This window comes from Rathayibacter sp. AY1F3 (assembly GCF_002931975.1).
Taxonomy (GTDB): domain Bacteria; phylum Actinomycetota; class Actinomycetes; order Actinomycetales; family Microbacteriaceae; genus Rathayibacter.
The window spans coordinates 1-56,913 of sequence record NZ_PSVF01000011.1; the positions used below are offsets into that span (position 1 = coordinate 1).

A 56,913-nucleotide genomic window follows, 5' to 3' on the forward strand; every position below is an offset into this window, starting at 1 on the left:
GCCCCCGCCCCCGACTCCGAGGCGCCGACCGGCCCCGAGGGCGGCGACCCGCGGGGAGACCGGCCGTGATCCCGCTCGGCCGGGTCCCCGACGCGCACGCCTGCTCCCGAGCGGGCTGCCCGCGGACGGCGACGTTCGCGATCGAGTGGCGGAACCCGAGGATCCACGCGGAGGACCGTCGGAAGACCTGGCTGGCCTGCGGCGAGCACCTGGAGTTCCTGCGCGAGTTCCTCCTCGCCCGCGACTTCCCGCTCGAGGTGAAGCCGCTCTACACGGTCGATCGCGGAGCGGAACGATGAGCGGCGACGCGCCCCGTCCCTCCTGGCGCTTCGTCTTCTCGCGACGCTGGTTCGGCTACCTCGCTCTCGCGATCGTCTTCGCCGTCGCCTGCGTGCTGCTCTCGCGCTGGCAGGTCGCGCGGCTCGACCAGGCCGCCTCGACCAACCGGCTGGTCACGGCGAACTGGACCGCCGACCCGGTGGCGCTCGACGGGCTGCTCCCCGCCGACTCCACGTGGGACGACGCCCTCGAGTACCGCCCGGTCGAGATCACCGGCGTCTACGAGACGCAGGGGCAGATCCTCGTCCGCAACCGGCCCTACAACGGCAACCCCGGCTTCGAGATCCTGACGCCGCTGCGGCTCGACGACGGCAGCGTGTTCGTCGTCGACCGCGGCTGGGTCCCCGTCGGCTCGACCCAGGACTCCCCCGACGCGATCCCCGCGCCGCCCGAGGGGGAGGTGACCGTCGTCGCCCGCCTGAAGCCCGCGGAGGGACGGATCGACGGACGCTCCGCACCGGCCGGCCAGATCGCCACGATCCAGCTCGATGACCTGTCGGCGCAGCTGGACGAGCCCCTGCGGACCTCGGCGTACGGCCTGCTGGTCGCAGAGGCGCCGGCGCCGGTCGACGCTCCCCCGCTGGCCGCGATCAAGCCGGTCGCCGACGAGGGCCTGCACATCAGCTACGCCGTCCAGTGGGTGCTGTTCGCCGTCATGGGCTTCGGCGGGCTCGGCTGGGCGATCCGCCACGAGTACCGCATCCGCAACGCCGACGACCCCGAGGTCGTGGCGGCCGAGGAGCGGCGCGAGGAGCGCCGCCGACGCCGCGGCCGCAGCGACTCCGAGGTCGAGGACGAGCTGCTCGACGCCCGCTAGGCGAGCGTGATCAGGTCGAGGTAGTCGGCCGCCCAGTGGTCCTCGGTGCCCTCCGGCATGATCAGGACGCGCTCGGGGTTCAGCGCCTCGACGGCTCCCTCGTCGTGGCTGACCAGGACGACCGCGCCCTCGTAGTGCGCGAGCGCGTCGAGGATCTCCTCGCGGCTCGCGGGGTCGAGGTTGTTGGTGGGCTCGTCGAGCAGGAGAACGTTCGCGCCCGAGACCACGATCATCGCCAGGGCGAGACGGGTCTTCTCCCCGCCGGAGAGGACCCCCGCCGGCTTGTGCGAGTCGTCCCCGGTGAACAGGAACGAGCCCAGGACCCGGCGCGCCTCGGTCTCGGTGAGGTTCGGGCTGGAGGAGACCATGTTCTCGAGCACCGAGCGCTTGACGTCGATCGTCTCGTGCTCCTGCGCGTAGTAGCCGATCCGGAGGCCGTGCCCGGCCTCGATCACTCCGGTGTCGGGCTGGTCGACGCCGCCCAGGATGCGCAGGAGCGTCGTCTTGCCCGCTCCGTTGAGCCCCAGGATGACGACCTTGGAGCCGCGGTCGATCGCGAGGTCGACGGCGGTGAAGATCTCGAGCGAGCCGTAGCTCTTCGACAGGTTCTGAGCCTGCAGAGGGGTGCGACCGCAGGCGGACGGGGTCGGGAACCGGAGCTTCGCGACGCGGTCGACCGCGCGGACCTCCTCGAGCCCGCTGAGCATGCGCTCGGCACGCGCGACCATCTGGTGCGCCGCTGCGGCCTTCGAGGCCTTCGCGCCGAACTTGGCGGCCTGCAGCTGGAGGGCGCCGGCCTTCTTCTCGACGTTGACCCGCTCCTTCTTGCGGCGCTCCTCGTCGGCGGCGCGCTGGCGCTGGTAGTTCTTCCAGTTCATGTTGTAGACGTCGATGACCTGGCGGTTGGCGTCGAGGTAGAAGACGCGGTTCACGGTCTCGCCGACCAGCTCGATGTCGTGGCTGATCACGATGAAGCCGCCGCGGTAGTTCTTGAGGAACTCGCGGAGCCAGACGACGGAGTCGGCGTCGAGGTGGTTCGTCGGCTCGTCGAGGATCAGCGTGCTCGCGTCGGAGAAGAGGATGCGCGCGAGCTCGATGCGGCGCCGCTGGCCACCGGAGAGCGTCTTGAGCGGCTGGTCGAGGATCCGGTCGGGGAGGTTGAGGTTGCTCGCGATCGACGCGGCCTCCGCCTCAGCCGCGTATCCGCCCAGGGAGAGGAAGCGATCCGTGAGGTTGCCGTACTTCTTCATGCCGGCCTCGCTCACGGAGGTGTCGCTGCTCGACATCGCGACCGTCGCCTCCTGCATGCCGAGCACCAGCTGCCCCAGCCCGCGGGCGTCGAGGATGCGGGTGCGCGCGAGCTCCTCCGGGTCGCCGGAGCGCGGGTCCTGAGGGAGGTAGCCGATCTCGCCGCCGCGGTCGACCGTGCCCTTCGAGGCGATGAGGTCGCCCGCGAGGACCTTGGTCAGCGTCGTCTTCCCCGCCCCGTTGCGGCCGACGAGGCCGACCTTGTCGCCGTCGCCCACCCGGAAGGAGACGTTCTCCATCAGGAGTCGGGCGCCGACTCGGAGTTCGAGGTCGTGCACGCTGAGCACAGTGCTGTCCGTTCCCGCCAAGAAATGGCGTTCGGTTCGGGAGGAGTGGGGCAAGGGGCCGCGATGCGGCAGCCCCCTAGTATATTTCCTGAGCCGCGGGGCGGATCCACGTCCGCTCACCGCGGACGCGCTCGCTCCTCGCTCTCGGGCGACCAGGACTCTCGGAGATCACCCATGTCCCCTTCCTCTTCCGCCCTCCCGCGCCCGGTCCTCGCCGACCGGCTCGTCACCCGCTCCGTCGCGACCGACGCCCTGCTGGTGCTCGCGGGTGCGGGTCTCACCGCGGCGATGGCGCAGCTGTTCATCCCGATGTGGCCGGTCCCCTTCACGGGCCAGACCTTCGCGGTCCTTCTGGTCGGCACGACACTCGGCGCACTCCGCGGCGCGCTGTCCATGCTCGTGTACGCGCTCGTCGGCGCTCTCGGCGCCCCGGTCTTCACCGAGGGCTCGCACGGCTGGGCGGTCCTCGCGGGTCCCACCGGCGGCTACATCGTCGGCTTCGTCCTCGCGTCGATCGTCACCGGGTGGCTCGCCCAGCGGCAGTGGGACCGTCGCGTCCTCGGCACGCTGGTGACCTTCCTCGCCGGCACCGCCACCATCTACCTCGTCGGTCTGCCCTGGCTGGCCGCCGCCCTCGCCTCGCTGGGGCTGCCCGCCGACCTCGACTCCGTCCTCTCCGCGGGACTCGTGCCCTTCCTGGTCGGCGACGCGCTCAAGGCGCTGGTCGCCGCCGCGCTGCTCCCCACCACCTGGGCGATGCTCTCGCGCCGCTCGCGCTGAGCGGTCGCACGGACGCCGAAGGGCCGGGAGGACGATTCCTCCCGGCCCTTCGGCGTCCGGCAGAGGTCGAGCCGCCCGGTCCTCCTACTTGACCTCGGTGGAGACTCCACCGACTCGACCGGCGGGGACGACGACGGCCCTCGACGCCGGAGTCGACCCGTCCGGCCGTTCCGACTCCGCGACGGACTGCGACCGGCTGGAGACGACAGAGACGCCGAAGGGCCGGGAGGACGACTCCTCCCGGCCCTTCGGCGTCGGTGTGCAGCGGCTAGATCGAGAAGCCGAGTGCGCGCATCATGTCGCGCCCGTCCTCGGTGATCCGGTCGGGACCCCACGGCGGCATCCAGACCCAGTTGATCCGGAACGCCTCGACGATGCCGTCGAGCGACTCGGCGGTCTGCTCCTCGAGCACGTCGGTCAGCGGGCAGCCCGCCGAGGTGAGGGTCATATGGATGACGAGGGCGTCGTTCTCGTCGTCCCAGCCCAGGTCGTAGATGAGTCCCAGGTCGACCACGTTGACCCCGAGCTCGGGGTCCATGACGTCCTTGAGGGCTTCCTCGACCTGGTCGAAGAGCTTCGGCTCGAGAGTGGTGACCGCCATGATCAGACCGTCGCCGAGGTCAGGAAGCGGTCGTAGCCCTCGTCCTCGAGCCGGGTGGCGAGCTCCTTGCCGCCCTGCTCGGCGACGCGGCCGGCGACGAAGACGTGGACGAAGTCGGGCTGGATGTAGCGCAGGATCCGCGTGTAGTGCGTGATCAGCAGCACGCCGAGACCGGTGCTCTGGTGGGCGCGGTTGACGCCCTCCGACACGATCTTGAGCGCGTCGACGTCGAGGCCGGAGTCGGTCTCGTCGAGGACGGCGAACTGCGGGGCGAGCAGCTCGAGCTGGAGGATCTCGTTGCGCTTCTTCTCGCCGCCCGAGAAGCCCTCGTTGACGTTGCGCGCCGCGAAGGACGAGTCCATGCGGAGGTTCGCCATCGCCGACTTGACGTCCTTCGTCCACGTGCGGATCGCGGGCGCCTCGCCGGCGATCGCGGTCTTGGCGGTGCGGAGGAAGTTGGTGTTGGTCACACCGGGGATCTCGACCGGGTACTGCATGGCGAGGAAGAGGCCCGCGCGGGCGCGCTCGTCGACGGACATGTCGAGGACCTCGACGCCGTCGAGGGTGATCGAGCCGCCGTCGACGTGGTACTTGGGGTGTCCCGCGATCGTGTACGCGAGGGTGGACTTGCCGGACCCGTTGGGGCCCATGATCGCGTGGATCTCACCCTGGTTGATGGTGAGATCGACACCGCGGAGGATCTGCTTGGTCCCCTGCTCGGTCTCGACACTGACGTGGAGATCGCTGATCTGGAGAACGGACATTCAGACTTCCTTCGTGACGGTCGGGTCGATGTAGACGTCGCCGTCGATGATCTCGACGACGAAGACGGGGACCGGCTCGTAGGCCGGGAGGTTCAGCGGGGTGCCGGTGCGGAGGGAGAACTGGGAGCCGTGCGCCCAGCACTCGAGGCTGTCGCCCTCGACGAAGCCCTCGGAGAGCGAGATCTCGCCGTGGGTGCAGGTGTCGCCGATGGCGTGGATCTCGCCGGCGGAGTCCTGCACGACCGCGATCGCGACTCCGTCGACCTCGACCCGCATGGCCTGGTTGGGGATCAGCTCGGAGACCGAGCAGATCATCGCGGCGTTGCTCATGCGGTGACCGCCGCTCCGCGGGAGGAGCCGGTCTGGCCTGCGCTGCCGGCGAGCTCCGCCTCGATCGCGAGCTGCAGGCGGTCCTCGAGCTCGGTGACCTTGATCTGCTGCACGATCTCGCTGAGGAACCCGCGCACGACCAGGCGTCGTGCCTCGTCCTCGCGGATCCCGCGGGACTGCAGGTAGAAGAGCTGCTCGTCGTCGAAGCGGCCGGTCGCCGAGGCGTGCCCCGCTCCGGCGATGTCACCGGTCTCGATCTCGAGGTTCGGGATGGAGTCGGCGCGCGTGCCGTCCGAGAGGACGAGGTTGCGGTTCTGCTCGTAGCTGTCGGTGCCGGTGGCGCTGTTGCGGATCAGGACGTCGCCGATCCAGACGGTGCGCGCGCCCTCGCCCTGCAGCGCGCCCTTGTAGGTCACGCGGCTGCGGGTGTCGGGGGCGTCGTGGTCGACGTACACCTGCTGCTCGAGGTGCTGGCCGCCGTCGGCGAAGTACAGGCCGAAGAGCTCGCCGTCCGCTCCACGCTCGACGAGGTGCGCCGAGGGGTTCACCCGGACGATGGAGCCGCCGAGGGTGACCACGATGTGCTTCACCTTCGCGTCGCGTCCGACCCGCACGAAGTGGTTGGCCAGGTGCCGGGCGTCGTCCGCCCACTCCTGCACGGTGACGACGGTGAGCTGCGCGCCCTCGCCGACGAGGATCTCCACGTTCTCCGCGAGGGAGGCCTGCCCCTCGTTCTGCAGCACGACGACGGCGCGGGCGTAGGGCGCCGCCTCGATGATCGTGTGCGCGGCGCGGGGTGCGGAGCCGAGGCCCGAGCGGACGAGGGTGGCGACCTTCTCGTCCTCGCCCGTCACGCGGACGGCGAGGGCCTTCTCGAAGCTCGACCAGGCGTTCGCGGCGGCGCGGTCCTCGGGGAGGCCGGCAGTGCCGATCCGCTGGTCGTCGCGGCCGACCCACGAGACGTCGACACCGTCCACCGGCGTGTGCTCGAGGGGGGCGGGCGAGCCGTCGAGCACGCCGTCGATGAGATCGCCCAGGCGGGCGACGGGCGTCAGCTTCCAGGCGATCTCGCGGCCGGTGACGGCCTCGAAGGCCTCGACGTCGACCGACGCGAAGCGCTCGGAGCGCGTCTGCACGGGCGTGAACGCCCCGTCGGAGTGGGCGCTGATGCCCAGGCGCTCAGCGGCGGCCGCGCCGTCGATCTCGGGGGTCGCGGCGCTCGTGGGGACCGTCATCTGGCGGTGGTTCCTTTCGATGGGTGCGGGGCGCCCCGTCCGGGCGCCCCTTCGAGGGGGGAGGCGGGCGTCAACCGACGCTGCCCTCCATCCCCATCTCGATGAGCTTGTTCAGCTCGAGGGCGTACTCCATGGGCAGCTCGCGCGCGATCGGCTCGATGAAGCCGCGGACGATCATGGCCATGGCCTCGTCCTCCGGCAGGCCGCGCGACATCAGGTAGAAGAGCTGCTCCTCGCTGACCTTCGACACCGTCGCCTCGTGGCCGAGCTGCACGTCGTCGACGCGGATGTCGATCGCCGGGTAGGTGTCGGAGCGCGAGATGGTGTCGACCAGGAGGGCGTCGCAGCGCACGGTGTTCGCCGAGTGGTGCGCGTTCGCGTCCACCCGGACCTCGCCGCGGTATCCCGCGCGACCGCCGCCGCGGGCGATCGACTTCGAGACGATCGACGACTGCGTGTACGGCGCCATGTGGACCATCTTCGCGCCGGCGTCCTGGTGCTGGCCGGGGCCCGCGAACGCGACGGAGAGGGTCTCGCCCTTGGCGTGCTCGCCGACCAGGAAGATCGACGGGTACTTCATCGTGACCTTGGAGCCGATGTTGCCGTCGATCCACTCCATCGTCGCGCCCTCGTGCGCGATCGCGCGCTTGGTGACGAGGTTGTAGACGTTGTTCGACCAGTTCTGGATCGTCGTGTAGCGCACGCGGGCGTTCTTCTTCACGATGATCTCGACCACGGCCGAGTGCAGCGAGTCCGACTTGTAGATCGGAGCCGTGCAGCCCTCGATGTAGTGGACGTAGCTGTCCTCGTCCGCGATGATCAGGGTCCGCTCGAACTGGCCCATGTTCTCGGTGTTGATCCGGAAGTAGGCCTGCAGCGGGATGTCGACGTGGACGCCCTTGGGGACGTACACGAAGGAGCCGCCGGACCAGACCGCGGTGTTCAGCGCCGCGAACTTGTTGTCGCCCGCGGGGATGACGGTGCCGAAGTACTCCTCGAAGATCTCGGGGTGCTCGCGCAGCGCCGTGTCGGTGTCCATGAAGATGACGCCCTGCTCCTCCAGGTCCTCGCGGATCTGGTGGTAGACGACCTCGGACTCGTATTGGGCCGCGACGCCGCCGACGAGGCGCTGGCGCTCCGCCTCCGGGATGCCGAGCTTCTCGTACGTGTTCTTGATGTCGTCCGGGAGGTCGTCCCAGGTCTGCGCCTGCTTCTCGGTGGAGCGGACGAAGTACTTGATGTTGTCGAAGTCGATGTCCGACAGGTCGGCGCCCCACGTCGGCATGGGCTTGCGCTCGAAGAGCTTCAGGGCCTTCATGCGGCGGTCGCGCATCCAGGCGGGCTCGTTCTTGAGCGCGGAGATGTCGGAGACGACCTCGGGCGAGATGCCGCGTCGCGCGGAGGCTCCGGCGGAGTCAGAGTCGGACCAGCCGAACTCGTAGACGCCCAGGCTCTCGAGCTCGGGGCGGTCGATCAGGATGTCTGACATGTGTACCTCGTTTCCTACCCACTGCTAACCGGTCGGGTCCCGGAGTCATTCCCCCGGGGGTGGCCCGCGGGTGCTCTCCGGCCGGTCGCGCGATCGATCTGATGCGCGGAGCGGATGATGTGCGTCCCTGGATTCCGGAGGTGTGCGTCGGCGCTCCATCGGGCCGTGTGCGGATCACGTGCGCAGGGTGCGTCGAACCGTGACCAGCTTCTCATTCTACCGGCGTCCGCCGTTCAGCGGAACCTCCGCGCCTGAGTGTCGGCCGGGCACCGGTGACGTGCCTCCAGACGCGCATGGTCATACCGGTGTCGGTGGTCCGTGATTCGGTTCCGCCATGACGAACGACGCATCGACCCCGATCCCCGCACGACTCGTGACCGCACTCGTGGGCGCCGGCCTGCCGACCGGACCCGCGCGGGCGTTCGGCCCTCTCGCCCGCGCGATCGCGGCCGACCTCCCGCTGCGGGCGCTCCCCCGCGTGCTCCTGCGCCTCCGGCGGCACCTGCTCTCCGCCGAGCCGGAGCCCGCGGTCAGGCGGCGGGCTGGAGCTCCTGGGCGGCGTCCCGGCGCTGGGCGCGCACGGTGAACAGCCTCGGGTTCACGTCGAGCAGCACGCGGACCGCGCCGACCCAGATGAGCGCCGAGCCGAGGAGGTGCACCGCGACGAGCGTCTCGGGCAGCGCGGTGAGCGACTGCGCGACCCCGACCAGCGCCTGCAGCACGACGACCACGAGGAAGGCGACCACGCGCCGCCGGGCGAGCTCCGAGCCCGCCCGCGACAGGCGCAGGAGCAGCGCGGCGCCCACGACGAGCACCGCCGTGCCGAGCACGCCGTGGACGACGGTCACGCTCTCCCAGTGGAACTGCATGCGGGGCACCTCCGCGGAGTCGCCGGCGTGCGGGCCGGTTCCCGTCACGAGGGTCCCCACGAGGATCACGAGGAGCGTCAGGCCGACGAGCCCGATGCTGAGCGCCCGCGTCGGGCGGTCGGGCTCGAAGGCCACGGACTGCGAGCGGTGGGCGCGGTGCCACGTCAGTGCGGTGGTGGTGAGGAGGGCGATGGCGAGAACGAAGTGCCCGGCCACGATGTACGGGTTGAGGCCCGAGTGGACGGTCGCGCCGCCCGCGAGGGCGTTCGCGACGACGAGCCAGAACTGCGACCAGGCGAGCCGAGTCATGGTGCGGTCGCGCGGCTTCTGCAGGCGCGCGGCCGTGATCGCCCAGCCCACCGCGACCACGAGGACGCCGGTGAACGCGCGGTTCGTGAACTCGATGAAGCCGTGGATCCCGAGCTCGGGGGTCGAGGTGAGCGAGCCCGGCTCGCACGCCGGCCAGGTGGGGCAGCCGAGGCCAGAGCCGGTCAGCCGGACGACGCCCCCGAAGAAGATGATCAGGATGCTCGCGACGAGCGCCGCGGTGGTCCCCCAGCGCAGTGCGCGCGGACCCAGGGTCACCCGCTCGGCGAGCAAGGAGAACGGCGTCACCATCAGAAGGGGAGCAGCGGGTCGATGCCGACGGCGAGGAAGAGCAGGGTGAGGTATCCGATGGACCCGTGGAACACCCGCATCGGCGAGACGTGCTCGTGACGGATCGCGAGGCTGTAGAGGCGGTGCGTCTCGGCGATGAACCAGACTCCGCTGCCGAGCGCGACCACCGTGTAGAGCACCCCCATTCCGGCGACGGGGATCAGCAGGAGCGAGCAGGCGACGGTGGCCCAGGCGTAGAGGATGACCTGGAGCCCGACGATCGTGCGCCCGCGCACGACGGCCAGCATCGGCACGCCGGCGGCCTGGTAGTCGTCCCGGTACTTCATCGACAACGGCCAGTAGTGCGGCGGCGTCCAGAGGAAGATGACGGAGAAGAGGATGACGGGGGCCCAGTCGAGCGAGCCGGTGACCGCCGCCCAGCCGATCAGCACCGGCATGCAGCCCGCGATGCCGCCCCACACGATGTTCTGCGGCGTCCGGCGCTTGAGGAAGAGCGTGTAGAACACGACGTAGATCAGGATCGCGGCGAGCGAGAGGCCCGCGGAGAGCCAGTTGGCCGTGAGGCCGAGCCAGACGATCGACAGGACGCCGATCGTGGTCGCGAAGACGAGCGCGGACCGGTCCGAGATCTCCCCGGTCACGAGCGGCCGGTTCTTCGTCCGGTTCATGATCCGGTCGATGTCGCGGTCGAAGTAGCAGTTGAACGCGCCCGCGGACCCGGCGCTCAGAGCGCCGCCGATCAGGACGTTGAGGACCAGCAGCAGGTTCGGGATCCCGCCCTGCGCCAGGATCATCGTCGGAGCGGTCACCACGAGGAGCAGCTCGATCACGCGCGGCTTCGTCAGAGCGACGAAGGCCTTCACCTTGCGCGAGAGGGTCGTCGGCGACGCCCCGTCCCGCTCGACGGCGGTGGTCTCCACGACTGCGTCCATTGCTCCTCTAACGATTCGATGATCCCGAACGAGTGTAATGCGCCCGTCCGGGAGCCGGGCCCGGCGTGCACGCTTGTCCAATCGGACGCAGACATATGCGACCACGCAACCCCCGGTCGGCGGCGCACCCCCCTCCGTATACTCGGGACTGCTCGCCAGAGCGCCCGGCACGCACCCGAGCCCGCCCGACGATCGTCGGCACGGGGCCGAGAGGGCCGTCGCCGGAGCATCGTGTCGAAGTCGTCATGCGGCGTGCTCCACCATGCGAGAGGGCGGACGGTCCCCGTCTGCCCCACGTCTCGAGAAGGGTCAGTACCAAGTGTCAGAACTGCAATGGGAATCCATTGACGAGAAGGCAGTCGACACGGCGAGGGTTCTCGCCGCGGATGCGGTCGAGAAGGTCGGCAACGGCCATCCCGGAACCGCCATGAGCCTCGCGCCCGCCGCCTACCTCCTGTTCCAGAAGGTCATGCGCCGCGATCCGTCCGACGCGACCTGGATCGGCCGCGACCGGTTCATCCTGTCGGTCGGCCACTCCTCGCTGACGCAGTACGTCCAGTTCTACCTGGGCGGCTACGGACTCGAGCTCGACGACCTCAAGGCGCTGCGCACCTGGGGCTCGAAGACCCCGGGCCACCCGGAGTACGGCCACACCGACGGCGTCGAGATCACCACCGGGCCGCTCGGCCAGGGCCTCGCCTCCGCCGTGGGCTTCGCGTACGCCTCGCGCTTCGAGCGCGACCTGTTCGACCCGGAGGCCGCCGCGGGCACCTCCCCGTTCGACCACTTCGTCTACGTGATCGCCGGCGACGGCGACCTGCAGGAGGGCGTCACCAGCGAGGCCTCCTCGCTGGCCGGCCACCAGAAGCTCGGCAACCTGGTCGTCATCTACGACTCCAACCAGATCTCGATCGAGGACGACACCAACATCGCCTTCACCGAGGACGTCAAGGCGCGCTACGAGGCCTACGACTGGCAGGTCCAGGTCGTCGACTGGAAGAAGACCGGCGAGTACCACGAGGACGTCGCCGAGCTGCACGCCGCGATCGAGGCCGCGAAGGGCGAGACCGACAAGCCGTCGCTCATCATCCTGCGCACCATCATCGGCTGGCCGTCGCCGAAGAAGCAGAACACCGGCAAGATCCACGGCTCCGCCCTGGGCGCCGACGAGATCCGCGGACTCAAGGAGGTGCTCGGCTTCGACCCCGAGAAGACCTTCGACGTCGCCGACGAGGTCATCGAGCACACCCGCAAGGCCGTCGAGCGCGGCCAGGCCCAGCACGCCGAGTGGGACGAGCAGCTCGCCGCCTGGGCGGCCGCGAACCCCGAGAAGAAGGAGCTGCTCGACCGGGTCCTCTCGGGCGAGCTGCCCGAGGGCGTCCAGGAGGCGCTCCCCGTCTTCGAGCCCGGCAAGGAGGTCTCGACCCGCGCCGCGTCCGGCAAGGTCATCAACGCCCTCGCCGGCGTGATCCCCGAGCTGTGGGGCGGCTCCGCCGACCTCGCCGAGTCGAACAACACGACGATCGAGGGAGCCGGCTCCTTCGTCCCGACGGAGTTCTCGACCCACGAGTGGACCGGGAAGAAGGGCGGCCGCGTGCTGCACTTCGGCATCCGCGAGCACGCCATGGGCGCGATCCTCAACGGGATCGTCCTGCACGGCAACACCCGTCCCTTCGGCGGCACCTTCCTGATCTTCTCCGACTACATGCGCCCGGCGGTCCGTCTCGCCGCGCTCATGAAGGCGCCGGCCATCTACGTCTGGACCCACGACTCCGTGGCGCTCGGCGAGGACGGCCCGACGCACCAGCCGGTCGAGCAGCTGTCGACCCTCCGCGCGATCCCGGGCCTGGACATCGTCCGCCCCGGTGACGCGAACGAGGTCGCCTACGCCTGGAAGACCATCCTCGAGCGCCGCGAGGGCCCCGCCGGCCTCGCGCTCACCCGTCAGAACATCCCGGTGTTCGAGCGCGGCGAGGGCGACGCGGAGGGCGAGACCTTCGCCTCCGCCGCGAACGTCGCCCGCGGTGCCTACATCCTGGCCGAGGCGCCGGGCGGCACCCCGGACGTGATCTTCATCGCGACCGGCTCCGAGGTCCAGATCGCCGTCGAGGCACGCGAGGCCCTGAGGAGCGAGGGCGTCAACGCCCGCGTCGTCTCGGCTCCGTCCCTCGAGTGGTTCGAGGAGCAGGACGCCGAGTACCGCGAGAAGGTCCTGCCCTCCTCGGTGAAGGCGCGCGTCTCGATCGAGGCCGGCCTGAGCCTGGGCTGGCAGAAGTACGTCGGCGACGCCGGCCGCTCCGTCTCGATCGAGCACTTCGGCGCCTCGGCCGACTACAAGACCCTGTTCCGCGAGTTCGGGATCACCACCGAGGCGGCACTGTCCGCCGCCAAGGAGTCGCTCGCAGCCTCCTGACCCGAAGGCCGCGTCCACCACGGACGCGGCCTTCGCCGTCGGAGCAGCGGCTCCCCCTCACACCACGCACCACCTACGCAGAAGAAGAAGAGACATGACCGAGAACACCCCCACCGCAGAGCTCTCCGCCGCCGGCGTCAGCATCTGGCTCGACGACCTCTCCCGCTCGCGCATCTCCACCGGAGGGCTGCAGAAGCTCATCGAGGAGAAGAACGTCGTCGGAGTCACCACGAACCCCACGATCTTCGCCGCGGCCCTGACCAACGGCGAGTCCTACGACGCCCAGGTGCGCGAGCTCGCCTCCGCCGGCACCTCGGTGACCGACGCCGTCTTCGAGATCACCACCGACGACGTCGCCGCGGCGTCCGACATCTTCCGCCCGATCTACGACGCGACCAACGGCTACGACGGCCGCGTGTCGATCGAGGTCGAGCCCGGCCTGGCGCACGACGCCCAGGGCACCATCGAGCAGGCCAAGGCCCTCTGGGCCAAGGTCGACCGCCCCAACGCGATGATCAAGATCCCCGCGACCGTCGAGGGCCTCGAGGCCATCACGGAGGTCATCGGCTCCGGCATCTCGGTGAACGTCACCCTGATCTTCTCGCTCGCCCGCTACCGCGCCGTCATCAACGCGTACCTGGCCGGCCTCGAGAAGGCCAAGGACGCCGGCATCGACCTGTCGACCATCCACTCCGTCGCCTCGTTCTTCGTCTCGCGCGTCGACACCGAGATCGACAAGCGCCTCGAGGCCGTCGGCACCGACGAGGCCCGCGCCCTCAAGAGCAAGTCCGGCGTCGCCAACGCGCAGCTGGCCTACGAGGTCTTCGTCGAGGCGTTCGCCACCGAGCGCGCGCTGCTGCTCCAGGAGTCCGGCGCCAACCGCCAGCGCCCCCTCTGGGCCTCGACCGGCGTCAAGTCGACCGACCTCCCCGACACCCTCTACGTGACCGAGCTCGTCGCGGCCGGCGTGGTCAACACGATGCCCGAGAAGACCCTCGAGGCGACCTTCGACCACGGCGTCATCACCGGTGACACCGTCACCGGCTCGTACGCCGACGCGAACGCAGTCCTCGACGCCGTCGCGGCGCAGGGCGTCTCGTACGCCGACGTCACCGAGCTGCTCGAGAAGGAGGGCGTGGAGAAGTTCATCGTCTCCTGGAACGAGCTGCTCGACACCGTCACCGCGGCGCTCGAGGGCGCGAAGGCGCAGGCCTGATCATGGCCATCCAGATCCACGTCAGCGGAGACGCCGAGAAGGCCGTCGACCGCGTCGTCCCGGAGCTCGTCGCCGACGAGGTCGCGTCCGGCATCACCGCCCAGGTCCCCACCCTGTGGGGCGCCGCGTCGGAGGAGGAGGCGGCCAAGCGCCTCGGGTGGACCGAGTCGACCACCGTCTCCCGCCCCCTGATCCCCCAGATCCTCGCCCTGCGCGAGGAGTTCCAGGCCAAGGGCGTCGACCACATCGTCCTCGGCGGCATGGGCGGCTCCTCCCTCGCGCCCGAGGTCATCACCCGCACCGCCGGCGTCGAGCTCACCGTGCTCGACTCGACGGCGCCCGGCCAGGTGCTCGCCGCCCTGAACGACCGGCTCGCGTCGACCGCGGTCGTCATCTCCTCGAAGTCCGGCTCGACCGTCGAGACCGCGAGCCAGAAGAAGGCCTACGAGAAGGCGTTCACGGAGGCGGGCATCGATCCGCTCGACCGCATCGTCATCGTGACCGACCCGGGCTCGCCCCTGGACACCTCCTCCCGCGAGGCCGGCTACCGCGTGTTCAACGCCGACCCGAACATCGGCGGGCGCTTCTCGGCGCTCTCCGCGTTCGGCCTCGTGCCGTCCGGGCTCGCCGGCGCCGACATCGAGGCCCTCCTCGACGAGGCGGCCGAGGCCTCCCTCGGGCTCGCCGTGGACTCCCCCGAGAACCCGGGCCTGATCCTCGGAGCGGCGATCGCCGCGACCAGCCCGCGCCGCGACAAGCTCGCGATCGTCGCCGACGGGACCGACATCGTCGGCTTCGCCGACTGGGCGGAGCAGCTCATCGCCGAGTCCACCGGCAAGGACGGCACGGGCATCCTCCCCGTCGTCCTCGGCACGCTGGCCCCCGAGCTCTCGGAGGACCTGCCCGACGTGCAGGTCGTCCGCCTGGTCGAGGACGCCACGGCGCTGCACCTGTTCCCGCGCGACCGCCACGAGGGCGAGATCCTCCTCTCCGGCTCGCTCGGCGCTCAGATGCTGACGTGGGAGTACGCCGTCGCCGTCGCGGGTCGCCTCCTGGGCATCAACCCGTTCGACCAGCCCGACGTCGAGTCGGCGAAGGTCGCGACCCGGGCCTTGCTCGAGAAGCGCCCCGAGCCCGAGGCGCCCGCGTTCACCGACGCGGGCATCGAGGTCACCGGCAGCAGCAGCGTCACCGAGGGCGTCTCGACCGTCGCCGCCGCTGTCGACCGCCTCCTCGCGCAGCTGGGCGACGGCGGCTACGTCTCGATCCAGGCGTACGTCGACCGCCTCGCGCTCCCGCAGCTCGAGGGCGTGCGCGACCTCCTCGCCGCGCAGGCCCAGCGCCCCGTCACCTTCGGGTGGGGCCCGCGCTTCCTGCACTCGACCGGGCAGTACCACAAGGGCGGGGCGCCGACCGGCGTGTTCCTCCAGATCACCGAGCGCTCCGACGTGGACCTCGAGATCCCGGACAGCCCGTTCACCTTCGGCCAGCTCATCCTGGCGCAGGCCGCCGGCGACGCGAGCGTGCTCGCCGAGCACGGCCGGCCGGTGCTGACCCTCACGCTGACCGACCCCGAGGCCGACCTCGAGGCGCTCTTCGAGGCCCTCAACACCTGATCCGACGGGCACGCCGCCGCTGCGCTCTCGAGCGCGCGGCGGCGTGCCCGCGGTCGTCCCGCGACCACTTCCCGGGGCAGCAGCCGGGCCCGCCCGCTCCTCCCCCTCCCTCACCGATAGCAGTGCGCCGGTCCCACCGGCACACAGAAGGACACTGCACATGTCTGTGGACATCACCCCCGAGTTCAACCCGCTGAGGTTGAGCTTCGACCGCCGGTTGAACCGGATCGCCGGGCCCAGCGGCCTCGTCATCTTCGGCGTGACCGGCGACCTCTCCCGCAAGAAGCTCATGCCCGCGGTCTACGATCTCGCCAACCGCGGCCTCCTGCCTCCCGGCTTCGCCCTCGTCGGATTCGCCCGGCGCGACTGGGACGACCAGGACTTCGAGCAGGTCGTCCACGACTCCGTGAAGAAGCACGCCCGCACCGAGTTCCACGAGGAGGTCTGGGCGCAGCTCGCGCAGGGCATCCGGTTCGTGCAGGGCGAGTTCGACGACCCCGAGGCGTTCGCCCGCCTGAAGACGACCGTCGACGACCTCGACCGCGAGCGCGGCACGAACGGCAACTTCGCCTTCTACCTCTCGATCCCCCCGAAGTCCTTCCCGCAGGTCACCGAGCAGCTGCGCAGCTCCGGCCTCGCCGAGCAGAAGGACGGCCAGTGGCGCCGCGTCGTCATCGAGAAGCCGTTCGGCAGCGACCTGAAGACGGCCCGCGAGCTGAACGACGTCGTCGAGTCGGTCTTCCCGCCCGACTCCGTCTTCCGGATCGACCACTACCTCGGCAAGGAGACGGTCCAGAACATCCTGGCCCTGCGCTTCGCCAACATGATGTACGAGCCGCTCTGGAACTCGAACTACGTCGACCACGTGCAGATCACCATGGCCGAGGACATCGGCGTGGGCGGGCGCGCGGGCTACTACGACGGCATCGGAGCGGCGCGCGACGTCATCCAGAACCACCTGCTGCAGCTGCTCGCCCTGACCGCCATGGAGGAGCCGATCTCGTTCGACGCGGCCGACCTCCGTGCGGAGAAGGAGAAGGTCCTCGCGGCCGTCCGCCTCCCCGCCGACCTCTCCACTTCTACCGCCCGCGGACAGTACGCCGGCGGCTGGCAGGGCGGCGAGAAGGTGCTCGGCTTCCTCGAGGAGGACGGCATGAGCCCCACCTCGACCACCGAGACCTACGCCGCCATGCGCCTGGACATCGGCACCCGACGCTGGGCCGGCGTGCCGTTCTACCTGCGGGCCGGCAAGCGCCTCGGCCGCCGCGTCACCGAGATCGCGGTCGTGTTCAAGCGGGCACCGAAGCAGCTCTTCGCCGAGAGCCAGACCACGTCGCTGGGCCAGAACGCGCTCGTCATCCGGGTCCAGCCCGACGAGGGCGTCACCATGCGCTTCGGCTCGAAGGTGCCCGGCGCCGGCATGCAGGTGCGCGACGTGACGATGGACTTCGGCTACGGCCACGCGTTCACCGAGGCGAGCCCCGAGGCCTACGAGCGCCTCATCCTCGACGTCCTCCTGGGCGAGCCGCCGCTCTTCCCCCGGCACGAGGAGGTCGAGCTGTCCTGGAAGATCCTCGACCCGATCGAGGAGTTCTGGGCCACGCAGGGCCAGCCCGAGCAGTACCGCCCCGGAACCTGGGGCCCCGATTCCGCCGACGAGCTCCTCGCCCGCGACGGCCGCACCTGGAGGCGTCCATGATCGTCGATCTGCCCGACACCACGACGAGCGAGGTCTCGAAGACCCTCGTCAAGATCCGCGAGGAGGGCGGCGCCGTCGCCCTCGGCCGCGTCCTCACCCTCATCATCGCGACCTCGCGGGGTCACGAGGAGGAGGCCATCGAAGCCGCGAACGACGCGTCCCGCGAGCACCCGATGCGCGTCATCGTGGTCTCGAAGGACGACGGCACCACCACGGTCCCGGTCGACGCGACGGCGCGGGTCGACGCGCAGATCCGGGTCGGAGGCGACGCCGGCGCGAGCGAGGTCGTCGTGCTCCGTCCCTACGGAGACGCGGCCGAGGACGAGGAGAGCCTGGTCACGGGCCTGCTCCTCCCCGACGCCCCCGTCGTGGCCTGGTGGCCGAACAGCGCTCCGGACAACGCCTCCGCGTCCCCGATCGGCCGGATCGCCACCCGGCGGATCACCGACGCGTCGGCCCAGTCGAACCCGGCGGAGGCGCTGCACCACCTCGCCTCCACCTACGCCCCCGGCGACACCGACTTCGCCTGGACCCGCCTCACCCTCTGGCGCGCGCAGCTCGCCGCCGTGCTCGACCAGCCGCCCTACGAGCCGATCACGGCCGTCGAGGTCTCGGGCGCGCCCGACTCCCCCTCGACGATCCTGCTCGCCGCCTGGCTGCAGCTCGAGCTCGACATCCCCGTCGACCACGAGCTCACGATCAGCGCCACCGGGTCCAGCGGGATCCACGGCGTGCGGCTCATCCGCGACTCCGGAGTGATCGAGCTCGAGCGCTCGGTGCCCAACGTCGCGACGCTCACGCAGCCCGATCAGCCGGTCCACGACATCTCGCTCCCCCGCCGCAGCCTCCGGGACTGCCTGGCGGAGGAGCTGCGCCGGCTCGACCCGGATGACCTGTACGGTGAAGTGATCTCGCGCGGGGTCGACATGCTCACTGAGAAGGCCGAGGCCCGCAGCGCCTCCTGAGGTGTGGGCGCCCGTCCAGGGCGCCCACACCTCAGAGCTTCCCGACACGGAGCCGAACCCCGCCGATCGGCACCCGAACCCGAAGGAGTCCCCTGAGATGACCACCGAACGCCGCGTGCTGGTCCACCGCGACAAGCAGACCCTCGCCGGCTCGGTCGCCGCCCGGTTCCTCACCAAGACGATCGACGTCCTCGACGACCTGGGTTCGGCGAACGTCGTGCTCACCGGAGGGACGATGGGAGCCGCCACGCTCAAGGAGATCGGCTCCTCCTCCGCCGCCGGCAACGTGGACTGGTCGCGCGTGCACTTCTGGTGGGGCGACGAGCGCTGGGTGCCCCGCGGCCACGAGGACCGCAACGACGTCCAGGCCGGGGACCTCTTCAGCGTCCTCGATGTGCCGGCGGCGAACGTGCACTCCTACCCGGCCTCGGACGAGGGCCTGGACCTCGACGGCGCCGCTGCTGCCTACGACGCGGAGCTGCGCGAGCACGCCTCCGAGGGGCGCGACTACCCGCGCTTCGACATCACCTTCCTCGGCGTCGGGCCGGACGGGCACATCGCGTCGCTGTTCCCCGAGCGCTCCGCGATCCGCTCCACGACGCCCGGCGTCCTCGCCGTCCGCAACTCTCCGAAGCCGCCGCCCGAGCGCCTCACCCTCACGCTGCCGCTGATCAACCAGTCGGACCGCATCTGGATGGTGCTCGCCGGCGCCGACAAGGCCTCGGCCCTGGGCCTCGCGCTCGCGGGTGCCAGCACGAACGAGGTGCCCGCGTCGGGCGCGTTCGGTCGCAAGCGCACGGTGTTCTTCGTCGACCAGGAGGCAGCGGCCGAGGTCCCCGAGTCGCTCATCGCTCCGAGCTACTGAGCACGGTCCGGAAACGACGGAAGGCCCGTCCCCCGAGGGGGCGGGCCTTCCGTCGTTCGTCGTCCGGTGAGGATCAGGACGGGGTCGCGGTGCCTCGTCGGGCGCGCAGCTGCTGCAGCGCCTCCTCGAGGAGCTGAGCCGCCTCGGCCTCGGTGCGGCGCTCCTTCACGTAGGCGAGGTGCGTCTTGTAGGGCTCGGTCTTCGCGACCTGCGGCGGGTTCGCCCGGTCGCGGCCCGCGGGGAGACCGGACTGCGGCGAGTCGATCACCTCGGGGATCTCGTCCTCGGGGAGGGCCGCCGAGAAGTGGCGCACCGTCTCGTTGCCGAGAGCGTCCCAGTAGGAGACCGCGACGCGCTCCGCGTGGAAGCCCCGGTCCTGCTCGCCCATGGGTCCTGCGCCGACGCGCGAACCGCGGATTGCACTGCCGCCTGATGCCATTGCGAGTACCCCTATGCTCCGGTGGTGAACTTGGTGATGAGTCCGAGCACCACGATGCAGGCCAGCCAGACGACGCCCAGGATCACGGTGATGCGGTTCAGGTTGCGCTCGGCGACGCCCGACGCGCCGAGGTTGGAGGTGACTCCGCCCCCGAACATGTCGGACAGTCCGCCGCCGCGCCCCTTGTGGAGCAGGATCAGCATGGTGAGCAGGAGGCTCGTGATGCCCAGGATGACCTGGAGCACGACCTGGAGGATGTCCACGCGGTACCTTTCGAAGTTCTGGCGCGTTGCGCGCCCCGACGAGTATAACGGCGCCTGCGAATCCGCGAGGAATGCGTCGTCCCGTGTTCGGGGCGATGTATACGAGTGTCCGTCGAGGGGGCGGAGCGGGTGGCCTCGTCAAGGTGCCCTCGACAACCTCTCCAGTCGCTTGACCGCGAGCCTGTGATCCACGTACTTTCGGATCGATCGAGCCGAACGCGACACGCTCTCGGAGGGCACCCCCCGAGGAGCCGACGGCACCGGACCGGCCAACGCGTGATGCCGGTGTGGGATCTCCGAGGCGAACAGGCAATCCGCGTCCCAGCGGATCGACGTAGCCGAACGCATCCCGCTCTCGGAACCGCGCCCCGTCGCGAAGCCGACCGCGCCACGCCCCGCAGGGAGCGGCGTGGACGACGAAAGGGCGGGCCCGATGGGCCCGCCCTCTCGTCGCAGCAGCTCAGACCCCGACGTGGTTCCGGAATCGCGCGATCGCCGCGAACTCGTCGACCTGGAGGCTGGCGCCTCCGACGAGTGCTCCGTCGACGTCGGGCTCGCGCATGAAGCCGGCGATGTTGCCGGACTTGACGGAGCCGCCGTAGAGGATGCGGGTCTTCGCGGCGGTGTCGGCGCCGAGGACGTCGGCGACGACTCCGCGGAGCGCCTTGCAGACCTGCTGGGCCTGCTCGGGCGTCGCGGCCTGTCCGGAGCCGATGGCCCAGACCGGCTCATAGGCGACGACGAGGTCGGCGTCCGCGGGGAGGCCGGTGAGGGCCTCCTTCAGCTGGGCGACCGGCACGGCCGACGGGCCGTGCTTCTCGAGGTCCTCCGCGGTCTCGCCGACGCAGATGATCGGAGCGACGCCGTGCTGGAGGGCCGCAGCCGACTTGGCGGCGATGTCCGCGTCCGTCTCGCCGTGGAGCGTGCGACGCTCCGAGTGGCCGACGATCACGTAGTCGCAGTCGAGCTGCTTCAAGAACTGGCCCGAGATCTCACCGGTGTAGGCGCCGCTGTCGAACTTCGAGACGTCCTGCGCGCCGTACTTGAGCGGCAGCTTGTCCGAGTCGACGAGGATCTGCACGGGCCGGAGGTCCGTGAAGGGCGGGAACACCGCGACCTCGACGCCGTCGAAGTCGTGATCGGCGTCCTTGAGGCTCCATGCCAGCTTCTGCACGAAGGCGATGGCCTGGAGGTGGTCCAGGTTCATCTTCCAGTTGCCGGCGATGAGCGGGGTGCGGGCGGCGGTGTCTACCATCCGAGGACCTCCAGTCCGGGGAGGCGCTTGCCCTCGAGGAATTCGAGGCTCGCTCCGCCTCCCGTCGAGATGTGGCCGAACTGGTCGTCGCGGAACCCGAGGGCGCGGACGGCCGCGGCGGAGTCGCCTCCGCCGACGACGCTGAGACCGTCGACCTCGGTGAGCGCCTGCGCGACGGTCTTGGTGCCCGCCGCGAACGGCTCGAGCTCGAAGACGCCCATGGGGCCGTTCCAGAACACCGTCCTGGACGCCGCGATGATCTCGGCGAAGTGCGTGGCGGTGTCCGGTCCGATGTCCAGGCCGAGGCCCTTCTCACCGAAGGGCGTGCCCTCGATCGCGTCGGCCGAGGCGACCTGGTGCTCGGCGTCGGGGCCGAACTCCGACGCCACGACGACGTCCGTCGGCAGGACGATCTCCACACCCAGCTCCTTCGCCTTCGCGAGGTAGCCGAGCACGGTGTCGACCTGGTCGGCCTCCAGCAGGCTGGCGCCGACCTCGTGGCCCTGGGCCTTGAGGAAGGTGAAGAGCATTCCGCCGCCGATGAGGATCGAGTCGACCTTCGGCAGCAGGTGCTCGATCACGCCGAGCTTGTCCGAGACCTTGGAGCCGCCGAGGACGACCGCGTAGGGGCGCTCGGGCTTCTCGGTGAGCCGCTCCAGCACCTCGAGCTCGGCCGCGATCAGCGTGCCGGCGGCGCTGGGGAGAAGCTCGGCGAGCTCGTAGACGCTCGCCTGCTTGCGGTGCACGACGCCGAACCCGTCCGAGACGAAGGCGTCACCGTAGGCGGCCAGCTTCTCGGCGAAGGTGCGGCGCTCGGCCTCGTCCTTGCTCGTCTCGCCGGCGTTGAACCGGAGGTTCTCGAGGACGACGACCTGGCCGTCCTCGAGGGCGTCGACAGCGGCCGAGGCCGCCTCCCCGACGGTGTCCTCGGCGAAGGCCACCGGAGCGTCGAGCAGCTCGCCGAGGCGGGCGGCGACGGGAGCGAGGCTGTACTTCGCCTCGGGCTTCCCCTCGGGGCGCCCGAGGTGGCTCACGACCACGACTCGGGCGCCCTCGGAGACCAGACGCTGGAGCGTGGGCACCGACGCGCGCACGCGACCGTCGTCCGTGATCATTCCGTCCTTCAGGGGGACGTTCAGATCGCAGCGGACGACGACGCGCTTGCCTGCGAGGGAGCCCAGTGAGTCCAGAGTGCGGAGCGTCACTGCGCGCAGCCCTTAGAGCTTGCCGGCGACGAACTCGGTGACGTCGACGAGGCGGTTGGAGTAGCCCCACTCGTTGTCGTACCAGGAGGCGACCTTGACCTGGCTGCCGATGACCTTCGTGAGGCCCGCGTCGAAGATCGACGAGTGCGGGTCGGTCACGATGTCGCTCGAGACGATCGGGTCCTCGGTGTACTTGAGGATGCCCTTGAGGTCTCCCTCGGAGGCCGCCTTGTACGCCGCGTTGATCTCCTCGACGGTGGCGGGCTTGGTCAGCTCGACGGTGAGGTCGGTGATCGAGCCGGTCGGGACCGGGACGCGGAGGGCGTAGCCGTCGAGCTTGCCGACGAGCTCCGGGATGACCAGGCCGAGCGCCTTGGCGGCACCGGTCGAGGTCGGGATGATGTTGACGGCGGCGGCGCGGGCGCGACGCAGGTCGCTGTGCGGGCCGTCCTGGAGGTTCTGGTCGGCGGTGTACGCGTGGACCGTGGTCATCAGGCCGCGCTCGATGCCGAAGTTGTCGAGCAGCACCTTGGCGAGCGGCGCGAGGCAGTTCGTGGTGCAGGACGCGTTCGAGATGATGTCGTGCGTCGCGGGGTCGTAGGTGTTCTCGTTCACGCCGAGGACCAGGGTCGCGACGTCGCTGCCGGTGGCGGGAGCGGAGACGATGACCTTCTTGGCACCCGCGGTGATGTGCTTGCGCGCGTCCTCCGACTTGGTGAAGCGGCCGGTCGACTCGATGACGACGTCGACTCCCAGCTCGCCCCAGGGGAGGTTCGCGGGGTCGCGCTCTTCGAGGACGATGATCGGCTTGCCGTTGACGACGATGCGGTCGCCGTCGAGCTCGACGGTCGCGTCGAGGCGGCCCGTGATGGAGTCGTACTTCAGGAGGTGCGCGAGGGCCTTGTTGTCGGTGAGGTCGTTGACCGCGACGATCTCGAGGTCGCTGCCCTTGGCGAGGGCTGCACGGAAGAAGTTACGGCCGATACGGCCGAAGCCGTTGATGCCGATCTTGACGGACACAGATATCTCCTGGTGAGGAAAGGCACCTCGACGGTGCAGTGGAGGGGTGGAAGCCGACGACAGGGCGTCCCGGACGCGGGGCCCGGGACGCCGAGATCGCTACGACAGTAGCAGCAGGCCCGAAGTCTTCTCGCGGGCCTTCTCGAAGCGCGCGGAGACGTCGGCCCAGTTCACGATGTTCCAGAACGCCTTGACGTAGTCGGCCTTCACGTTGACGTAGTCGAGGTAGAAGGCGTGCTCCCACATGTCGAGGAGGAGGACCGGGACGGTCGCCGCGGCGAGGTTGCCCTGGTGGTCGTAGAGCTGCTCGATGATGAGCTTCTCGCCGAGCGAGTCCCAGGCGAGGATCGACCAGCCGGAGCCCTGGATGCCGAGGGCCGAGGCGGTGAAGTGGGCGCGGAACTTGTCGAACGACCCGAAGTTGTCGTCGATGGCCGCGGCGAGCTCGCCGACGGGCTTGTCGCCGCCGTCCGGCGAGAGGTTGTTCCAGAACACGGTGTGGTTCACGTGACCGGCGAGGTTGAAGGCGAGGTCCTTCTGGAACTTGTTCACGTTCGCGAGGTTCTCGCTGTCGCGAGCCTCCTGCAGCGAGGCGAGGGCGGTGTTCGCCCCGGCCACGTACGTCGCGTGGTGCTTGTCGTGGTGGAGCTCCATGATCCGCCCACTGATGTTCGGCTCGAGGGCCGAGTAGTCGTAGGGCAGTTCGGCGAGCGTGTAGTCAGCCATGTGCGATCTCCTGTTCGTGGTCGTCGCTCCCGTGCGACCCGCCGGCGTCTCGGCGTCCTCCGCGAGGCGGAGGAGGAGGGCCGGGAGTGTCCTGAGCGACCCGATCAGTCTAGCGAGGGGGCCCCTCCGCGTTCGGAGGGCTTGCGTTGTTCGACCAGGAGACACTCAGCGTTCGCCGGGCGGGGCGCGCCGTGCGGCCGGGCCTACAGGTCCTGCAGCTCTGCCGGGAGGTTCGCGTCGGTGCCCGGGATGTCGAGGTCGGACGCGCGCTTGTCGGCCATCGCGAGGAGGCGGCGGATGCGGCCGGCGACGGCGTCCTTCGTCATCGGCGGATCGGCGTGGTGGCCGAGCTCGTCGAGGCTCGCGTCGCGGTGCGCGAGGCGCAGGCGCCCGGCGTAGCGGAGGTGCTCCGGGATGTCGTCGCCCAGGATCTCCATCGCGCGCTCGACGCGGGCGCACGCCGCGACGGCGGCCTGGGCGGAGCGGCGGAGGTTCGCGTCGTCGAAGTTGACGAGGCGGTTCGCGGTCGCCCGCACCTCGCGGCGCTGGCGCAGCTCCTCCCAGCTCGCGACGGTCGCGGTCGCGCCCATCAGGGTGAGCATCGCGCTGATGCTCTCGCCGTCGCGGATGACGACCCGGTGGACGCCGCGCACCTCGCGGGACTTGGCCTGGACTCCCAGGCGTCCGGCGGCTCCGACGATCGCCATGGCCGCCTCGTTGCCGGGGCAGATGATCTCGAGCGCCGCGGAGCGGCCCGGGTCGGTCAGCGAGCCCTGGGCGAGGAAGGCGCCGCGCCACAGGGCGGCGAGCTCCTCGCGGGAGCCGGTCGTGAGGCGGTTGGGCAGGCCGCGGACGGGCCGGCCCCGCTGGTCGAGGAGGCCGGTCTGCCGGGCGAGGGTGTCCCCGCCCTCGACGACGCGCACCAGCCAGCTCGTGGTCCTCCGGGATCCGCCGGCCGAGACGATGCTGCCCTCGCTGCGGACGCCGTACAGCTCGGCGAGGTCGCGGCGCACGCGGGTCGCGAGCGGGGCGGAGTCGAGCTCGACCTCGACCGCGAGGCGGTTGGAGATGATGTGCAGTCCTCCGGAGAAGCGGAGGATGGTCGCCAGTTCGGCGGCACGGACGGTGTTCTTGCGCGAGACGATCGCGACCAGTTCGCCCTTGACGTCTGCGGTGAGGGCCACGGAGTCTTCCTTACGTCGGGTGCGCGGCTGAGCGCGCGGGGATCATTCTCGGCCGAGGTCGCGGTGCGCCACGTTGACGGCGACGCCCGGCAGCTCGGCCAGACGGGCCGCGACACGGCCCGCGACCGCGACGGAGCGGTGCTTGCCTCCCGTGCAGCCGATCGCGATGGTCGCGTGGCGCTTGTTCTCGCGCTGGTAGCCGTCGAGCACGGGGCGCAGGGCCCGGGAGTAGGAGTCGATGAACTCCTCGGCGCCCTGCTGGGCCAGCACGTAGTCTCTCACCTCTTCGTCGAGACCCGTGTGCGGACGCAGCTCCGGGATCCAGTACGGGTTCGGCAGGAACCGCGCGTCGGCCACCATGTCGGCGTCCGTCGGCAGCCCGTACTTGAAGCCGAAGCTCATCACCGTGACCTGGAGGCCCGCGCGGCCGGCCTCGGCGAAGCGCTCGGTGATGCTGGTGGCCAGCTGGTGGATGTTGAGGTCCGAGGTGTCGATGACGATGTCGGCCGACTCCCGCAGCTGAGCGAGGCGCGTCCGCTCGGCGGAGATGCCGTCGAGGAGGGTCCCCCGGCCCTGCAGCGGGTGCGGACGGCGCACCTGCTCGAAGCGGCGGACGAGCGCGGCGTCGGTGGCCTCGAGGAACACCACTCGGAGGTCGACCCCGGCGCGCAGCTCGCGGACGATGTCGCCGAGGTCCTCGAAGAAGTCGCGTCCGCGGACGTCGACGACCGCCGCGATCTTCGGCAGCGTGTCCCCCGCACGCTGCGCCAGGTCGACCAGCGGGCGCAGCATCTGCGGCGGCAGGTTGTCGACGACGTACCAGCCGAGGTCCTCCAGCGCGTTCGCGGCCGTGGACCGGCCGGCTCCGGACATCCCCGTGACGATCAGCACGTCCTGCTGCTCGCTCTCCGTGCTCATGCGCTCTCCGTGCTCGTGTCTGCTCGTGTCCTCGGTGCCGGGCACCGGCCGCTCTCCCCCGGAGCGCGGGCCTCCAGCCTAGGGCGTGCCCCCGACGGCGGACCCGTCCGGATGCAGGTGCGCGTGGATCGCGCCCGCCAGCGTCGGGCCGATGCCCTTGACCTCGGCGATCTCGGCCTCGCCCGCCTCGCGGAGCCGGGCGACGGATCCGAAGTGCTTCAGCAGGTCGCGGACGCGCGTGCCTCCGAGCCCGGGCACCTCGGCCAGCTGCGACGAGATGTCGCGCTTGCGACGCGTCCTCTGGTGGGTGATCGCGAAGCGGTGCGCCTCGTCGCGGATGCGCTGGAAGAGGAAGAGCGCATCGCTGTTGCGCGGCAGGATGACGGGGAAGTCGGAGTCCGGCAGCCAGATCTCCTCGAGGCGCTTGGCGATCCCGCAGAGGGTGATGCCCGTCACCCCGGACTCGTCGAGCGCGCGCTGCGCCGCCGCGACCTGCGGCTGGCCGCCGTCGACGATCAGCAGCTGCGGGGGGTACGAGAACTTGCGCCGCTTGGCCTCGCCGGTCTCGGGGTCGACCGCCGCGGGCTCGACCGGCTCGCGGAGGTAGGCGAGGCGGCGGGTGAGCACCTGGTGCAGCGACTCGGTGTCGTCCGTCGACTCCGCGATGGAGAACCGCCGGTACTGGTCCTTCCGCGCGAGCCCGTCCTCGAAGACCACCATCGAGGCGACGATGTTGGTGCCGCTGAGGTGGGAGACGTCGTAGCACTCCATCCGGAGCGGCGCCTCGCTCATGCCGAGGGCGTCGCGGATGTCCTCCAGAGCCTGCGTCCGAGCGGTGAAGTCGGCGGAGCGGCGGGTCTTGTAGAGCATCAGCGAGTGCTTCGCGTTCTGCGTCGCCGTCTCGAGGAGGGCGGCCTTGTCTCCGCGCTGGGCCGCTCGGAGGCGCACGTTCGTGCCGCGCAGTCCGCTCAGCCACTCCTCGAGCGCCTCGGTGTCCTCGGGCAGCTCCGGCACGACGACCTCCCGGGGCGGGACGTCGCCGGTCTCGTAGGCGGCCTGGAGGGCCGTGTCGACGAGCTCCGCCGTGCTCATGTCGAGCTCCTTGTCGACGACCCAGCCCCGCTCGCCGCGGATGCGCCCGCCGCGGACCCGGAACTGCTGCACGGAGGCGGCGAGCTCGTCGTGGACGATCGCGTAGAGGTCGACGTCCACGTTGTCCTTGAGCACGACCGCGCTCTTGGCGAGGACCGCGTCGAGGGCGGCGGCCTGATCGCGAAGCTTGCCGGCGCGCTCGTACTCCATCGCCGCGGCGGCCTCGCGCATCTCCTTCTCGAGCTCGCCGATCATCCGGCGGTCGTGGCTGCCCATGAAGGCGACGAAGCGGTCGACCATCTCGCGGTGCTCGGCGAAGGTGACGCGGTGGGAGCAGGGCCCGCCGCAGCGGCCGATCTGCGACGCGAAGCAGGGCTTGCCGCTCTGCATGGCGCGCTTGTAGTTGGAGTCGTTGCAGGTCCTGATCGGGAACGCCTTGATCATCAGGTCGATCGTCTCGTGGATCGCCCAGATCTTGGGGTAGGGCCCGAAGTAGCGGGCCTTCCTGATCTTGGCGTTCCGCGTGACCATCACCCGCGGGGCCTCGTCGCCGAGCGTCACCGCCATGTAGGGGTAGGACTTGTCGTCGCGGAACTTGACGTTGAAGGGGGGATCGAACTCGTTGATCCAGGTGAACTCGAGCTGCAGGGCCTCGACGTCGGTGCCGACGACGGTCCACTCGACGCCGGAGGCCGAGGTGACCATCCGCCGGGTGCGCTCGTGCAGGCTCGGCAGCGGGGCGAAGTAGTTGCTCAGCCGCGCGCGGAGGTTCTTGGCCTTGCCCACGTAGAGCACCCGCCCCCGGGCGTCCGTGAAGCGGTACACGCCCGGGAGGGTCGGGATCTCACCCGGCTTCGGCCGGAAGTCGACTGTCTGCGCCATGCCTCTCGCTCGCGTCAGCCGAGGATCTCGGCGAGGAACATGCCGGTGTGGCTGCCCTCGACCTTCGCCACGTGCTCGGGGGTGCCCACCGCGACCACCTGTCCGCCGCCGGCGCCGCCCTCGGGACCCATGTCGATCAGCCAGTCGGCCGACTTGATGACGTCGAGGTTGTGCTCGATGGTGATCACCGTGTTGCCCTTGTCGACCAGGCCGTTGAGGACGAGGAGGAGCTTGCGGACGTCCTCGAAGTGCAGGCCCGTCGTCGGCTCGTCGAGCACGTAGACGCTGCGGCCGTTGGAGCGGCGCTGGAGCTCGGTGGCCAGCTTGACGCGCTGCGCCTCGCCGCCGGAGAGCGTGGTCGCGCTCTGCCCGAGGCGGACGTAGCCGAGGCCCACCTCCACCAGCGTGCGGAGGAAGCGGTGGATCGCCGTGATCGGCTCGAAGAAGTCGGCCGCCTCGGCGATCGGCATGTCGAGCACCTCGGCGATGTTCTTGCCCTTGTAGTGCACGGTCAGGGTGTCGCGGTTGTAGCGCGCTCCCCCGCAGACCTCGCACGCCACGTAGACGTCGGGCAGGAAGTTCATCTCGATCTTGATGGTGCCGTCGCCCGAGCAGGCCTCGCAGCGGCCGCCCTTGACGTTGAAGCTGAAGCGGCCGGGCAGGTACCCCCGCGCCTTCGCCTCGGTGGTCTCGGCGAAGAGGTTGCGGATGCGGTCGAACACGCCCGTGTAGGTGGCGGGGTTCGAGCGCGGCGTGCGGCCGATCGGGTTCTGGTCGACGTGCACGACCTTGTCGAGGTTCTCGAGGCCGGTGACGCGCGTGTGCTTGCCCGGCACCTTGCGGGCGCCGTTGAGCTGGTTGGCGAGCACGCGGTAGAGGATGTCGTTCACGAGGGTGCTCTTGCCGGAGCCGGAGACCCCGGTGACCGCGACGAACGTGCCGAGCGGGAACTCCGCGTCGACCTTGCGGAGGTTGTTGGCGTTCGCCCCGACGACCTTGATCATCCGCTTGCGGTCGATCTTCCGCCGCTTCTTCGGGACCTCGATCGCCTTGCGGCCCGAGACGTAGTCGCCGGTCAGCGAGTGGGTGTTCTCGAGCAGCGACTCGTAGGAGCCGGAGTGCACGACCTTGCCGCCGTTGACCCCGGCGCCCGGGCCGATGTCGACGATCCAGTCGGCGGTTCGGATGGTGTCCTCGTCGTGCTCGACCACGATCAGCGTGTTGCCCAGGTCGCGCAGCTTGATGAGGGTGTCGATCAGGCGGCGGTTGTCGCGCTGGTGCAGGCCGATGCTCGGCTCGTCGAGCACGTAGAGCACGCCGGTCAGCCCGGAGCCGATCTGGGTCGCCAGGCGGATGCGCTGCGCCTCGCCGCCCGACAGGGAGGCGGCGGCGCGCGAGAGGTTGAGGTAGTTGAGCCCGACCTCGATGAGGAAGTCGATGCGCGCGCGGATCTCGCGCAGCACCTGCGCGGCGATGTGCGCCTCGCGGTCGGTCAGCTCGAGCCGGCTCATGAAGTCCTGGGCGTCGCCGAGGCTGAGGTCGGCCACGTCCGCGATGCTCGCCCCGTGCACGAGCACGGCGAGCACCTCCGGCTTCAGGCGGGAGCCCTTGCACACGGGGCAGGGCACCTCGCGGAGGAACTCGGACCAGCGGGTGCGCTGGACGTCGGTCTCGGCCTGGACGAACTGGCGCTCGATGTAGGGCACGACGCCCTCGAAGCCCGAGGTGTAGCTCATCTCGCGGCCGTAGCGGTTCTTCCACTTGACCTTGACCTCGAAGTTGTCGCCGTGGAGGACGGCCTGCTGCACCTCGGTGCTGAGGCGCTTCCACGGGGTGGTGAGCGTGAAGCCGAGGTCGCGGGAGAGACCGTCGAGCAGCTTCTCGTAGTACTGGAACAAGCCCTTGCCCTGGGTGGTCCAGGGGATGATGACGCCCTCGGCGATGCTCAGGTCGGGGTCGCCGAGCAGCAGCTCGTCGTCGACCGACATGCGCGTGCCGAGGCCCGAGCACTCCGGGCAGGCGCCGAAGGGCGCGTTGAAGGAGAAGGTCCGCGGCTCGATCTCGGTCAGCGAGATCGGGTGGTTGTTGGGGCAGGACAGCTTCTCGGAGTAGGTGGTCCAGGCGCCGTCGCCCTCGCCGTCGACGTAGTTGATCTGCACGATGCCGTCGGTGAGCCGCAGGGCCGTCTCGAGCGAGTCGGTGAGGCGCCCGAGGATGTCGGGGCCGGCCACGAGCCGGTCGACCACGACGGAGATGTCGTGCTTGTACTGCTTCTTGAGCACCGGCGGCTCGCTCAGCTGGACGAGCTTCCCGTCCACCATGGCGCGGGAGTAGCCGCCCGCGGTCAGCTCCTTGAAGAGGTCGACGAACTCGCCCTTCTTCTGCGAGACGACGGGGCTGAGGATCTGGTAGCGGGTACCGGTCTCGAGCTCCATCAGCTGGTCGGCGATCTGCTGCACGGTCTGCGCGGAGATCCGCTCGCTGCAGATGGGGCAGTGCGGGACGCCGATGCGCGCCCAGAGCAGACGCATGTAGTCGAAGATCTCGGTGATCGTGCCGACGGTGGAGCGCGGGTTGCGGTTCGTCGACTTCTGGTCGATCGAGACCGCGGGGCTGAGGCCCTCGATGAAGTCGACGTCCGGCCGGTCCACCTGCCCGAGGAACTGGCGGGCGTACGCGGAGAGGGACTCGACGTAGCGCCGCTGGCCCTCCGCGAAGATCGTGTCGAAGGCCAGGGAGGACTTGCCCGAGCCCGAGAGACCGGTGAACACCACCATCGAGTCGCGCGGGATCTCGAGGTCGACGTTCTGCAGGTTGTGCACCCGCGCGCCGCTCACCACCAGCTTCGAGGACGACTCGTCGAGCGAGGAGACGAAGCGGTGGAAGGAGGGAGAGGGGGTGGAGGAGGGGTCCGTAACGGCGTTCAGGATCGACACTCCGAAAGTGTATGCGGAGCCACCGACATCGCCCGTGGCGTTCGCTGGGCGCTGATCCGCGGGCCCCTCCCCTTGCGGATCAGCGCCTCCGATCAGGACAGGTGCCCGGCCTTCTCCATCTGGCGGAGCTCGCGCTTGAGCTCCTGGACCTCGTCCCGCAGCCGGGCCGCGAGCTCGAACTTGAGCTCGCCCGCCGCCTGGAGCATCTGCCCGTTGAGGTCGGAGATGATCGCCTCGAGGTCGTTGCCGCCGTTCGCGGCGAGACCCTGACGGCGCAGGTTCGGCGTCGGGCTCTTCTTCTTGGCGTCGCGCCCGGCGAGCAGCTTGGCGGTGTCGGCCCCCTCGCGGGCGAGGGCGTCGGTGATGTCGGCGATCTTCTTCCGCAGCGGCGTCGGGTCGATGCCGTGGTCGAGGTTGTAGGCGACCTGCTTCTCGCGTCGGCGGTCGGTCTCGTCGATCGCGAGCCGCATCGAGTCCGTCACCTTGTCGGCGTACATGTGGACCTCGCCCGAGACGTTGCGCGCCGCACGGCCGATCGTCTGGATCAGCGACGTGGACGAGCGGAGGAAGCCCTCCTTGTCGGCGTCGAGGATCGCCACGAGCGAGACCTCCGGCAGGTCGAGCCCCTCGCGCAGCAGATTGATGCCGACCAGGACGTCGTACACGCCCGCCCGCAGCTCCGAGAGGAGCTCGACGCGGCGCAGGGTATCGACATCGGAGTGCAGGTAGCGGACGCGGACGCCGGCCTCCGTGAGGAAGTCGGTGAGCTCCTCGGCCATGCGCTTCGTCAGCGTCGTGACGAGCACGCGCTCGTCGCGCTCGGTGCGGCGCTTGATCTCCTCGAGCAGGTCGTCGATCTGACCCTTCGTCGGCTTGACGACGATCTCGGGGTCGATCAGGCCGGTCGGGCGGATGATCTGCTCGACGATGCCGTCGGCGATGCCCATCTCGTAGCGGCCCGGGGTCGCCGAGAGGTAGACGGTCTGACCGACGCGCGACTTGAACTCCTCCCACTTCAGGGGCCGGTTGTCCATCGCCGAGGGCAGGCGGAAGCCGTGCTCTACCAGCGTGCGCTTGCGGGACGCGTCGCCCTCGTACATCGCACCGATCTGCGGCACCGTCACGTGCGACTCGTCGATCACGACGAGGAAGTCGTCCGGGAAGTAGTCGAGCAGGCAGTGCGGGGCCTCGCCCGACTCGCGGCCGTCGATGTGGCGGGAGTAGTTCTCGATGCCGGAGCAGAATCCGATCTGCTGCATCATCTCGAGATCGAAGGTCGTGCGCATCCGCAGGCGCTGCGCCTCGAGGAGCTTGTTCTGCTTCTCGAGGTCGGCCAGGCGCACCTCGAGCTCCTGCTGGATGGTGTCGATCGCACGGTGCATGACGTCCTGGCTGGCGACGTAGTGCGAGCCGGGGAAGACCGACACGGAGTCGAGCTTCCGGACGATGTCGCCGGTGAGCGGGTGGAGCGTGTAGAGCGCCTCGATCTCGTCGCCGAACATCTCGATCCGGATCGCGAGCTCCTCGTACATCGGGATGATCTCGATCGTGTCGCCCCGCACCCGGAAGGTGCCGCGGGCGAAGTCGACGTCGTTGCGCGCGTACTGCATCGACACGAACTTGCGGATGAGGCGGTCCCGGTCGACCCGCTGGCCGACCTGGAGCGCCACCATCGCCTCCAGGTACTGCTCGGGCTGGCCGAGGCCGTAGATGCACGAGACGGTCGACACCACGATCACGTCGCGGCGGCTCAGGAGCGAGTTCGTGGTGGAGTGGCGCAGCCGCTCGACCTCGGCGTTGACCGAGCTGTCCTTCTCGATGAAGGTGTCGGTCTGCGGGACGTAGGCCTCGGGCTGGTAGTAGTCGTAGTACGAGACGAAGTACTCGACGGCGTTGTTGGGGAACAGCTCGCGGAACTCGTTGGCGAGCTGCGCGGCGAGGGTCTTGTTGTGCGCGAGCACGAGCGTGGGGCGCTGCACGGCCTCGACGAGCCAGGCCGTGGTCGCGGACTTGCCGGTTCCGGTGGCACCCAGCAGGACGACATCGGTCTCGCCGGCGTTGATGCGGGCGCTCAGATCGGCGATCGCGCCGGGCTGGTCACCGCTCGGCTTGTACTCGCTGATGACCTCGAACGGGTGCACGGCACGGGTTGGCTCCATGGTTCGAAGCGTAGCCGCGACCACCGACACCGGACGGCGCGTGCGCTGGCGGCGAACGGGGGTGCGCTCTCCGGCCGGGCCGCTCGGCCACGAGGGCGGGTGTCCGGGACGGACCGTCAGCGGGCGAGACGCTCCCACAGCGCGTCGGTTCGAGCGAGCGTCTCCTCCAGCGTGCCGGAGGAGTCGATCACGACGTCGGCGAGGGCGAGGCGCTCCTCGTCGCTCGCCTGCGACGAGATCCGCGCACGAGCCTCCTCCTCGGTCAATCCCCGGAGGGCGACGAGACGCTCGATGCGGAGGTGCTGCGGCGCGTGCACGACGACCACCTCGTCGAACTCCCCCGCTCCACGGCCCTCGGCGAGGAGGGGGACGTCGTAGACGACCACCGCGGCCGGGTCCGCCTCGGCCGCCTCCGCGAACAGCTGCTGCGAACGGAGGGTCACCGCCGGATGGGTGATCGCATTGAGGTCGGCGCGGGCCGCCGCGTCCGAGAAGACGATCGCGCCGAGCGCCGGGCGGTCGAGCGCGCCGTCCGCGCGGATCACGGACGGGCCGAAGCGCTCGGCGATCGCCGCCAGCGCCGGCTCCCCCGGCTCGACGACCTCGCGCGCGAGGACGTCGGCGTCGACCACCACCGCTCCGTGCTCGGCGAGACGGCGGGCGACGGTGGACTTGCCCGAGGCGATGCCTCCGGTGAGGGCGACGAGATGCACCCGGCCACCCTACCCAGCGCCGTCGCCCGGAACGCCGAACGGCCGGCCCCCGAGGGGACCGGCCGTTCGATGCGATGTGCTCGCGATCAGTTGTTCGAGGACAGCTTCTCGCGGAGCGCGGCGAGCGACTCGTCGTCGGCGAGGGTGCCGCCGGTGGTCGACTCGCTGGTGAAGCCGGCGCCGACCGAGACGCCCTCGGAGACGGTGGCCGCCTCCTCCTGCGACTTGGCGACCTGGGCCTTGTGGGCCTCCCAGCGCGCCTGAGCAGCGGCGTACTCCAGCTCCCAGGCCTCGCGCTGCGACTCGAAGCCCTCGCGCCACTCGTTGGTCTCGGGGTCGAAGCCCTCGGGGTACTTGTAGTTCCCCTGGTCGTCGTACTCCGTGGCCATGCCGTAGAGCGCCGGGTCGAACTCGGTGCCCTCGGGGTCGACGTTCTCGTTCGCCTGCTTGAGCGAGAGGGAGATGCGGCGACGGTCGAGGTCGATGTCGATGACCTTGACGAACACCTCTTCGCCGACCGACACGACCTGCTCGGCGAGCTCGACGTGCTTGCCCGACAGCTCGGAGATGTGGACGAGGCCCTCGATGCCGTCCGCGACGCGGACGAAGGCACCGAACGGGACCAGCTTCGTGACCTTGCCCGGCGCGACCTGTCCGATCGCGTGGGTGCGGGCGAAGACCTGCCACGGGTCCTCCTGGGTCGCCTTGAGCGAGAGCGACACGCGCTCGCGGTCGAGGTCGACCTCGAGGATCTCGACGGTGACCTCCTGGCCCACCTCGACGACCTCGGAGGCGTGCTCGATGTGCTTCCAGGAGAGCTCGGAGACGTGGACGAGACCGTCGACGCCGCCGAGGTCGACGAACGCGCCGAAGTTGACGATCGACGACACGACGCCCTTGCGGACCTGACCCTTGTGCAGGTTGTTCAGGAACGTGGTGCGGCTCTCGGACTGGGTCTGCTCGAGGAGCGCGCGACGCGACAGGACCACGTTGTTGCGGTTCTTGTCGAGCTCGAGGATCTTCGCCTCGATCTCCTGGCCGAGGTACGGCGTGAGGTCGCGGACGCGGCGCAGCTCGATGAGCGAGGCCGGGAGGAAGCCGCGGAGGCCGATGTCGACGATGAGACCGCCCTTGACGACCTCGATGACCGAGCCGGTGACGACGCCGTCCGACTCCTTGATCTTCTCGACGTCGCCCCACGCGCGCTCGTACTGCGCACGCTTCTTGGACAGGATCAGGCGACCCTCCTTGTCCTCCTTCTGGAGGACGAGGGCCTCGACGCTGTCGCCCACGTTGACGACCTCGGAGGGGTCGACGTCGTGCTTGATGGAGAGCTCGCGCGAGGGGATGACGCCCTCGGTCTTGTAGCCGACGTCGAGGAGGACCTCGTCGCGGTCGATCTTCACGACGGTGCCTTCGATGAGGTCTCCGTCGTTGAAGAACTTCAGAGTCTTTTCGACCGCGGCAAGAAAGTCTTCAGCAGACCCGATGTCGTTGATCGCGACCTGCTTGGTTGCCTTGTCGGTCGTTGCGGTTGTCATTAAGGGATGCTCCAGGATGGATGGGTCTCGGGCGGCGGCCGCCTGCGGGCCTCGCGGCTCGGCGGAGTGGTGACCACTGCGGTGGTGAGGGATGTGCCTCCGGCCCGGGAGCCGCGCTCGGCCGGCCGGAGGACCGGCCTTCCTCGCGCGCCGCGGGCACGGCGGCGCCACAGAAGTGACACCCCAGCTTAGACGCCCCGGGAGGCGCACGGCAATCTCGCCGCGCCCGTCCAGGCGCGGGTTCCGGAGTCAGCCGGCGAGGGAGGAGCGGAGGGTGTCGAGACCGACGCCGCCGAGGTCGAGCGCCCTCCGGTGGAAGGCCGCGAGCGAGAACGCGGCGCCCTCGCGCGCCTCCGCCTCGTCGCGCAGCTGCTCCCAGATCCGCTGCCCGATCTTGTAGGACGGAGCCTGCCCCGGCCAGCCGAGGTACCGGTTCACCTCGAAGCGCACGAACGCGTCGTCCATGTTCACGTTGGCCCGCATGAAGTCGAGGGCCGACTCGGCGGTCCAGACGGTGCCGGAGCCCGGCATCGGCTTCTGGAGGTGCACGCCGATGTCCAGCACGACGCGCGCCGCGCGCATCCGCTGGCCGTCGAGCATGCCCAGGCGGTCGGCCGGGTCGTCGAGGTAGCCGAAGCGCTCCATCAGCCGCTCCGCGTAGAGCGCCCAGCCCTCGGCGTGGCCGGAGGTCCCGGCGAGCTGACGGCGCCAGGTGTTGAGGCGGGCGCGGTTGTGGACGGCCTGGCCGATCTGCAGGTGATGGCCCGGGACGCCCTCGTGGTAGACCGTGGTCAGCTCCCGCCAGGTGGCGAACTCGGTGACTCCGGCCGGGACCGACCACCACATCCGCCCTGGGCGCGAGAAGTCGTCGCTCGGACCGGTGTAGTAGATGCCGCCCTCCTGGGTCGGCGCGATCCTGCACTCGAGGCGGCGCACCTCCTCCGGGATGTCGAAGGCGGTGCCGGCGAGCTCGCGGACGGAGCGGTCGCTGGTCTCCTGCATCCAGGCCTGCAGAGCGTCGACGCCGTGCAGAGTGCGGGCCGGGTCCGCCTCGAGGTGGGCGATCGCCTCGGCGACGGAGGCGCCGGGCAGGATCTCGCGCGCGATCGCCTCCTGCTCGGACGTCATGCGGGCCAGCTCCTCGATCCCCCACTCGTAGGTCTCGTCGAGGTCGACGACAGCGCCGAGGAAGCGGCGGGAGTGCAGCGCGTACAGCTCCCGACCGACGGCGTCCTGCTCGGTCGCGGCGGGGGCGAGCTCGCCCCGGAGGAACTGCGCGAGCGACCCGTAGGCGGCCGAGGCACGGCGGGCGCCGTCCTCCAGTCGCTGAGCGAGCGACGCGGGCAGGGATCCGGCGGCGGGAGCGGCCTCCGCGGCCAGCTCGGCGAAGAACCCGCGGGGAGCGGCGATCTTCCGCGCCTGCTCGGCGACGAGCTCGACCTGGCGGCGGGCGGGGACCACGCCGGTGCGGATCCCCTCGCGCAGGGTCTCCGCGTAGCCCTCGAGGGCGGCCGGCACGGCCAGCAGCCGCTCGGCGACCGCCTCCCAGTCGGCGACCTCGTCCGTCGGCATCAGGTCGAAGACGTCGCGCAGCTCCTGCGCCGGGGACGCGATCACGTTGAGGTCCCGCAGCGGCAGACCGGCGTCGTGCCCCTCCAGGGAGAGCCGGAGCTCGGCGCCGAGGTCGGCGGCCGTGACGCGGTCGACGTCGTCCACGGGGTCGGCGGCCTCGAGCTCGGCGAGGGCCGAGGCGGTCGCCGCCCGGGCGCGCTCGAGACCGGCCGGCGAGTAGTCGCCCAGGCGGCCGTTCGCGCCGCTGCGTCCGATCGCGGTGCCGAGGGTGGGGTCGAGGTCGACGAGCGTGTCGACCCAGCGCTCGGCGACGGCGTCGACGGCGGTGGGCTCGCGGGGGGTGTCGGTGCTCATGCCTCCGAGCCTAGCCAGGCGCTGCGGCCGGCTCAGTGCGCGGCGACGTCCCAGTCGGACCCGTGGCCCACCTGCACCTCGAGCGGGACGCTCAGGTCGGCGGCTCCCGCCATCCGGCTGCGGACGATGGCCTCGAGCGGCTCCTCCTCGCCGGGGGCGACGTCGAAGATGAGCTCGTCGTGCACCTGGAGGAGCATCCGCGAGCCGAGCCCCTGCTCGTCGAGGTCGGCCTGCACGCCGATCATCGCCCGCTTCATGATGTCGGCGGCCGAGCCCTGGATCGGCGAGTTGAGCGCCGCCCGCTCGGCGTTGTCGCGGAGGACGCGGTTCGCGCTCTGCAGGTCGGGGAAGGGACGCCGGCGACCGAAGATCGTCTCGGTGTAGCCGGTCTCGCGGGCCTGCTCGACGACGCTGCGGAGGTAGTCGCGCACCGCGCCGAAGCGGACGAAGTAGTCGGTCATCAGCTGCTTCGCCTCGGCGCTCGAGATGCGCAGCTGCTTCGACAGGCCGAAGGCGCTCAGGCCGTAGGCGAGGCCGTACGACATCGCCTTGACCTTGTTGCGCATGGCCGAGGTGACGTCGCCCGGATCGACGCCGAAGATCCGCGACCCGACGAAGCGGTGCAGGTCCTCGCCGGAGTGGAAGGCCTCGATCAGCCCGGCGTCGCCGGACAGGTGCGCCATGATCCGCATCTCGATCTGCGAGTAGTCGGCGGTGAGGAGGGTGCTCGCGTCCGCTCCGTGGACGAAGGCGGTGCGGATGCGGCGGCCCACCTCGCTGCGGACGGGGATGTTCTGCAGGTTCGGGTCGTTGGAGGAGATCCGGCCGGTGGCCGTGCCGGTCTGGTCGTAGCTGGTGTGGATCCGGCCGTCGGCGGTGACCGACTTCTCGAGCGTCTCGATGATCTGCTTGAGCTTGGTCGCGTCGCGGTGCTCGAGGAGCAGCCCGAGGAACGGGTGCGGGTGGGACTCCTGCAGGTCGGCGAGGGCGGAGGCGTCGGTGGTGTAGCCCGTCTTCGTGGCCCGGGTGCGCGGCATGTCGAGCTCCTCGAAGAGGACCTGCTGCAGCTGCTTGGGCGAGCCGAGGTTCATCTCGTGGCCGATCTCGGCGAACGCGCGGCTCGCGAGGTCGGCGGCCGAGACGGTCAGCTCGGCGCGGAGGCGCGCCAGCACGTCGGCGTCGATCGCGACGCCGGTGAGCTCCATCGTCGCTAGGACCTGGACGATCGGCAGCTCGATGTCGACGAGCACCGAGAGCATCCCCTCGCCCAGCCGCTCGCGCAGCGGAGCGACGAGCCGGTACGCGTACCAGGCCTCGGTGGCGGGCCCCATCGGCTCGACGGTGGGGACCAGCTGGTTCGGGTCGCCCTGCGCCATGGTCTCGTCGAGGTGCTGCGCGACCTGCGCCGCGAGCGTGGCCGGGTGCCCGGTGGGCTGCACCAGCCAGGAGGCGACGCGGGTGTCGAACGCGAGCCCCGCGACGGGGAGTCCGGCCCTCCGCAGCGCCTTGATCTGGGGCTTCGCGTCGGCGAAGTACTTGGGGGCGGGCCCGGCCAGCCACTGCTCGAGCGCGGTGTAGTCGGGCCGCTCGGCGGCCCACGGGACGAACGCCGTCTCCTTCTCGACCGCGAGGCCCACACCCTCGAGCCCGCCGGCTCCGAGCAGGACCTGCACGGCGACCGGCGCGGTGCCCTTCGCCGACACGCGGTCGAGCCAGTGCGCGAGCTCCTCGTCGACCAGGGTGCGGACGGCGGGTGCGGAGGTCGTGACCACGTCGCCCGCCAGGGCCGCGGCAGCGCCGTCGACGCCCTCCTCCGCGGCGATCGTGAGGACCCGCTCCTGCAGGGTCTTGAACTCGAGGCGGCTGAAGATCTCGCGGACCGCGTCGGGATCGATCGGACGGCGCGTCAGATCGTGCGGCCCGAGGGGGAGCTCGACGTCCGTCACCAGCCGGTTGAGGCGGCGGTTGCGGAGCGCGTTCTCCTTCTGCTCGCGCAGCTTCTCGCCGACCACACCCTTGATCTCGTCGGCGTGGGCGATGATGTCGGCGACCGTGCCGTACTGGTTGACCCACTTCGCGGCCGTCTTGGGGCCGACCTTGTCGACGCCGGGCAGGTTGTCGCTGGTCTCGCCGACGAGCGCGGCGATCTCGGGGTACTGGTGCGGCTCGACGCCGTACTTCTCGAAGACCTTGTCGCGGTCGTAGCGGGTGAGCTGCGAGACGCCCTGGGTGGAGGGGTAGAGCAGGGTGACGTCCGGGGTCACCAGCTGTATGGTGTCGCGATCGCCCGAGACGACCAGCACGCGGAAGCCGGCCTCGGCCCCCTGGCGCGCGAGCGTCGCGAGGATGTCGTCGGCCTCGAAGTCCTCCTTCGAGACGGTCCGGATGTTCATGGCGTGCAGCGCCTCCTCGAGGAGGGGGACCTGGCCCTTGAACTCGGGCGGCGTCTCGCCGCGGGTGCCCTTGTACTCCGGGTACTCGCGGGTGCGGAACGAGTAGCGGGAGATGTCGAACGCGACGCCGAGGTGGGTCGGCTTCTCGTTCTTCAGCAGCAGGATCAGCATCGAGAGGAAGCCGTGGATGGCGTTCGTGTGCTGGCCCTCGCGGGTCTGGAAGCTGTCGACCGGGAGCGCGTAGAACGCCCGGAACGCCAGGGAATGGCCGTCGACGAGCAGGAGGGTAGGCTGTTCCGGATCTGACACAGGGCCAGACTACACAGCGCCTCCGACACCGGATCGGCCCGCTCGCGCCCGCCGGTCAGGGCCGCTCCGAGGCTCCAGCGCGAGGAGCGACGTGACCGAGCCGACCCCCACCACGACCGCCTGGATCCGCCCGCCCGCGCTCGACCTGGTCGCCGGGATCGGCCGCGGCATGGGCGAGCTCGCCGAGCGGATGGGGATCCTCTGGCACGAGCTCACCCCGCAGCACTCGGTGGCCTCGATGCCCGTCGAGGGCAACCGGCAGCCGGTCGGCATCCTGCACGGCGGCGCGCACGTCGTGCTCGCCGAGTCGATGGGCTCGATCGCGGCGAACGTGCACGCCGGCGCGGGCCGCCTGGCGATGGGCATCGAGCTGAACGCGAGCCACAGCCGGTCGGTCCACTCGGGCTTCGTGATCGCCACCTGCGACGCGATCCACCTGGGCTCCACCCTCACCACCCACGAGATCGTCGTGCGCGACCAGGAGGGGCGCCGCCTCTCCACCGTGCGGATCACCAACATCATCCGAGACGCCCGCTGACGGGAGCGGACGGGTCCCCCTCGCGGGAGCGGAGGGCGACGACCACGCCCAGGACCGCGACCGCCGTCGGGACCGCCCGTGCCTGCGAGCGACGGGGGATCGACCGGTCGGCCGCGCCGCTCGGGGACCCGGCACCGCGGCGAGCGGCACTGTCAAGCGACGGCGCGCGACTGTGCCCGGTGGTGCCCGAAGGGCGACACTGAGCGGATGAGCCTTCGCCATCTCCTCAAGAGCCTCCCGTCCATGCCCTCCGAGCTGCCCTCGTTCGATGCGGAGGCGGCTCCGGCCGATCCTCTCGAGCTGTTCGCGCAGTGGCTCCAGGAGGCGAAGGACGCGGGCCAGCTCCTCCCCCACGGCGCCACGCTCTCCACCGCCTCCGACGACGGCACCGTCTCGGCGCGCGTGCTCGTGCTGCGCGAGATCGACGAGGCGGGCTGGGCGTTCTCCACCCATGCCACCAGCCCCAAGGGACGCGCCATGGAGGAGAACCCGCACGCCGCGCTGACCTTCTTCTGGCCGGTCCAGGGCCGTCAGGTCCGGGTCGAGGGCCGGGTCGAGCGCGCCTCCGCGCAGGAGTCGGCCGACGACTTCCGCCGCCGCTCCGAGGCCGCTCGCACCGCCCTGCTCGTCGGGCGCCAGAGCGAGCCGATGCGCAGCGCGCAGGACTTCGGCCTCGTCACGCTCCAGACCAGCGTCGCCGTGGGCTGCTCGCCCGCGACGCTCGACCGGGAGTGGGCCGTCTACCGCGTCGTGCCCGAGCGCATCGAGTTCTGGCAGGGCTCGACCGCGCCGGAGCAGGATCACACCCGTCTCGAGTACCGCCCGGGAACGACGGAGGCGGGCGGCTCCCCGTGGGAGCGCACCCGCCTCTGGCCCTGAGGCCGTGGGCCCTCGGGCCCGGCCTCGCGCTAGGCCTTCTTCGTGCTCAGCTGCTCGATGATCGCCTGCGCGACGTCGTGCATGGTGAGCCGGCGGTCCATGGAGGCCTTCTGGATCCAGCGGAACGCCTCGGGCTCGGTGAGCCCCATCTTCTCGTTGAGCAGGCCCTTGGCGCGGTCGACGAGCTTGCGGGTCTCGAAGCGCTCGACCATGTCGGCGACCTCGGCCTCGAGGGTGAGGATCTGGGCGTACCGCGAGAGGGCGATCTCGATCGCGGGCAGCAGGTCGTTGGGCGTGAAGGGCTTCACGACGTAGGCGAGCGCTCCGGCCTCGCTGGCGCGCTCGACGAGCTCCTTCTGGCTGAAGGCGGTGAGCAGGACGACGGGCGCGATGTGCGCCTTCGAGAGGCGCTCGGCCGCCGAGATGCCGTCGAGCTGGGGCATCTTGACGTCCATGATGACGAGATCGGGGCGCAACTCGGTGGCGAGGGCCACAGCGGTCTCGCCGTCGCCGGCCTCGCCGACGACCTCGAAGCCGTTGTCGCGGAGGATCTCCACGATGTCGAGGCGGATGAGGGATTCGTCTTCGGCGACGACGACCCGACGGGGTGCGGTCGACGAGGGTTCCTGGTCAGTCACGCCGACGAGCCTACGGTATTCTCGACGGGCTGGTGATGAGCCGGTGTGGCGGAATGGCAGACGCGGGGCACTCAAAATGCTCTGTCCGAGAGGGCTTGTGGGTTCGAGTCCCACCACCGGTACCCGCCTGGTCGCGCGGTGCGCGCCTCCGCTCGCTAGCGTCGTCGGATGAGCACCGACCCCTGGCCCCTGTTCTCGCTGGAGCTGCGCACGCCGCGGCTCGAGCTGCATCCGGTCCGCGACGCCGACCTCGGCCCTCTCGCCGAGGCAGCCCTCGCGGGCGTGCACGAGAGCGGCCGCTCGCCGTTCCCCTCCCCCTGGGCCGAGGCGCCGGCGGAGCGCCTGCCCGGCGAGCTCGCCCGCTTCCACTGGTCGCAGCGCGCGCAGACGACGCGGGAGGCGTGGCGCGTCGCGTTCGCCGTGGTCGAGGACGGCCGGGTCGTCGGCTGCCAGGACGTGGTCGCCGAGTCCTTCGCCGCCACCCGCACCCTGACCTCGGGCTCGTGGCTCACCCGCTCGGCGCAGGGCCGCGGCCTCGGGCGGGAGATGCGCGCCGCCGTCCTCCTCCTCGCCTTCGACCACCTCGGAGCCGAGGTCGCCGAGAGCGCCGCTCTCGCCTGGAACACCCGCTCGATCCGGGTCTCGGAGGCCCTCGGCTACCGGCCGAACGGGACGCACCGGATCGTCGGTCCGGACGGTGCGCCGGTCGAGGAGCTGCGGTTCCGCGTCACACCGGAGACCCTGGTGCGGCCGGAATGGACGCTGGAGGCCTCGGGGATCGACGCCGCACGAGCGGTCCTCGTCCAGGACCCGCTCGGTCCGCCCTCCCCCGTCTGATTCACCAGAACATCGTGCCCGGCGAGCCCTTGAACGGACCGACCACGCGCGAGGTGATCCAGCCGCCGTAGAAGTCGCCCGGCTGCGGCTGGACCGCCTCGCCGTCGACCGTGCAGGAGTCCATCCGGCCGGGGTAGAGGGCGACGGTGTCGACGAGGGCCTCGAAGCCGGCCATCGGCTCGGGGTACGTCCAGCCCGCCGCCTCCGCGACCGCTCCTCCTCCCCCGCGCACGGTCAGGTAGGAGGCCGCGCCCTTGAACTCGCAGATGCTGCGGCCGGGCGCGGGCTCGAGCGCCCCGGGCGCGAACGAGGACACGGGGAGGTAGTAGACGGGAGGGTGGCTCGTCTCGAGGACGCGGAGAGCGTCGCGGGTCTCGGCGACGACGACGCCGCCCAGCCGCACGACCACGTGCTCGGCGGTGGTCTCGACCCTCGGGGGTCGCGGGTAGTCCCAGACGGATTCCTGGCCCTCGGCGGGCGGCACGCGCTTCATCCCGCTCACGCTACGCGGCGGGGAGCGGTGCTCCGGCGCCTCCCAGAGGATGCCCGGGCGGACGCCGCGGCTCCGCAGATCCCCGCCGCCGGGACGCGCAAGGGCCCCGGTCGCGTAACGTCGTCCCTGCGGCGGAACCCCGAGCCCGCGCGCAGAAGGAATCCAGAGTGCCCACCGAATGCATCCACGGCCTCGACATCGCGCTCTGCGACGTCTGCACCCCGAAGAAGCTCCCCGAGCAGGTCGGCCGTGCCACCCGCGCCCCCGCGCGCGTGCCCGGGACCTCCCGTGCGGCCACCGCCCGCGCCGCCGCCCGCGGCACGGCGCGCGAGAAGCCCCTGCCGAAGGTCGACATCGCCGCGCAGCGGATCTACCACGTCACGCATCTCGACAACCTCGAGGCGATCGTCGCCGCCGGCGCGATCCTGGCGGACCAGCAGCTCCAGGAGCGCCCCGCGATCGACGTCAGCGCCGAGACCACCCGCGAGCACCGCCGTGCCGTGCAGGTGAAGGACGGCGTGAGCGTCGCCGGCTTCGTGCCCTTCTTCCTCTCCCCCGACGCCGCGCTCTGGGCCGACCTGCGCGGCGAGCGGGTCGCTCCGCACTGGTCGCCGAGCGCCCACGAGACCACCGCTTCGCAGTACGTCGTCCTGGTGGGCTCGCTCGCCTCCGCCCCGGTCCTGAGCGACGGCGACGCCTCCCACGTCCTCACGCGCTTCACCGAGGGCGACGCGCTCGTGCGCACCTTCGCGCGCCTCCTGGTCGACGAGCCGGCCCTGCGCAGCGCCGAGGCGCTCGTGCCCGAGCGCTTCCCGCTCGAGGGCGTCGCGACGGTCGGCGTGGCGTCGGTCGCCGCCCGCAACCGCGTCAAGGCTCTCTTCGAGGGCATCGACGCCTCTCCCCGCGTCGCCGTCTACCCGCCGTGGTTCCACCCGGTGGCCGAGGAGGAGTGACCCGGCGCTAGTCGGCCTCGAGGAGGTCGAGGCGGTCGGCCAGGTACCGGCGCAGCGGCATCAGTCCCTGCTCTCCCAGACCGGGCGCCCAGCGCACGAGCACCTCGGAGCCGCGCAGTGCCAGCGGCTCCTGGCCCGACTCGAGCGCTGCGGCGTCCAGTGCGAGGCGCCGCCAGCCGTAGTTGACGATCTCGCCCTCCTGGAACGGACCGTCGAAGGCGGCGCGCCGGATCTCGCGGCGCGCCTCCTGCGACTCGGACTGGTTGTTGGCGTGCAGCGGAGCGACGGCACGAGTGACCGATCCCGTCGCGAGGAGCTCGCCCTCGCGTCCGAGGAGCACCACGCCGAGGCGCCACGCGCGGGTCACCGGCGCCATCACCGGCTTGCGGCGGAAGCCGAGGATCGCGCGCGGCGTCCGCAGCTCGGCGACGGCCTGGTCGGCGATGCCGCGGGCGTCGAGCTCGGCGGAGACCTCGCGCAGGAGCGCGGCCAGATCGGCGGCGGCCTGCTCGGCCCCGGGTGCTGCGGGCATCGCTCCTCCTCGGCTCGTCCCGCCAGCCTACGGGCGCGGTGTGCACCGGCCACCCCGCTCCGCACCGCTAGCATCGCCTGACGACACCGAGGAGGACGAGCGATGCGCGTCATCATGATGGGCCCGCCCGGCGTGGGCAAGGGCACCCAGGCGGCCGTGCTGTCGCGCGAGCTGGGGGTGCCGGCGATCTCCACCGGCGATCTGTTCCGCGCGCACGTCGCCGACGGCACCGACCTCGGACGGCGTCTGCGGGCGCTCGTGGAGGCCGGCGAGTACGTGCCGGACGAGCTGACGAACGCCCTGGTCGCCGAGCGCCTCGCCGAGGAGGACGCCCGGGACGGGTTCATCCTCGACGGCTACCCGCGCACGCTCGCCCAGGTGGACGCGCTGGCGGAGCTCCTCGAGGAGCGGGGCACGCCGCTCTCGTGCGTCGTGCTGCTGACGGCCGACGCGGACGTGGTCCTCGAACGGCTGCACGTGCGGGCGCAGGAGCAGGACCGCGCCGACGACGACCCCGAGGTGGTGCGGAACCGGATCGAGGTCTACGAGCGCGAGACGGCTCCTCTGGCGGAGGTCTACGACGAGCGCGAGCTCCTGGTGCGGATCGACGGCTCCGCCTCGCAGGACGAGGTCGCCGCGAGGATCATCGCGGCGTGCCGGCCCGAGTGAGCCGACGCGCCGCGACGCGAGGTCAGATCGCCGAGGCGAGGACCTCGTCGAGCTTGGCCGAGGCCTCCTCGTCGGTGCCCTTCAGGGCGAGCGAGAGCTCCGACACGAGGATCTGACGCGCCTTGAGGAGCATCCGCTTCTCGCCGGCCGAGACGCCGCCCGCCTGCTCGCGGCGCCACAGGTCGCGGACGACCTCGCTGACGCGATACACGCTGCCGCTGGCCATCTTCTCCTGGTTGGCCTTGAAGCGGCGGGACCAGTTGCTGGCCTCCTCCGCGACGTCGCTGCGCAGGACGTCGTAGACCGCCTGGACTCCGGCGTCGTCGATGATCTCGCGGACGCCGACGAGCTCGGCGTTCTCGACGGGGAGGGTGATGGTGAGCTCGCTGGTGTGCACGTTCATCGTCATGAACGTCTTCTCGACGCCCTTGACCGCGCGCTTCTCGAGCCCGGTGATCGTCACCGCTCCGTGGTGCGGGTAGACCAGGGTCTCGCCGACCTCGAATGTCATCATGTCGTGCCTTTCGTCGTGGGGCGTGGTGGGAGTGAGGAGTCCAGGGGGCGCAGCGGCGCCGCGGCGAGCCAGGCCGGGAGCAGCGCGACGAGGTGCTCGACCAGCTCCTCGTCGGTGCCGTCGAGGGAGCCGGCGAGCCAGGCGCCGACCACGGAGAGGACGCCGCCGGCCGCGAAGACCGCGGTGAGCTCGTGATCGACCGCTGCGGGGACGTCGACCCGGGCGAGCACCTCGCGGTGCAGGGCGAGCGCCGTATCGAGCACGGCGTCGTCGGAGGCGACCCGGGCGGAGGCCCGCGCGCGGAGCCGGGCATGGAAGGCGTGGCGGTCGACCAGCCGCTCGACGAGCCGCGAGTAGCCGCGCTGCAGGGCGTCGGCTCCGGAGCGGTCGGCGGGATCGCCCTCGGCGACGTCGGCGACCACGAGGTCCTGGCGGAGCAGCGCGGAGGCGACTCCCGCTGCGTCGTCGAAGTGGGCGTAGAACGAGCTGCGGCTGATCCCGGCCTCGCGCACGATGTCGCTCACGGCGATGCCCTCGGCCCTCTCGCCGTCGCTCTGCATGACGAGCCGCTCGACGGCGTCGAACACGCGGCGGCGGGTGCGCCGGGCTCGCGGATCGGCGGAGCCGAGCGCCGAGAGGGACTCCGCCGCGGGCACGGAGGCGAGGCGGGCGGGAGTCATCGACGTCAGTCTACCACTTCCCGGACAGGTGTACGGGAAGAGCGTCAGGCGCCGGTGCGAACCTGGTCGAGGCCGGCGATGCGGTCGATCGCGGCCTGCTCGCTCGGCGAGACCCGGCCGAGATACCGGCCCAGGAACACGAACAGCAGGCGGTTCGCCGTGATCGCAGGCCACCACGGGCGCCGGAGACCCAGGAGCCTCCGCACCTCGGGGCTGAGCGAGGCGACCGCGCCGGCGAACAGCAGCGGGTAGACCACGCCCGCCTCGCCCGGCAGCCGGATGTCGCGGAGGAAGCCGACCGCCTCGTGCACGCGTGCGTCGGGCTTGAGCTCGCCCGCGAATCCGGCGAGCTGCGCGCGGAGCTCCGCGACGCTCTCGGGCGGATCCTGCACTCCGAGCAGCCGGCCGGAGGCGGCCCATTCGCGCACGTAGGCGTCGGGGCCGCCGGGGATCCGTCCGCCCCAGATCTCGTGGGCGCCGAGGAACGCGTCGGTGAAGGCGTCGTGCACCCAGAGCAGCAGGCGGGGGTCCTGCGCCGAGTAGGAGCGCTCGCGCCCGCCGGCGTCCTCGTAGGAGCCGACGATCCGCTCGTGCACGCCGGTCACCCAGCGCGCCGCTCCGCTCGCCGCGGCGGTGTCGCCGAAGCTGGTGGTCAGGACCCAGCGGACCGTGTTGTCGAGCCGGCCCATCGGGTCCTCGCGGTAGCGGGAGTGGTCGTGGACACCGGCCATCGCTCCGGCGTGGAGGGTCTGCATGAGCAGAGCCCGCACTCCGGCGATCATCGTGGGCAGGCCGCCGTTGACCGCCCAGACCGCGCTGCCCGGTCCGAAGAGCCCGGCGTCGTCGCCCTTCTCGAGGGCCACGATCCAGTCGGCGCGGGGGCGGGGGCGGCGGCGTCTCATCCGCTCAGTGTGCGCTCGGATCCTGGGCCGCGCCTGGCCGTTCTGTCACCCTTCGTGGGGCCGTGGTCACTCGGCCAGCAGTTCGCGGACGTCGTCGGCCGACAGCGCCCGGGCGAAGAGCTCGCCCTCGTCGAGCACCGCCGTGCTGAGGCGGCCCTTGCGCTCCTGGAGGCGCACGATCTTCTCCTCGATCGTGTCCGTCGCCACCAGCCGGTACACGTTCACCCGCCGCTCCTGGCCGATGCGGTGCGCGCGGTCGACGGCCTGCGCCTCGGCCGCCGGGTTCCACCACGGGTCGAGGATGAAGACGTGGTCGGCCTCGGTGAGGGTGAGCCCGGTGCCGCCCGCCTTCAGGCTGATCAGGAAGACGGGCGCGGCTCCCGAGCGGAACTCCTCGATCACTCCCGCGCGGTCCCGCGTGGAGCCGTCGAGCTGCACGAACGGGATGCCGCGCCGACGCAGCCGCTCCCCCGCCCGCTCCAGGTACGAGGTGAAGGTGCTGAAGACGAGGGCCCGACGGCCTTCCGCGATCACGTCGTCGAGCTGCTCGACGAGCACGTCGAGCTTCGCGGACGGGACGTGCCGGTAGGCCGGGTCGACCAGGGACGCGTCGAGCGCGAGCAGGCGCAGGAGGGTGAGCGATCGGAACACCGTGAAGCGCTGCCGGTCGAGGTCGTCGACCAGGCCCAGGAGCTTCCGCCGCTCGCGCTGGAGGTAGCCGTCGTAGAGCACCCTGTGGGCGGGCGTCAGCGCGACCTCGATCGTCTGCTCCTGCTTCTCGGGGAGCTCCGGCGCCACCGCCTCCTTGGTGCGGCGGAGCAGGAACGGACGCAGTCGCCGGCGCAGTCTCTCGAGGCGGCGGCGCGCGCCCTCGGTGTGGCTGACGGTCCGTCCCTCGGACAGATCGGGCGAGGCGATGCCGACGGGCGCCTCCGCGTGCAGGATCGGCCGGGTGTACTCCTCGCGGAAGCGGCGCAGCGGCGGCAGGAGCCCGGGCGCCACCAGGGCGAAGACCGCCCAGAGCTCGTCGAGCGAGTTCTCCAGCGGTGTGCCGGTGAGCGCGAGCGTGACGGGCGCGCCGACCCCGCGGGCGGCCCGGTGCGTCTGCGAGGCGGGGTTCTTGACGAACTGGGCCTCGTCGAGGATCAGCGCCGACCACGTCCTCGCCGCCCAGCGCTCGCCGCCGAGGCGCAGGACCGCGTAGCTGGTGAGGACCACGTCCGCGTCGGCCCGGATCGCGTCGAGCGCGCCCTCCCGCGAGCTCGCGACGACGTGGACGCGCAGGGCGGGCGCGAAGCGCTCGGCCTCCGAGCGCCAGCCCGGCACGACCGAGGTGGGGGCGACCACGAGGAACGGCGCGCGGCGGATCCCGGCGCGGCCCGCCTCCTCGACCGCGTCGAGCATCATGGCCAGCGCCTGCAGGGTCTTGCCGAGGCCCATGTCGTCGGCCAGGATCCCGCCGAGCCCGTGACGGAGGCGGTGCACGAGCCAGGCGTAGCCCGCCCGCTGGTACGGACGCAGCCGGGCGGTCAGGCCCTCCGGCGGCTCCACGTCCTCCGGCGACCCGGCGGCCAGCGCGGAGTCGAGCACGGCGCGCCACGCGTCGGAGGGGACGCTCTCGTCGGCGAGCTCCTCCAGCTCGTTCCACAGCCCGGCCTGGTGCCGGCCGAGCCGCGGTCCCGTCTCCCACTCCTCGAGCTCGTCCGCCCGGGTCAGCAGCTCCCGGAGCCGGTCGAGGCCGGGGTGCGCGAGCGAGAGGTAGGAGTGGTCGACCAGGCGGATGCGGTCGCCGCCCGCGGCCAGAGCGCGGAAGAGGGGCAGGAACGGCACGGTCGCGTCGCCGATGCTCACGACGACGCCGAGGTCGAACCAGTCGGCGCTCTCGGTGTCGACCGCGGTGATGGTGAGCGTGAGCGGTCCGGTCAGCAGGCGGTAGTCCGGGGCCGCGCCCTCGCGCTCGATCCGGACCCCGCCGATCCCCTCCAGCTGCGGGAGCTGCTCCACCACGAACACCGCCGCCTCGGCCCCGCGCAGGACCGCGCTCGTCCCCGGCTCCGGCACGAGAGCGGACCCGGCCTCGCCGAGCACCGAGCGCACCCGGCGGAGCACCGCGCGCTCGAGAGCCGCGTCGGCCGTGCCGTCGAGCTCGCCCGCGCGATCGGGCGAGCGGCGCCAGTGCCAGCCCACCCTGACGGCGCGCCGCGGCTCGAACGAGACCGTGCAGACCAGGCGCGGGGGCTCCGGATCGTCCAGGACGAGGTCGACGCCCTCCTCGCGCACCGCGACGCGGCCGCGGAGGGCGGGGAGGTGCTCGCCGACGAACTCGGGCACGTCCTCCGCCGGGACCTCCGTCTCCTCGGGGTGGTCGAGGAGCCGCAGCTCCTCGTCGTCGAAGGGCAGGGACGCGGGCGCGAGCAGGAGCGAGGACGGATCGCCGCCCTCGACCACGTAGACGCCGTGCCGGGCGACCGGACGCGCCGACTCGGGCGCGTGCTCCGCGCCGTCGATGCGCAGGACGGGCCGCAGCCGGAGCGCTCCCTCCTCCGCCGAGACCGTCACCGCCACATGCGCGGGACCGGCGAGACGGACCGCGCCCTTCTCCGGGGCGAGCAGCGGGATCCCGGCGGCCTGCGCCTGCTCGAGCAGCCGCCAGAGCAGTGGGCTCTCGTAGTCGTCGAGGTGGATCCAGTCGGGGTCCTGCCCGAGGTGGACGGTGCGCGTGGCGCGGTGCAGAGCCGCGAACTCGGCGAACCAGCGCTGGTGAGCGGGGTCGAGCGAGAGCCGGTGGGTCTGGAAGTTCAGCGACTTCCAGGTGAGGGTGGTGCGGTTCCAGGCGCCCCCGCGCCCACGGACGGCGGGGCGGGTGGCCAGACGGTGGTCGCGGCGCTCGTCGGGATCGTAGGTCTTCGCCGTGACGCGCTCGCTCGCCGGCGCCCGCCACGGATCGTCGGCCCGGCGCACCAGCCGGCGCAGCTCGAACTGCAGCCCGATCGGAGTGAGGACGGTCGGCGACTCGGCCTCGGGGGGTCCGCTGAGCTCGCCGACGCGGGCGCGCCAGGAGGAGGGGGTCGACTCGGGAGGCACCGCCCCATGCTGCCACGCGCCGCCGACACCCCCGCCCGCACCGCGTGACGGGCAGAATCGGAGGATGACCAGCAGCGACTCCCCCGCGCCCACCGTCCTCACCCTCGGCAGCGAGAGCCTGCGCCTCGCCCTGACGACCGCCGGGGCCGAGATGACGTCCCTCCGCGACGACGAGGGCCGCGAGTACCTGTGGCAGGCCGGCCCGGAGTGGCGCCGGCACGCTCCCGTCCTGTTCCCGATCATCGGGCGCCTCCCCGGCGACACGCTGCACCACGACGGCGCGGACCACCGGATGGGGCAGCACGGCTTCGCGCGGGACCGGGTCTTCGAGCTCGCGGGCGTCTCGGCGGACGAGGCGGTGTTCCGGCTCCGGAGCGACGACGCCACGCGCGCGGTGTTCCCCTTCGACTGGACGCTCCTCATCGCCTACGCCGTGACCGGCGCCTCGCTCCGGATCACCCAGACCGTCGAGAACAGGGGTCCCTCTCCGCTGGGCTTCTCGCTCGGGAACCACCCGGCCTTCGCGCTGCCGCTGCCCGAGGGCCGCGGCGAGCACCGCATCCGCTTCGCGCAGCCCGAGCCGGAAGGGTACCGCCGCGCTCCGGAGAACCTGCTGCTCGAGGCGCGCCACCCGGCGCCGCTCGAGGACGGGGTCCTGACAGTGGACGACGCGCACTTCGAGGAGGGCGTGATGATCTTCGACGAGCCGCGCCGGCGGACCCTCCGGCTCGAGGCCGACGGCGCCGCCCGCGCGATCGTCGTCGACACCGGGGACTTCGACGTGGTCGGCGTGTGGAAGCCCGTCGGGGCCCCGTTCGTCTGCCTCGAGCCGTGGCGGAGCGTCCCGACCCCCGAGGGCTGGGACGGCGACATCGTCGACAAGCCGCGCCAGATCGTCCTCGAGCCGGGCGGCCGGCGGTCGCTGTCCTACAGCATCGCGCTGAGCTGAACGTCCTCGCGCTGGATCTGCGCGTCGAGCAGCTCGAAGCGGCGGATGATCAGCCCCTCGCGGGTGGCCCAGGGGCAGATCACCAGGGTCTCGATGCCGAGGGCGTCCATGGCCGCCTCCGCGACGAGAGCGCCCGCGAGCAGCTGCGGAGCCCGCAGAGCGGAGACGCCGGGCAGCGCTGAGCGGTCGGCCGCGCTGATCGCGGCGAGGCGGGCGGACCACAGCCGGAGATCGACCAGGTGCAGCTCGCGGCGCACCAGCGGACCGGCGGCGCTCGGAGCGGCGCCGGTGATCCGCGCCAGCGAGCGGAAGGTCTTCGACGTGCCTGCGACCAGGTCGGGGCGCGCCAGGGCGAGGAAGCCGCGGACGGGCTCCGCGAGCACCTCGCGGGCGTGACGCCGGGCGGCCTTCACGCTCGTGGCCGAGGCGGGATCGCCGACCAGCAGGTCCCGCGTCACCCGCCCCGCTCCGAGCGGGACCGACACGGCGAGCTCGGGCACCTCGTCCACGCCCATCGAGAGCTCGAACGAGCCGCCGCCGATGTCGAGGTCCAGGATCGAGCCCGCGCCCCAGCCGAACCAGCGGCGCACGGCGAGGAAGGTGGCCGACGCCTCCGCCTCGCCGCCGAGCTCCTGGAGGTGCACTCCCGTCTCGGCGCGGACCCGGTCGAGGACCGCCGCGCCGTTGCCGGCCTCGCGGATCGCCGAGGTCGCGAACGCCAGCAGGTCCTCCGCGCGGTGCTCGCGGGCGACCTCGGCGGCCTCGGTCACGAACGCGATCAGCTCGCGCTGGCCCCGCTCGGTGATCTCCCCCGCCTCGTCGAGGTGCGCCACGAGAGCGAGGCTCCGCTTGTGCGAGCGGTAGGGCACCGGGCGGGCGCCGGGGTGCGCGTCGACGAGGAGCAGGTGGACCGTGTTGGAGCCGATGTCGAGCACGCCGAGTCGCATGGGTCCACGGTATCCGCCCGCGGAGGCGCGTCCCGCCACGCGGACCGCCGGGGAACGCCGGAGGGCCCGGCCGCTCTCGCGACCGGGCCCTCCGGGGGTGCTGGACTCAGTGGTCCCAGTTCTCGGCCCTGTCGGCCGAGCTGGACGAGCCGACGATGTGCACCCGCATGTCGTTCGTCGTGCCGGCGCGCCCGGGGGGCGATCCGGAGACGACGACCACGGTCTCGCCCGCCTGGGCGAGGCCCTCGCGGAGCAGCACCGCGTCCACCTGCGCGAACATCGCGTCGGTGTGGTTGACGCGCGGCGTGACGAAGGACTGGACGCCCCAGTTCAGCGCCATGCGGCGGCGGACGGCCGGCTCGGGGGTGAAGCCGATGATCGGGATGCCGTGGCGCAGGCGCGTCATGCGGCGGACCGAGTCGCCCGACTCCGTGAACACGCAGAGGAACTTCGCCTCGACGAACTCCGCGACCTCGGCGGCGGCCAGCGTGACCGATCCGCCCTGGGTGCGGGGCTTGCTGCCCAGCGGGGGGATGCGCTCCAGGCCGTGCTCCTCGGTGGACTCGACGATGCGGGCCATGGTCTGCACGGTGACGACGGGCCAGGCTCCGACGCTGGTCTCGCCCGAGAGCATGACCGCGTCCGCGCCGTCGAGGATGGCGTTCGCGACGTCCGAGGCCTCGGCCCGCGTGGGGCGGGGGCTCTCGATCATCGACTCGAGCATCTGGGTCGCGACGATGACCGGCTTCGCCCAGCGGCGGGCGAGCTCGACGGCGTGCTTCTGCACGATCGGCACCGCCTCGAGGGGCAGCTCGACGCCGAGGTCGCCGCGGGCGACCATGATGCCGTCGAAGACGTCGATGATCTCCTGCAGGTTGTCGACCGCCTGCGGCTTCTCGATCTTGGCGATGACGGGAGCCTTGCGGCCCTCCTCCGCCATGATCTCGTGCACGCGCTCGATGTCGCTGGCGTTGCGCACGAAGGAGAGGGCGATGATGTCGGCGCCGAGGCGGATCGCCCAGCGGAGGTCGTCCTCGTCCTTCTGGGAGAGGGCGGGGACGTTGACCGCGACACCGGGCAGGTTGATGCCCTTGTTGTTCGAGACGTTGCCGGGGACGACGACCTCGGTGACGACCCGGGGGCCCTCGACGGCGGTGACGCGGACAGCGACCTTGCCGTCGTCGATGAGGAGCATGTCGCCCGGGTTCACGTCGTCCGGGAGGCCCTTGAACGTGGTTCCCGAGAGCTCGCGCGTGCCGAGGACGTCCTCGGTGGTGATGGTGAAGACGTCGCCCTCGGCGAGGGCGTACGGGCCGCCCTCGAACTTGCCGAGGCGGATCTTCGGACCCTGCAGGTCGACGAGGATCGCGACCGCGCGCCCGGCGTCGTCCGCGGCCTTCCGCACGATGCGGTAGATGCCTTCGTGGACGTCGTAGCTTCCGTGACTGAGGTTCATGCGGGCCACGTCCACGCCGGCGTCGATGATCGCACGAATGGTCTCGTACGACGACGTTGCCGGGCCGAGGGTGGCGACGATTTTCGCTCGTCTCATTGAGGGGGTGCTCCGTTGTTCTGCGCCCGGAGGCGCGTCGTTAGCGGGGAGGGTGAGCTGATTGCTGGCGGGCCGAGACTATCGCGTCCCGGGGACTAGAGCGTGAAGCCCCGGTCGTTGGGGCCGACCGGCGCCGGCAGCTGGGTCGTGCCCTCGAGGTAGCGGTCGACCTCGGCCGCGACGGAGCGGCCCTCCGCGATCGCCCAGACGATCAGGGACTGGCCGCGCCCGGCGTCGCCGGCCACGAAGACGCCGGGGACGGAGGTCTCGAAGGCGTCGCCGCGCGCGACGTTGCCGCGCTCGGTGAAGGGGACGTCGAGCTGACGGCCGAGATGGTCCGCCTCCGGGCCGGTGAAGCCGAGGGCGAGCAGGACCAGGTCGGCCGGGATCTCGCGCTCGGTGCCCGCCTTGGGGACGCGGCGCCCGTCGAGGTACTCGGTCTCGGCCACGCGCACCGCGCGGACCTCGCCGCCCTCGTTCGCGAGGAACTCCACGGTCGACGCGAGGAACATCCGCTCCCCGCCCTCCTCGTGGGCGCTCGAGACCTCGAACACGGTCGGGTCCATCGGCCAGGGCTGGCTGTCCGGGCGCTGCGACGGCGGCTGCTGCCCGATCGCCAGGTTCGTGACCGACGCGGCCTTCTGGCGGTGGGCGGTGCCGATGCAGTCCGCTCCGGTGTCGCCTCCGCCCAGGACGACGACGTGCTTGCCCTCGGCCGAGATCTGCTCGAAGACGCGGTCGCCCGCGATCGCGCGGTTCGACTGCACGAGGTACTCCATGGCGAAGTGCACGCCGTCGAGGTCGCGACCCGGGATCGGCAGGTCGCGCGGCACGAGAGCACCGGTGGCGACCACGACCGCGTCGTAGCGCGCCCGCAGGTCGTCCCAGGTGATGTCGGAGCCGATGTCGACGCCCGCGCGGAACCGGGTGCCCTCGGCCTTCATCTGGTTCAGGCGGAGCTCGAGGTGCTTCTTCTCCATCTTGAAGTCCGGGATCCCGTAGCGCAGGAGGCCGCCGATGCGGTCGTCGCGCTCGTAGACCGCGACGGTGTGCCCGGCGCGGGTGAGCTGCTGAGCGGCGGCGAGCCCCGCCGGGCCGGAGCCGACGACCGCGACGGTCTTGCCGGTCAGGCGCTCCGGCGGGTGCGGCTGCACCCAGTCGTTGCCGAAGGCCTGATCGATGATCGAGACCTCGATCTGCTTGATCGTGACGGCGGGCTGATTGATGCCGAGCACGCAGGACGACTCGCACGGCGCCGGGCAGAGCCGGCCCGTGAACTCCGGGAAGTTGTTCGTCGCGTGCAGGCGCTCGATCGCCTGGCGGCCCTCGCCGCGCCACATCAGGTCGTTCCACTCGGGGATCAGGTTCCCCAGCGGGCAGCCCTTGTGGCAGAACGGGATGCCGCAGTCCATGCAGCGGCCCGCCTGCCGGCGCAGCACGGCGGAGTCGCCCTGCTCGTAGACCTCTTTCCAGTCCATCAGGCGGACGGACACGGGACGCCGCTTGGGCAGCTCCCGGTCCTGCACCTTCAGGAACCCCTTGGGATCAGCCACCGGTCACCTCCAGAATCCGTCCCCAGACGACGTCGCCGTCGGGGTCGAGCCCCTCCTCCACAGCGGATGCGCGCGTCGCGAGCACCGCGGCGAAGTCGCGGGGCAGTACCTTGACGAAACGCGAGACCGTTCCGTCGAAATCGTCGAGCATCCCCTGGGCCAGGGTCGACTCGGTCTCCGCGACGTGCCGCTCGAGCAGGTCGCGCAGGATCTCCACGTCGGCGCTGCCGAGCTCGGAGAGGGTCAGCTCGCCGGAGGCGATCGCGTCGCGGTTCACGAGCTCGCGGCGCAGGCCGTGGATGTAGGCCGTGCCGCCCGACATGCCGGCGCCGAGGTTCCGCCCGGTCTCGCCGAGGATCACCGCCAGGCCGCCGGTCATGTACTCGAGCGCGTGGTCGCCCACTCCCTCGACCACCGCGGTGGCGCCGGAGTTGCGGACCAGGAAGCGCTCGCCGACCATCCCGCGGATGAACATCGTGCCCTGGGTCGCCCCGTAGCCGATCACGTTGCCCGCGATCACGTTCGTCGAGGCGTCGAAGGTGCTGCGGCGGTCCGGCCGCACCACGATCTGGCCGCCCGAGAGGCCCTTGCCGACGTAGTCGTTGGAGTCTCCCTCGAGCCGCAGAGTGATGCCGGCGGGGAGGAACGCTCCGAGCGACTGCCCGGCCGAGCCGCGGAGCGACACGACGATGGAGTCGGCAGGCAGGCCGTTCTCGCCGAAGCGGACGGTGACCTCGTGGCCGAGCATGGTGCCGACGGCGCGCTCGGTGTTCTTGATCTCGCGCTCGATCCGCACGGTGCCGCGGTGGTCGAGCACGTTCGCCGCGAGGCGGATCAGCTCGTTGTCGAAGTGGTGCTCGAGCTCGTGCTCCTGCGCGCGGCCGTGGCGGCGCGGCTCCTCCGCCGTGAAGACCGGTCCGACGAGGATCGGCGTCAGGTCGAGCCCGCTCGCCTTCCAGTGCTCGATCGCCTGGTCGACGTCGAGCAGCTCGCGGTGGCCGACGATCTCGTCGACGCTCCGGAAGCCGAGCTGCGCGAGGTACTCGCGCACCTCCTGGGCGATGAACTCGAAGAAGTTGACGACGAACT

Annotated in this window: 49 protein-coding genes and 1 tRNA gene (1 of these 50 only partly in view); 16 read left to right on the forward strand and 34 right to left on the reverse strand. The window is 71.2% G+C overall.

From position 1 onward, the window contains the following. Window positions 1-65: 65 nt before the first annotated feature. Window positions 66-299, forward strand: coding sequence for a hypothetical protein (locus C5C39_RS08290; RefSeq protein ID WP_104225286.1), 234 nt, complete (start codon window positions 66-68; stop codon window positions 297-299). Next, entirely contained in the window at window positions 296-1,156 is an 861-nt protein-coding gene (locus C5C39_RS08295) for an SURF1 family protein (protein ID WP_104353116.1), read from the forward strand. Before C5C39_RS08290 ends, C5C39_RS08295 begins: the two co-directional genes overlap by 4 nt. On the opposite strand, the gene C5C39_RS08300 is transcribed toward C5C39_RS08295, so the two are convergent. Then, window positions 1,153-2,751 carry an ABC-F family ATP-binding cassette domain-containing protein gene (locus C5C39_RS08300; RefSeq protein ID WP_104221943.1) on the reverse strand — a complete coding sequence of 533 codons (1,599 nt, stop codon included), beginning with the start codon at window positions 2,749-2,751 and terminating at the stop codon, window positions 1,153-1,155. The genes C5C39_RS08295 and C5C39_RS08300 overlap by 4 nt on opposite strands. Window positions 2,752-2,925: 174 nt before the next feature. Here C5C39_RS08300 and C5C39_RS08305 point away from each other — a divergent pair, with 174 nt between their 5' ends. Next, the gene (locus tag C5C39_RS08305; RefSeq protein WP_104353117.1) at window positions 2,926-3,531 is read left to right on the forward strand and encodes a biotin transporter BioY; all 606 of its coding nucleotides are present in this window, start codon (window positions 2,926-2,928) and stop codon (window positions 3,529-3,531) included. Window positions 3,532-3,799: 268 nt separating this feature from the next. Here the strand turns inward: C5C39_RS08305 and C5C39_RS08310 are convergent, their stop codons facing one another. The 7 genes from C5C39_RS08310 to C5C39_RS08340 form a co-directional block, all read right to left on the reverse strand. Continuing rightward, window positions 3,800-4,132, reverse strand: coding sequence for a metal-sulfur cluster assembly factor (locus C5C39_RS08310; RefSeq protein ID WP_104221939.1), 333 nt, complete (start codon window positions 4,130-4,132; stop codon window positions 3,800-3,802). 2 nt (window positions 4,133-4,134) lie between these two features. Further along, the gene (gene sufC, locus C5C39_RS08315) at window positions 4,135-4,896 is read right to left on the reverse strand and encodes a Fe-S cluster assembly ATPase SufC (RefSeq protein ID WP_104221937.1); all 762 of its coding nucleotides are present in this window, start codon (window positions 4,894-4,896) and stop codon (window positions 4,135-4,137) included. Continuing rightward, window positions 4,897-5,226 carry a non-heme iron oxygenase ferredoxin subunit gene (locus tag C5C39_RS08320; RefSeq protein ID WP_077222834.1) on the reverse strand — a complete coding sequence of 110 codons (330 nt, stop codon included), beginning with the start codon at window positions 5,224-5,226 and terminating at the stop codon, window positions 4,897-4,899. Then, the gene (gene sufD, locus C5C39_RS08325; RefSeq protein ID WP_104353118.1) at window positions 5,223-6,461 is read right to left on the reverse strand and encodes a Fe-S cluster assembly protein SufD; all 1,239 of its coding nucleotides are present in this window, start codon (window positions 6,459-6,461) and stop codon (window positions 5,223-5,225) included. The genes C5C39_RS08320 and sufD overlap by 4 nt, the downstream gene beginning before the upstream one ends. 70 nt (window positions 6,462-6,531) lie before the next feature. Further along, a complete protein-coding gene (gene sufB / locus C5C39_RS08330; protein ID WP_104221933.1) occupies window positions 6,532-7,950 on the reverse strand; it encodes a Fe-S cluster assembly protein SufB in 1,419 nt (472 codons plus the stop codon). Window positions 7,951-8,480: 530 nt separating this feature from the next. Then, the gene (locus C5C39_RS08335; protein ID WP_104353119.1) at window positions 8,481-9,437 is read right to left on the reverse strand and encodes a heme A synthase; all 957 of its coding nucleotides are present in this window, start codon (window positions 9,435-9,437) and stop codon (window positions 8,481-8,483) included. Next, entirely contained in the window at window positions 9,437-10,369 is a 933-nt protein-coding gene (locus C5C39_RS08340; RefSeq protein ID WP_104232635.1) for a heme o synthase, read from the reverse strand. The genes C5C39_RS08335 and C5C39_RS08340 overlap by 1 nt, the downstream gene beginning before the upstream one ends. Before the next feature lie 319 nt (window positions 10,370-10,688). On the opposite strand from C5C39_RS08340, the gene tkt reads away from it, so the two are divergent. From tkt to pgl, 6 genes are all read left to right on the forward strand, one after another. Beyond that, entirely contained in the window at window positions 10,689-12,782 is a 2,094-nt protein-coding gene (gene tkt, locus C5C39_RS08345; protein WP_104353120.1) for a transketolase, read from the forward strand. 94 nt (window positions 12,783-12,876) lie between these two features. After that, window positions 12,877-13,998: a transaldolase gene (tal, locus tag C5C39_RS08350; protein WP_104221924.1), complete on the forward strand. Its 1,122-nt coding sequence runs from the start codon at window positions 12,877-12,879 to the stop codon at window positions 13,996-13,998. Window positions 13,999-14,000: 2 nt separating this feature from the next. Continuing rightward, window positions 14,001-15,614, forward strand: a complete 1,614-nt coding sequence (locus C5C39_RS08355; RefSeq protein ID WP_104353121.1) for a glucose-6-phosphate isomerase — start codon at window positions 14,001-14,003, stop codon at window positions 15,612-15,614. 160 nt (window positions 15,615-15,774) lie between these two features. Next, a complete protein-coding gene (gene zwf, locus C5C39_RS08360; RefSeq protein ID WP_104225293.1) occupies window positions 15,775-17,313 on the forward strand; it encodes a glucose-6-phosphate dehydrogenase in 1,539 nt (512 codons plus the stop codon). Next, window positions 17,310-18,278 (forward strand): glucose-6-phosphate dehydrogenase assembly protein OpcA, encoded by a 969-nt coding sequence (locus C5C39_RS08365; RefSeq protein WP_104232638.1) that lies wholly within the window; start codon window positions 17,310-17,312, stop codon window positions 18,276-18,278. The genes zwf and C5C39_RS08365 overlap by 4 nt, the downstream gene beginning before the upstream one ends. Before the next feature lie 97 nt (window positions 18,279-18,375). After that, window positions 18,376-19,143: a 6-phosphogluconolactonase gene (gene pgl, locus C5C39_RS08370; RefSeq protein WP_104221917.1), complete on the forward strand. Its 768-nt coding sequence runs from the start codon at window positions 18,376-18,378 to the stop codon at window positions 19,141-19,143. A 73-nt stretch (window positions 19,144-19,216) separates the two neighbouring features. Here the strand turns inward: pgl and C5C39_RS08375 are convergent, their stop codons facing one another. The 15 genes from C5C39_RS08375 to polA all read right to left on the reverse strand — a co-directional run bounded on the left by C5C39_RS08375 (window position 19,217) and on the right by polA (window position 40,104). Beyond that, the gene (locus C5C39_RS08375) at window positions 19,217-19,582 is read right to left on the reverse strand and encodes an RNA polymerase-binding protein RbpA (protein WP_055791968.1); all 366 of its coding nucleotides are present in this window, start codon (window positions 19,580-19,582) and stop codon (window positions 19,217-19,219) included. A gap of 11 nt (window positions 19,583-19,593) precedes the next feature. Further along, the gene (gene secG, locus C5C39_RS08380) at window positions 19,594-19,845 is read right to left on the reverse strand and encodes a preprotein translocase subunit SecG (protein WP_104221915.1); all 252 of its coding nucleotides are present in this window, start codon (window positions 19,843-19,845) and stop codon (window positions 19,594-19,596) included. 460 nt (window positions 19,846-20,305) lie between these two features. Then, window positions 20,306-21,100, reverse strand: coding sequence for a triose-phosphate isomerase (tpiA, locus tag C5C39_RS08385; protein WP_104237487.1), 795 nt, complete (start codon window positions 21,098-21,100; stop codon window positions 20,306-20,308). Beyond that, entirely contained in the window at window positions 21,094-22,305 is a 1,212-nt protein-coding gene (locus C5C39_RS08390; RefSeq protein ID WP_104353122.1) for a phosphoglycerate kinase, read from the reverse strand. Before C5C39_RS08390 ends, tpiA begins: the two co-directional genes overlap by 7 nt. A 12-nt stretch (window positions 22,306-22,317) precedes the next feature. Further along, complete coding sequence (gene gap / locus C5C39_RS08395) at window positions 22,318-23,325, reverse strand: type I glyceraldehyde-3-phosphate dehydrogenase (protein WP_104221909.1); 1,008 nt, start codon at window positions 23,323-23,325, stop codon at window positions 22,318-22,320. A gap of 99 nt (window positions 23,326-23,424) precedes the next feature. Further along, window positions 23,425-24,051: a superoxide dismutase gene (locus C5C39_RS08400; RefSeq protein ID WP_104353123.1), complete on the reverse strand. Its 627-nt coding sequence runs from the start codon at window positions 24,049-24,051 to the stop codon at window positions 23,425-23,427. Window positions 24,052-24,254: 203 nt separating this feature from the next. Continuing rightward, entirely contained in the window at window positions 24,255-25,235 is a 981-nt protein-coding gene (gene whiA, locus C5C39_RS08405) for a DNA-binding protein WhiA (RefSeq protein WP_104221905.1), read from the reverse strand. 42 nt (window positions 25,236-25,277) lie between these two features. Beyond that, the gene (rapZ, locus tag C5C39_RS08410) at window positions 25,278-26,153 is read right to left on the reverse strand and encodes an RNase adapter RapZ (RefSeq protein ID WP_097166020.1); all 876 of its coding nucleotides are present in this window, start codon (window positions 26,151-26,153) and stop codon (window positions 25,278-25,280) included. A gap of 78 nt (window positions 26,154-26,231) precedes the next feature. Beyond that, window positions 26,232-28,127: an excinuclease ABC subunit UvrC gene (uvrC, locus tag C5C39_RS08415; protein WP_104268633.1), complete on the reverse strand. Its 1,896-nt coding sequence runs from the start codon at window positions 28,125-28,127 to the stop codon at window positions 26,232-26,234. 14 nt (window positions 28,128-28,141) lie between these two features. Further along, window positions 28,142-30,967 carry an excinuclease ABC subunit UvrA gene (uvrA, locus tag C5C39_RS08420; RefSeq protein ID WP_244229661.1) on the reverse strand — a complete coding sequence of 942 codons (2,826 nt, stop codon included), beginning with the start codon at window positions 30,965-30,967 and terminating at the stop codon, window positions 28,142-28,144. 188 nt (window positions 30,968-31,155) lie between these two features. Then, the gene (uvrB, locus tag C5C39_RS08425) at window positions 31,156-33,222 is read right to left on the reverse strand and encodes an excinuclease ABC subunit UvrB (RefSeq protein ID WP_104221901.1); all 2,067 of its coding nucleotides are present in this window, start codon (window positions 33,220-33,222) and stop codon (window positions 31,156-31,158) included. Window positions 33,223-33,338: 116 nt separating this feature from the next. Beyond that, window positions 33,339-33,935: a dephospho-CoA kinase gene (coaE, locus tag C5C39_RS08430; RefSeq protein WP_104353124.1), complete on the reverse strand. Its 597-nt coding sequence runs from the start codon at window positions 33,933-33,935 to the stop codon at window positions 33,339-33,341. 86 nt (window positions 33,936-34,021) lie between these two features. After that, window positions 34,022-35,476, reverse strand: a complete 1,455-nt coding sequence (gene rpsA / locus C5C39_RS08435; RefSeq protein WP_104225298.1) for a 30S ribosomal protein S1 — start codon at window positions 35,474-35,476, stop codon at window positions 34,022-34,024. A 249-nt stretch (window positions 35,477-35,725) separates the two neighbouring features. Further along, complete coding sequence (locus C5C39_RS08440) at window positions 35,726-37,402, reverse strand: DUF885 domain-containing protein (RefSeq protein WP_104353125.1); 1,677 nt, start codon at window positions 37,400-37,402, stop codon at window positions 35,726-35,728. 32 nt (window positions 37,403-37,434) lie between these two features. Then, window positions 37,435-40,104 (reverse strand): DNA polymerase I, encoded by a 2,670-nt coding sequence (polA, locus tag C5C39_RS08445; protein WP_104353126.1) that lies wholly within the window; start codon window positions 40,102-40,104, stop codon window positions 37,435-37,437. A gap of 91 nt (window positions 40,105-40,195) precedes the next feature. Here polA and C5C39_RS08450 point away from each other — a divergent pair, with 91 nt between their 5' ends. Together C5C39_RS08450 and C5C39_RS08455 are read left to right on the forward strand one after the other, a co-directional pair. Further along, entirely contained in the window at window positions 40,196-40,642 is a 447-nt protein-coding gene (locus C5C39_RS08450; protein WP_374953047.1) for a PaaI family thioesterase, read from the forward strand. A 207-nt stretch (window positions 40,643-40,849) separates the two neighbouring features. Further along, on the forward strand, window positions 40,850-41,521 hold the full coding sequence (locus C5C39_RS08455; protein ID WP_104353127.1) for a pyridoxal 5'-phosphate synthase: 672 nt from the start codon (window positions 40,850-40,852) through the stop codon (window positions 41,519-41,521). Window positions 41,522-41,550: 29 nt separating this feature from the next. Here the strand turns inward: C5C39_RS08455 and C5C39_RS08460 are convergent, their stop codons facing one another. Beyond that, on the reverse strand, window positions 41,551-42,159 hold the full coding sequence (locus C5C39_RS08460) for an ANTAR domain-containing response regulator (RefSeq protein WP_104221889.1): 609 nt from the start codon (window positions 42,157-42,159) through the stop codon (window positions 41,551-41,553). A 39-nt stretch (window positions 42,160-42,198) separates the two neighbouring features. Between C5C39_RS08460 and C5C39_RS08465 the strand changes: the two genes are divergently transcribed. Together C5C39_RS08465 and C5C39_RS08470 are read left to right on the forward strand one after the other, a co-directional pair. Next, a tRNA-Leu gene (locus tag C5C39_RS08465) sits at window positions 42,199-42,281 on the forward strand. Between the two features lie 46 nt (window positions 42,282-42,327). After that, window positions 42,328-42,996: a GNAT family N-acetyltransferase gene (locus C5C39_RS08470; RefSeq protein WP_104318987.1), complete on the forward strand. Its 669-nt coding sequence runs from the start codon at window positions 42,328-42,330 to the stop codon at window positions 42,994-42,996. A gap of 1 nt (window position 42,997) precedes the next feature. Here C5C39_RS08470 and C5C39_RS08475 read toward each other — a convergent pair whose 3' ends face one another. Next, the gene (locus tag C5C39_RS08475; protein WP_104353128.1) at window positions 42,998-43,489 is read right to left on the reverse strand and encodes a DUF427 domain-containing protein; all 492 of its coding nucleotides are present in this window, start codon (window positions 43,487-43,489) and stop codon (window positions 42,998-43,000) included. Between the two features lie 167 nt (window positions 43,490-43,656). Between C5C39_RS08475 and C5C39_RS08480 the strand changes: the two genes are divergently transcribed. Further along, window positions 43,657-44,442 carry a DarT ssDNA thymidine ADP-ribosyltransferase family protein gene (locus C5C39_RS08480; RefSeq protein ID WP_104221883.1) on the forward strand — a complete coding sequence of 262 codons (786 nt, stop codon included), beginning with the start codon at window positions 43,657-43,659 and terminating at the stop codon, window positions 44,440-44,442. 7 nt (window positions 44,443-44,449) lie between these two features. Here the strand turns inward: C5C39_RS08480 and C5C39_RS08485 are convergent, their stop codons facing one another. Next, window positions 44,450-44,974: a hypothetical protein gene (locus C5C39_RS08485; protein ID WP_104232649.1), complete on the reverse strand. Its 525-nt coding sequence runs from the start codon at window positions 44,972-44,974 to the stop codon at window positions 44,450-44,452. Window positions 44,975-45,076: 102 nt separating this feature from the next. Here C5C39_RS08485 and C5C39_RS08490 point away from each other — a divergent pair, with 102 nt between their 5' ends. Further along, window positions 45,077-45,643: an adenylate kinase gene (locus tag C5C39_RS08490; protein WP_104353130.1), complete on the forward strand. Its 567-nt coding sequence runs from the start codon at window positions 45,077-45,079 to the stop codon at window positions 45,641-45,643. Between the two features lie 22 nt (window positions 45,644-45,665). Here the strand turns inward: C5C39_RS08490 and C5C39_RS08495 are convergent, their stop codons facing one another. The 4 genes from C5C39_RS08495 to C5C39_RS08510 all read right to left on the reverse strand — a co-directional run bounded on the left by C5C39_RS08495 (window position 45,666) and on the right by C5C39_RS08510 (window position 50,823). Further along, window positions 45,666-46,154: a CarD family transcriptional regulator gene (locus C5C39_RS08495; RefSeq protein ID WP_104353151.1), complete on the reverse strand. Its 489-nt coding sequence runs from the start codon at window positions 46,152-46,154 to the stop codon at window positions 45,666-45,668. Next, window positions 46,154-46,837 (reverse strand): TetR/AcrR family transcriptional regulator, encoded by a 684-nt coding sequence (locus C5C39_RS08500; protein ID WP_104353131.1) that lies wholly within the window; start codon window positions 46,835-46,837, stop codon window positions 46,154-46,156. The genes C5C39_RS08495 and C5C39_RS08500 overlap by 1 nt, the downstream gene beginning before the upstream one ends. 44 nt (window positions 46,838-46,881) lie before the next feature. Beyond that, window positions 46,882-47,739, reverse strand: a complete 858-nt coding sequence (locus tag C5C39_RS08505; protein WP_104221875.1) for an oxygenase MpaB family protein — start codon at window positions 47,737-47,739, stop codon at window positions 46,882-46,884. 66 nt (window positions 47,740-47,805) lie between these two features. Continuing rightward, a complete protein-coding gene (locus C5C39_RS08510) occupies window positions 47,806-50,823 on the reverse strand; it encodes a DEAD/DEAH box helicase (RefSeq protein WP_104353152.1) in 3,018 nt (1,005 codons plus the stop codon). Between the two features lie 64 nt (window positions 50,824-50,887). Here C5C39_RS08510 and C5C39_RS08515 point away from each other — a divergent pair, with 64 nt between their 5' ends. Next, entirely contained in the window at window positions 50,888-51,772 is an 885-nt protein-coding gene (locus tag C5C39_RS08515; RefSeq protein ID WP_104221873.1) for an aldose 1-epimerase family protein, read from the forward strand. Here the strand turns inward: C5C39_RS08515 and C5C39_RS08520 are convergent. The 4 genes from C5C39_RS08520 to gltB all read right to left on the reverse strand — a co-directional run. Continuing rightward, window positions 51,751-52,719: an exopolyphosphatase gene (locus tag C5C39_RS08520; protein ID WP_104221871.1), complete on the reverse strand. Its 969-nt coding sequence runs from the start codon at window positions 52,717-52,719 to the stop codon at window positions 51,751-51,753. The two genes, C5C39_RS08515 and C5C39_RS08520, sit on opposite strands and share 22 nt — an antisense overlap. 106 nt (window positions 52,720-52,825) lie before the next feature. After that, window positions 52,826-54,271, reverse strand: coding sequence for a pyruvate kinase (gene pyk / locus C5C39_RS08525; protein ID WP_104221869.1), 1,446 nt, complete (start codon window positions 54,269-54,271; stop codon window positions 52,826-52,828). 95 nt (window positions 54,272-54,366) lie between these two features. Next, window positions 54,367-55,824: a glutamate synthase subunit beta gene (locus tag C5C39_RS08530; protein ID WP_104221867.1), complete on the reverse strand. Its 1,458-nt coding sequence runs from the start codon at window positions 55,822-55,824 to the stop codon at window positions 54,367-54,369. Then, window positions 55,817-56,913: the 3' portion of a glutamate synthase large subunit gene (gene gltB / locus C5C39_RS08535; RefSeq protein WP_104232656.1), read on the reverse strand. It continues 3,499 nt past the right edge of the window; only the last 1,097 of its 4,596 coding nucleotides appear in the window; the start codon falls outside the window, past its right edge — the gene reads right to left on this strand; its stop codon occupies window positions 55,817-55,819. The genes C5C39_RS08530 and gltB overlap by 8 nt, the downstream gene beginning before the upstream one ends.

Bases quoted from the DNA above. Each gene is read 5' to 3' on its own strand.
- zwf (WP_104225293.1), top strand. From the start codon at position 15,775: ATGTCTGTGGACATCACCCCCGAGTTCAACCCGCTGAGGTTGAGCTTC.
- sufB (WP_104221933.1), bottom strand. From the start codon at position 7,950: ATGTCAGACATCCTGATCGACCGCCCCGAGCTCGAGAGCCTGGGCGTC.
- C5C39_RS08520 (WP_104221871.1), bottom strand. From the start codon at position 52,719: ATGCGACTCGGCGTGCTCGACATCGGCTCCAACACGGTCCACCTGCTC.
- tpiA (WP_104237487.1), bottom strand. From the start codon at position 21,100: ATGGTAGACACCGCCGCCCGCACCCCGCTCATCGCCGGCAACTGGAAG.
- C5C39_RS08365 (WP_104232638.1), top strand. From the start codon at position 17,310: ATGATCGTCGATCTGCCCGACACCACGACGAGCGAGGTCTCGAAGACC.
- C5C39_RS08335 (WP_104353119.1), bottom strand. From the start codon at position 9,437: ATGGTGACGCCGTTCTCCTTGCTCGCCGAGCGGGTGACCCTGGGTCCG.
- C5C39_RS08475 (WP_104353128.1), bottom strand. From the start codon at position 43,489: ATGAAGCGCGTGCCGCCCGCCGAGGGCCAGGAATCCGTCTGGGACTAC.
- C5C39_RS08455 (WP_104353127.1), top strand. From the start codon at position 40,850: ATGAGCCTTCGCCATCTCCTCAAGAGCCTCCCGTCCATGCCCTCCGAG.
- C5C39_RS08500 (WP_104353131.1), bottom strand. From the start codon at position 46,837: ATGACTCCCGCCCGCCTCGCCTCCGTGCCCGCGGCGGAGTCCCTCTCG.
- C5C39_RS08305 (WP_104353117.1), top strand. From the start codon at position 2,926: ATGTCCCCTTCCTCTTCCGCCCTCCCGCGCCCGGTCCTCGCCGACCGG.
- C5C39_RS08355 (WP_104353121.1), top strand. From the start codon at position 14,001: ATGGCCATCCAGATCCACGTCAGCGGAGACGCCGAGAAGGCCGTCGAC.
- C5C39_RS08485 (WP_104232649.1), bottom strand. From the start codon at position 44,974: ATGCCCGCAGCACCCGGGGCCGAGCAGGCCGCCGCCGATCTGGCCGCG.
- sufD (WP_104353118.1), bottom strand. From the start codon at position 6,461: ATGACGGTCCCCACGAGCGCCGCGACCCCCGAGATCGACGGCGCGGCC.
- rpsA (WP_104225298.1), bottom strand. From the start codon at position 35,476: ATGACAACCGCAACGACCGACAAGGCAACCAAGCAGGTCGCGATCAAC.
- tal (WP_104221924.1), top strand. From the start codon at position 12,877: ATGACCGAGAACACCCCCACCGCAGAGCTCTCCGCCGCCGGCGTCAGC.
- C5C39_RS08440 (WP_104353125.1), bottom strand. From the start codon at position 37,402: ATGAGCACCGACACCCCCCGCGAGCCCACCGCCGTCGACGCCGTCGCC.
- pgl (WP_104221917.1), top strand. From the start codon at position 18,376: ATGACCACCGAACGCCGCGTGCTGGTCCACCGCGACAAGCAGACCCTC.
- uvrC (WP_104268633.1), bottom strand. From the start codon at position 28,127: ATGGCGCAGACAGTCGACTTCCGGCCGAAGCCGGGTGAGATCCCGACC.
- C5C39_RS08375 (WP_055791968.1), bottom strand. From the start codon at position 19,582: ATGGCATCAGGCGGCAGTGCAATCCGCGGTTCGCGCGTCGGCGCAGGA.
- C5C39_RS08490 (WP_104353130.1), top strand. From the start codon at position 45,077: ATGCGCGTCATCATGATGGGCCCGCCCGGCGTGGGCAAGGGCACCCAG.
- C5C39_RS08295 (WP_104353116.1), top strand. From the start codon at position 296: ATGAGCGGCGACGCGCCCCGTCCCTCCTGGCGCTTCGTCTTCTCGCGA.
- C5C39_RS08515 (WP_104221873.1), top strand. From the start codon at position 50,888: ATGACCAGCAGCGACTCCCCCGCGCCCACCGTCCTCACCCTCGGCAGC.
- uvrB (WP_104221901.1), bottom strand. From the start codon at position 33,222: ATGGAGCCAACCCGTGCCGTGCACCCGTTCGAGGTCATCAGCGAGTAC.
- rapZ (WP_097166020.1), bottom strand. From the start codon at position 26,153: ATGAGCACGGAGAGCGAGCAGCAGGACGTGCTGATCGTCACGGGGATG.
- C5C39_RS08495 (WP_104353151.1), bottom strand. From the start codon at position 46,154: ATGACATTCGAGGTCGGCGAGACCCTGGTCTACCCGCACCACGGAGCG.
- C5C39_RS08400 (WP_104353123.1), bottom strand. From the start codon at position 24,051: ATGGCTGACTACACGCTCGCCGAACTGCCCTACGACTACTCGGCCCTC.
- C5C39_RS08310 (WP_104221939.1), bottom strand. From the start codon at position 4,132: ATGGCGGTCACCACTCTCGAGCCGAAGCTCTTCGACCAGGTCGAGGAA.
- C5C39_RS08320 (WP_077222834.1), bottom strand. From the start codon at position 5,226: ATGAGCAACGCCGCGATGATCTGCTCGGTCTCCGAGCTGATCCCCAAC.
- sufC (WP_104221937.1), bottom strand. From the start codon at position 4,896: ATGTCCGTTCTCCAGATCAGCGATCTCCACGTCAGTGTCGAGACCGAG.
- pyk (WP_104221869.1), bottom strand. From the start codon at position 54,271: ATGAGACGAGCGAAAATCGTCGCCACCCTCGGCCCGGCAACGTCGTCG.
- C5C39_RS08340 (WP_104232635.1), bottom strand. From the start codon at position 10,369: ATGGACGCAGTCGTGGAGACCACCGCCGTCGAGCGGGACGGGGCGTCG.
- C5C39_RS08470 (WP_104318987.1), top strand. From the start codon at position 42,328: ATGAGCACCGACCCCTGGCCCCTGTTCTCGCTGGAGCTGCGCACGCCG.
- C5C39_RS08505 (WP_104221875.1), bottom strand. From the start codon at position 47,739: ATGAGACGCCGCCGCCCCCGCCCCCGCGCCGACTGGATCGTGGCCCTC.